Source organism: Rhizobium sp. NLR10b, assembly GCF_019685435.1.
Taxonomy (GTDB): Bacteria; Pseudomonadota; Alphaproteobacteria; order Rhizobiales; family Rhizobiaceae; genus Rhizobium.
In genome coordinates, this window is sequence record NZ_JABDWV010000020.1 from 1 (window position 1) to 56,079 (window position 56,079).

54 protein-coding genes and 1 tRNA gene (1 of these 55 only partly in view) are annotated in these 56,079 nt (G+C 62.1%); 23 read left to right on the forward strand and 32 right to left on the reverse strand.

Translation table 11 applies throughout. The features are described from left to right. The coding region (locus tag HJB91_RS26830; protein ID WP_221156443.1) for a helix-turn-helix domain-containing protein at positions 1 to 176 on the reverse strand (176 nt) is incomplete at its 3' end. A 290-nt stretch (positions 177 to 466) separates the two neighbouring features. Here HJB91_RS26830 and HJB91_RS26835 point away from each other — a divergent pair. The 4 genes from HJB91_RS26835 to HJB91_RS26850 are packed head-to-tail and all read left to right on the forward strand — an operon-like array spanning position 467 to position 2,898. After that, positions 467 to 1,009 carry a hypothetical protein gene (locus HJB91_RS26835; RefSeq protein WP_221156377.1) on the forward strand — a complete coding sequence of 181 codons (543 nt, stop codon included), beginning with the start codon at positions 467 to 469 and terminating at the stop codon, positions 1,007 to 1,009. Continuing rightward, entirely contained in the window at positions 1,006 to 2,223 is a 1,218-nt protein-coding gene (locus tag HJB91_RS26840; RefSeq protein ID WP_210631327.1) for an Nramp family divalent metal transporter, read from the forward strand. Before HJB91_RS26835 ends, HJB91_RS26840 begins: the two co-directional genes overlap by 4 nt. A gap of 1 nt (position 2,224) precedes the next feature. Further along, positions 2,225 to 2,590, forward strand: a complete 366-nt coding sequence (locus HJB91_RS26845; RefSeq protein WP_210631326.1) for a hypothetical protein — start codon at positions 2,225 to 2,227, stop codon at positions 2,588 to 2,590. Further along, a complete protein-coding gene (locus tag HJB91_RS26850; protein WP_221147694.1) occupies positions 2,587 to 2,898 on the forward strand; it encodes a PRC-barrel domain-containing protein in 312 nt (103 codons plus the stop codon). The genes HJB91_RS26845 and HJB91_RS26850 overlap by 4 nt, the downstream gene beginning before the upstream one ends. Positions 2,899 to 3,725: 827 nt before the next feature. Here HJB91_RS26850 and HJB91_RS26855 read toward each other — a convergent pair. From HJB91_RS26855 to HJB91_RS26865, 3 genes are all read right to left on the reverse strand, one after another. Next, a complete protein-coding gene (locus HJB91_RS26855) occupies positions 3,726 to 5,879 on the reverse strand; it encodes a mechanosensitive ion channel family protein (RefSeq protein WP_221156379.1) in 2,154 nt (717 codons plus the stop codon). 334 nt (positions 5,880 to 6,213) lie between these two features. Continuing rightward, complete coding sequence (locus HJB91_RS26860) at positions 6,214 to 6,594, reverse strand: hypothetical protein (RefSeq protein ID WP_221147696.1); 381 nt, start codon at positions 6,592 to 6,594, stop codon at positions 6,214 to 6,216. A gap of 63 nt (positions 6,595 to 6,657) precedes the next feature. Beyond that, positions 6,658 to 7,317, reverse strand: a complete 660-nt coding sequence (locus HJB91_RS26865) for a hypothetical protein (RefSeq protein ID WP_210631322.1) — start codon at positions 7,315 to 7,317, stop codon at positions 6,658 to 6,660. A gap of 257 nt (positions 7,318 to 7,574) precedes the next feature. Between HJB91_RS26865 and HJB91_RS26870 the strand changes: the two genes are divergently transcribed. After that, positions 7,575 to 8,183 (forward strand): TerC family protein, encoded by a 609-nt coding sequence (locus HJB91_RS26870; RefSeq protein ID WP_064802665.1) that lies wholly within the window; start codon positions 7,575 to 7,577, stop codon positions 8,181 to 8,183. A 67-nt stretch (positions 8,184 to 8,250) separates the two neighbouring features. On the opposite strand, the gene HJB91_RS26875 is transcribed toward HJB91_RS26870, so the two are convergent. The 3 genes from HJB91_RS26875 to metG are packed head-to-tail and all read right to left on the reverse strand — an operon-like array spanning position 8,251 to position 11,410. Continuing rightward, positions 8,251 to 9,069 carry an MBL fold metallo-hydrolase gene (locus tag HJB91_RS26875; RefSeq protein WP_210631321.1) on the reverse strand — a complete coding sequence of 273 codons (819 nt, stop codon included), beginning with the start codon at positions 9,067 to 9,069 and terminating at the stop codon, positions 8,251 to 8,253. 3 nt (positions 9,070 to 9,072) lie between these two features. Continuing rightward, complete coding sequence (locus tag HJB91_RS26880; protein ID WP_221156381.1) at positions 9,073 to 9,855, reverse strand: TatD family hydrolase; 783 nt, start codon at positions 9,853 to 9,855, stop codon at positions 9,073 to 9,075. Between the two features lie 4 nt (positions 9,856 to 9,859). Then, entirely contained in the window at positions 9,860 to 11,410 is a 1,551-nt protein-coding gene (metG, locus tag HJB91_RS26885; protein WP_221156383.1) for a methionine--tRNA ligase, read from the reverse strand. Positions 11,411 to 11,642: 232 nt separating this feature from the next. On the opposite strand from metG, the gene HJB91_RS26890 reads away from it, so the two are divergent. Beyond that, positions 11,643 to 12,431 carry a sulfite exporter TauE/SafE family protein gene (locus HJB91_RS26890; protein WP_210631318.1) on the forward strand — a complete coding sequence of 263 codons (789 nt, stop codon included), beginning with the start codon at positions 11,643 to 11,645 and terminating at the stop codon, positions 12,429 to 12,431. Between the two features lie 4 nt (positions 12,432 to 12,435). On the opposite strand, the gene HJB91_RS26895 is transcribed toward HJB91_RS26890, so the two are convergent. The 4 genes from HJB91_RS26895 to HJB91_RS26910 form a co-directional block, all read right to left on the reverse strand. Then, positions 12,436 to 13,458 carry a DNA polymerase III subunit delta' gene (locus HJB91_RS26895; RefSeq protein WP_221156385.1) on the reverse strand — a complete coding sequence of 341 codons (1,023 nt, stop codon included), beginning with the start codon at positions 13,456 to 13,458 and terminating at the stop codon, positions 12,436 to 12,438. After that, positions 13,451 to 14,131: a dTMP kinase gene (gene tmk, locus HJB91_RS26900; protein ID WP_210631316.1), complete on the reverse strand. Its 681-nt coding sequence runs from the start codon at positions 14,129 to 14,131 to the stop codon at positions 13,451 to 13,453. Before tmk ends, HJB91_RS26895 begins: the two co-directional genes overlap by 8 nt. 234 nt (positions 14,132 to 14,365) lie before the next feature. Continuing rightward, positions 14,366 to 15,559 (reverse strand): D-alanyl-D-alanine carboxypeptidase family protein, encoded by a 1,194-nt coding sequence (locus HJB91_RS26905; protein ID WP_221156387.1) that lies wholly within the window; start codon positions 15,557 to 15,559, stop codon positions 14,366 to 14,368. Positions 15,560 to 15,629: 70 nt separating this feature from the next. Beyond that, the gene (locus HJB91_RS26910) at positions 15,630 to 16,730 is read right to left on the reverse strand and encodes a septal ring lytic transglycosylase RlpA family protein (RefSeq protein ID WP_210631314.1); all 1,101 of its coding nucleotides are present in this window, start codon (positions 16,728 to 16,730) and stop codon (positions 15,630 to 15,632) included. A 532-nt stretch (positions 16,731 to 17,262) separates the two neighbouring features. On the opposite strand from HJB91_RS26910, the gene HJB91_RS26915 reads away from it, so the two are divergent. Next, positions 17,263 to 18,084 (forward strand): Ig-like domain-containing protein, encoded by an 822-nt coding sequence (locus HJB91_RS26915; protein ID WP_210631313.1) that lies wholly within the window; start codon positions 17,263 to 17,265, stop codon positions 18,082 to 18,084. A gap of 167 nt (positions 18,085 to 18,251) precedes the next feature. After that, positions 18,252 to 18,341: transfer RNA gene (locus HJB91_RS26920), tRNA-Ser, on the forward strand. Between the two features lie 47 nt (positions 18,342 to 18,388). On the opposite strand, the gene HJB91_RS26925 is transcribed toward HJB91_RS26920, so the two are convergent. Next, complete coding sequence (locus tag HJB91_RS26925; protein WP_221156390.1) at positions 18,389 to 18,877, reverse strand: RidA family protein; 489 nt, start codon at positions 18,875 to 18,877, stop codon at positions 18,389 to 18,391. Positions 18,878 to 19,075: 198 nt separating this feature from the next. On the opposite strand from HJB91_RS26925, the gene HJB91_RS26930 reads away from it, so the two are divergent. Beyond that, entirely contained in the window at positions 19,076 to 19,762 is a 687-nt protein-coding gene (locus HJB91_RS26930; protein ID WP_221156392.1) for a TetR/AcrR family transcriptional regulator, read from the forward strand. Between the two features lie 260 nt (positions 19,763 to 20,022). Here HJB91_RS26930 and HJB91_RS26935 read toward each other — a convergent pair whose 3' ends face one another. Then, positions 20,023 to 21,435 (reverse strand): MFS transporter, encoded by a 1,413-nt coding sequence (locus HJB91_RS26935; RefSeq protein WP_221147727.1) that lies wholly within the window; start codon positions 21,433 to 21,435, stop codon positions 20,023 to 20,025. A 139-nt stretch (positions 21,436 to 21,574) separates the two neighbouring features. Between HJB91_RS26935 and HJB91_RS26940 the strand changes: the two genes are divergently transcribed. Both HJB91_RS26940 and HJB91_RS26945 read left to right on the forward strand, forming a co-directional pair. Further along, a complete protein-coding gene (locus tag HJB91_RS26940) occupies positions 21,575 to 22,504 on the forward strand; it encodes a LysR family transcriptional regulator (protein WP_221156394.1) in 930 nt (309 codons plus the stop codon). 55 nt (positions 22,505 to 22,559) lie between these two features. Continuing rightward, positions 22,560 to 22,784, forward strand: coding sequence for an alkylphosphonate utilization protein (locus tag HJB91_RS26945; RefSeq protein ID WP_184459645.1), 225 nt, complete (start codon positions 22,560 to 22,562; stop codon positions 22,782 to 22,784). 38 nt (positions 22,785 to 22,822) lie between these two features. Here HJB91_RS26945 and HJB91_RS26950 read toward each other — a convergent pair whose 3' ends face one another. The 3 genes from HJB91_RS26950 to HJB91_RS26960 all read right to left on the reverse strand — a co-directional run bounded on the left by HJB91_RS26950 (position 22,823) and on the right by HJB91_RS26960 (position 25,273). Next, positions 22,823 to 23,629: a transglutaminase family protein gene (locus tag HJB91_RS26950; RefSeq protein WP_210631266.1), complete on the reverse strand. Its 807-nt coding sequence runs from the start codon at positions 23,627 to 23,629 to the stop codon at positions 22,823 to 22,825. Between the two features lie 100 nt (positions 23,630 to 23,729). Continuing rightward, entirely contained in the window at positions 23,730 to 24,623 is an 894-nt protein-coding gene (locus HJB91_RS26955) for a transglutaminase family protein (protein WP_210631265.1), read from the reverse strand. Positions 24,624 to 25,114: 491 nt separating this feature from the next. Further along, complete coding sequence (locus tag HJB91_RS26960; protein WP_221147703.1) at positions 25,115 to 25,273, reverse strand: entericidin; 159 nt, start codon at positions 25,271 to 25,273, stop codon at positions 25,115 to 25,117. Positions 25,274 to 25,824: 551 nt separating this feature from the next. Between HJB91_RS26960 and HJB91_RS26965 the strand changes: the two genes are divergently transcribed. Next, a complete protein-coding gene (locus tag HJB91_RS26965; protein WP_064802691.1) occupies positions 25,825 to 26,079 on the forward strand; it encodes a GlsB/YeaQ/YmgE family stress response membrane protein in 255 nt (84 codons plus the stop codon). Between the two features lie 78 nt (positions 26,080 to 26,157). Here HJB91_RS26965 and HJB91_RS26970 read toward each other — a convergent pair whose 3' ends face one another. Next, a complete protein-coding gene (locus HJB91_RS26970; RefSeq protein ID WP_184459666.1) occupies positions 26,158 to 26,439 on the reverse strand; it encodes a hypothetical protein in 282 nt (93 codons plus the stop codon). 220 nt (positions 26,440 to 26,659) lie between these two features. Here HJB91_RS26970 and HJB91_RS26975 point away from each other — a divergent pair, with 220 nt between their 5' ends. The 5 genes from HJB91_RS26975 to glp are packed head-to-tail and all read left to right on the forward strand — an operon-like array spanning position 26,660 to position 32,118. Beyond that, the gene (locus HJB91_RS26975; RefSeq protein ID WP_221156396.1) at positions 26,660 to 28,552 is read left to right on the forward strand and encodes a peptidylprolyl isomerase; all 1,893 of its coding nucleotides are present in this window, start codon (positions 26,660 to 26,662) and stop codon (positions 28,550 to 28,552) included. Positions 28,553 to 28,560: 8 nt separating this feature from the next. Beyond that, positions 28,561 to 29,577 (forward strand): anthranilate phosphoribosyltransferase, encoded by a 1,017-nt coding sequence (trpD, locus tag HJB91_RS26980; protein WP_221156399.1) that lies wholly within the window; start codon positions 28,561 to 28,563, stop codon positions 29,575 to 29,577. 9 nt (positions 29,578 to 29,586) lie between these two features. Beyond that, positions 29,587 to 30,399 carry an indole-3-glycerol phosphate synthase TrpC gene (trpC, locus tag HJB91_RS26985; protein ID WP_221156401.1) on the forward strand — a complete coding sequence of 271 codons (813 nt, stop codon included), beginning with the start codon at positions 29,587 to 29,589 and terminating at the stop codon, positions 30,397 to 30,399. A gap of 1 nt (position 30,400) precedes the next feature. After that, on the forward strand, positions 30,401 to 30,898 hold the full coding sequence (gene moaC, locus HJB91_RS26990) for a cyclic pyranopterin monophosphate synthase MoaC (protein WP_221147707.1): 498 nt from the start codon (positions 30,401 to 30,403) through the stop codon (positions 30,896 to 30,898). Next, positions 30,895 to 32,118 carry a gephyrin-like molybdotransferase Glp gene (gene glp, locus HJB91_RS26995; protein WP_221156403.1) on the forward strand — a complete coding sequence of 408 codons (1,224 nt, stop codon included), beginning with the start codon at positions 30,895 to 30,897 and terminating at the stop codon, positions 32,116 to 32,118. The genes moaC and glp overlap by 4 nt, the downstream gene beginning before the upstream one ends. 16 nt (positions 32,119 to 32,134) lie before the next feature. Here glp and HJB91_RS27000 read toward each other — a convergent pair whose 3' ends face one another. From HJB91_RS27000 to HJB91_RS27020, 5 genes are all read right to left on the reverse strand, one after another. Beyond that, positions 32,135 to 32,794, reverse strand: coding sequence for a methyltransferase (locus tag HJB91_RS27000; protein WP_221156405.1), 660 nt, complete (start codon positions 32,792 to 32,794; stop codon positions 32,135 to 32,137). A gap of 44 nt (positions 32,795 to 32,838) precedes the next feature. Then, the gene (locus tag HJB91_RS27005; RefSeq protein WP_221156407.1) at positions 32,839 to 34,794 is read right to left on the reverse strand and encodes a DEAD/DEAH box helicase; all 1,956 of its coding nucleotides are present in this window, start codon (positions 34,792 to 34,794) and stop codon (positions 32,839 to 32,841) included. Between the two features lie 97 nt (positions 34,795 to 34,891). Further along, positions 34,892 to 36,748 (reverse strand): CHASE2 domain-containing protein, encoded by a 1,857-nt coding sequence (locus HJB91_RS27010; RefSeq protein ID WP_221156409.1) that lies wholly within the window; start codon positions 36,746 to 36,748, stop codon positions 34,892 to 34,894. Positions 36,749 to 36,753: 5 nt separating this feature from the next. After that, entirely contained in the window at positions 36,754 to 37,272 is a 519-nt protein-coding gene (locus HJB91_RS27015; RefSeq protein WP_210631256.1) for a FecR domain-containing protein, read from the reverse strand. Positions 37,273 to 37,397: 125 nt separating this feature from the next. Continuing rightward, on the reverse strand, positions 37,398 to 38,543 hold the full coding sequence (locus HJB91_RS27020) for a citrate synthase (protein ID WP_210631255.1): 1,146 nt from the start codon (positions 38,541 to 38,543) through the stop codon (positions 37,398 to 37,400). Positions 38,544 to 38,627: 84 nt separating this feature from the next. Here HJB91_RS27020 and HJB91_RS27025 point away from each other — a divergent pair, with 84 nt between their 5' ends. Beyond that, entirely contained in the window at positions 38,628 to 39,716 is a 1,089-nt protein-coding gene (locus HJB91_RS27025) for a citrate synthase/methylcitrate synthase (RefSeq protein WP_221147710.1), read from the forward strand. 58 nt (positions 39,717 to 39,774) lie between these two features. On the opposite strand, the gene HJB91_RS27030 is transcribed toward HJB91_RS27025, so the two are convergent. The 4 genes from HJB91_RS27030 to HJB91_RS27045 form a co-directional block, all read right to left on the reverse strand. Beyond that, positions 39,775 to 41,403: a CTP synthase gene (locus tag HJB91_RS27030; RefSeq protein ID WP_064806148.1), complete on the reverse strand. Its 1,629-nt coding sequence runs from the start codon at positions 41,401 to 41,403 to the stop codon at positions 39,775 to 39,777. 144 nt (positions 41,404 to 41,547) lie between these two features. Next, complete coding sequence (gene secG, locus HJB91_RS27035) at positions 41,548 to 42,066, reverse strand: preprotein translocase subunit SecG (RefSeq protein WP_221156411.1); 519 nt, start codon at positions 42,064 to 42,066, stop codon at positions 41,548 to 41,550. Positions 42,067 to 42,184: 118 nt separating this feature from the next. Continuing rightward, complete coding sequence (gene tpiA, locus HJB91_RS27040) at positions 42,185 to 42,955, reverse strand: triose-phosphate isomerase (RefSeq protein WP_221156414.1); 771 nt, start codon at positions 42,953 to 42,955, stop codon at positions 42,185 to 42,187. A 125-nt stretch (positions 42,956 to 43,080) separates the two neighbouring features. Then, complete coding sequence (locus HJB91_RS27045) at positions 43,081 to 43,980, reverse strand: alpha/beta hydrolase (RefSeq protein ID WP_221156416.1); 900 nt, start codon at positions 43,978 to 43,980, stop codon at positions 43,081 to 43,083. A gap of 208 nt (positions 43,981 to 44,188) precedes the next feature. On the opposite strand from HJB91_RS27045, the gene parE reads away from it, so the two are divergent. The 3 genes from parE (at position 44,189) to HJB91_RS27060 (ending at position 48,933) form a co-directional block, all read left to right on the forward strand. Beyond that, positions 44,189 to 46,276: a DNA topoisomerase IV subunit B gene (parE, locus tag HJB91_RS27050; protein ID WP_221156417.1), complete on the forward strand. Its 2,088-nt coding sequence runs from the start codon at positions 44,189 to 44,191 to the stop codon at positions 46,274 to 46,276. A 199-nt stretch (positions 46,277 to 46,475) separates the two neighbouring features. Continuing rightward, positions 46,476 to 47,615, forward strand: coding sequence for an esterase-like activity of phytase family protein (locus HJB91_RS27055; protein WP_221156419.1), 1,140 nt, complete (start codon positions 46,476 to 46,478; stop codon positions 47,613 to 47,615). Positions 47,616 to 47,730: 115 nt separating this feature from the next. Next, complete coding sequence (locus tag HJB91_RS27060) at positions 47,731 to 48,933, forward strand: AI-2E family transporter (RefSeq protein WP_210631248.1); 1,203 nt, start codon at positions 47,731 to 47,733, stop codon at positions 48,931 to 48,933. A 17-nt stretch (positions 48,934 to 48,950) separates the two neighbouring features. Here the strand turns inward: HJB91_RS27060 and HJB91_RS27065 are convergent, their stop codons facing one another. Beyond that, positions 48,951 to 49,409: a GNAT family N-acetyltransferase gene (locus tag HJB91_RS27065; RefSeq protein ID WP_221147715.1), complete on the reverse strand. Its 459-nt coding sequence runs from the start codon at positions 49,407 to 49,409 to the stop codon at positions 48,951 to 48,953. Between the two features lie 131 nt (positions 49,410 to 49,540). On the opposite strand from HJB91_RS27065, the gene HJB91_RS27070 reads away from it, so the two are divergent. Then, the gene (locus tag HJB91_RS27070; protein WP_221156421.1) at positions 49,541 to 49,960 is read left to right on the forward strand and encodes a hypothetical protein; all 420 of its coding nucleotides are present in this window, start codon (positions 49,541 to 49,543) and stop codon (positions 49,958 to 49,960) included. Here the strand turns inward: HJB91_RS27070 and HJB91_RS27075 are convergent. The 3 genes from HJB91_RS27075 to HJB91_RS27085 all read right to left on the reverse strand — a co-directional run bounded on the left by HJB91_RS27075 (position 49,957) and on the right by HJB91_RS27085 (position 52,400). Further along, positions 49,957 to 51,102, reverse strand: coding sequence for a DUF2336 domain-containing protein (locus tag HJB91_RS27075; protein WP_210631245.1), 1,146 nt, complete (start codon positions 51,100 to 51,102; stop codon positions 49,957 to 49,959). The two genes, HJB91_RS27070 and HJB91_RS27075, sit on opposite strands and share 4 nt — an antisense overlap. Positions 51,103 to 51,204: 102 nt before the next feature. Then, positions 51,205 to 51,816 (reverse strand): flavin reductase family protein, encoded by a 612-nt coding sequence (locus HJB91_RS27080; protein WP_221156423.1) that lies wholly within the window; start codon positions 51,814 to 51,816, stop codon positions 51,205 to 51,207. After that, a complete protein-coding gene (locus tag HJB91_RS27085) occupies positions 51,816 to 52,400 on the reverse strand; it encodes a nitroreductase (protein WP_210631243.1) in 585 nt (194 codons plus the stop codon). The genes HJB91_RS27080 and HJB91_RS27085 overlap by 1 nt, the downstream gene beginning before the upstream one ends. 113 nt (positions 52,401 to 52,513) lie before the next feature. Here HJB91_RS27085 and HJB91_RS27090 point away from each other — a divergent pair, with 113 nt between their 5' ends. Beyond that, complete coding sequence (locus tag HJB91_RS27090; RefSeq protein WP_221156426.1) at positions 52,514 to 53,617, forward strand: hypothetical protein; 1,104 nt, start codon at positions 52,514 to 52,516, stop codon at positions 53,615 to 53,617. Between the two features lie 258 nt (positions 53,618 to 53,875). Here the strand turns inward: HJB91_RS27090 and thrS are convergent, their stop codons facing one another. Next, on the reverse strand, positions 53,876 to 55,882 hold the full coding sequence (gene thrS, locus HJB91_RS27095) for a threonine--tRNA ligase (protein WP_221147718.1): 2,007 nt from the start codon (positions 55,880 to 55,882) through the stop codon (positions 53,876 to 53,878). Between the two features lie 122 nt (positions 55,883 to 56,004). Beyond that, positions 56,005 to 56,079 carry the 3' end of a DUF1697 domain-containing protein gene (locus HJB91_RS27100; protein ID WP_210631240.1) on the reverse strand. The gene runs 453 nt beyond the window's last position, so 75 of the gene's 528 nt are visible here — the last part of the coding sequence; its start codon lies off the right edge, out of view — the gene reads right to left on this strand; the stop codon is at positions 56,005 to 56,007.

A 56,079-nucleotide genomic window follows, 5' to 3' on the forward strand; every position in this document is an offset into this window, starting at 1 on the left:
GAAACCAGGCCGGCTTCACCGAAACGGTCATAGTCCCGCAGCAGCCGATGAACCTGACTTCGACTGAGATCAAGCAACTCGGCGGCTTGGATAATGCTCAGGCGCCGGTCGCGGATCTTCTGAATGACTTCGAGGCGATGCAACTCTTTCTGCGACATGGTGATCAAACAGGACATCACGACTCCGACCGCTCATGGTCTCGACCAGGCTGAAGGTCGTCATCCTTGCTCCCAACGTTGGCGTTGACCAGAACGTCGAGAGGCGAGACTGTCGCATCTCTAACTGGCCCAACTGTCGCATTACTAAATAGCCGCTACACACCAAAATTGCATAAGGTAGATTATGGAACCGAATGATGTATGCGAACAGAACCGCTCCCTCGCATGAGGCGGAACTAAAATGATCTTAAACGGTTGATTGGTAACTCAAACCGTCATTTCGGCGCATTCTTCGCACGGAGCGCATCTTGGCCCAGATTTTCCCGGCGCGCACCTCCTCTCCTCGCGACAGACGAGCACCGAAATCTCGCGACGTCGCACTGCCCGGCGATACGGCACATGCAGGCCAAGGTCACGTTCGCATCGCTCCAGGAAGAACATTGAAACGAAGTTCGCGGTGGTCGAATAGAGCGTTGTCTACGGTTCTATTGCTGTCACTCGTCTCCTGTTCGAACGAGGATGAGCAGTCTCGCAGGCAAGTGCAGGAAATCCTCATGTGGAGCGCCAGCGCCGAGATGATCCTCGATGCCCGCCTTGGCGGACGTGTTCCAGAAGGCTTCACCGATCTTGCCGTGCAACGATGCCACAGGGAAATATCGCATCTTTCATCGCAACTGCCGCAAACCCCGAGATATGACCAAGCGAGAGCGGCTGTCGTCAGGCTCAATGGATTGATCGCCGTGGCGCACGACGAGATCGGACATGGGCGTTTCGAGCAGGCCCATCAAAATCTTGTTGAGCTTCATCGCTACGAGGTCGACCAGCGTAAACTCCCTGGTGCCGGCGGATGAAAAAGCTGCTTCAGATTTCGCTGGGGATAGTCACCAGCGTCGGGGGATTTATCGAAACAGGCCAGATCGCAACATCGAGCCAGGCGGGAGCGGCCTATGGGTTCAGCCTGCTTTGGCCCATTGTCGTCGGCACTGTCTGTCTGATTTTCCTGATTGAAATGTCGGGTCGATTTGCCATTGCAAGCCATCACACCGTTGCCGATGGTATGAGGGAACGTTTTGGAGCGAATTACTTCCTGGTCACTTTGTTGATAATCTCGATCGTCAATCTGCTCGTCCTCGCCTCAGAACTTGGTGGGATTGCGCTGGCACTGCAGTTTGTTAGCGGTGCCGGCTTTCAGTGGTGGGCATTGCCGGTCGCCCTGACCGTATGGCTTCTGCTCTGGAAGGGCACATTCGGCATGATCGAAGATGGTGTGGCCGTCATGGGCTTGGTGGCAGTATGCTTCGTGGTGGGTGTGTTTGTCATGGATCCGCCCTGGCTGGAGGTGGCAAAAGGGCTGGTGCCGACGCTGCCCGAAAAAGAGCCGCTGCACTATGGTTTCATTGCTGTCAGCATTCTCGGAGCCGTGATAGCCCCGTTTCTGTTCTTGTTTTACTCGTCAGGCGCGATCGAGGAAAAGTGGGATAAGAGCTTCCTTGGCGTTAATCGGGTGATCGCGACGGTTGGGATGAGCTTTGGCGCCGTCATTGCAGCGTCAATCCTGATCGTGGCGGCACTCGTCTTTCCGCCGCGCGGCATCACCGACATCCAAGGATATGACCAGATTGCGCCGATATTGACCCCAGCGTTGGGAAAATGGGGTTTTTACCTTTTCGCCGCATCGCTCGGAATCAGCTGCTTTGGCGCCGCGCTCGAAGCAAGCCTTGGCCAGGCGTACCTGGTTGCCCAGGGTTTTGGTTGGAATTGGTCGGAAGATGCCAAGCCCCGCACCGATCCGGCATTCGCGCTTGTCTATACAGGCTTCATCGGCATCGCAGTCCTGCCGATCGCGGTTGGCGTCGATCCCCTGCAACTGACGATTTTTTCAATGGCGATCACTGCGTTGGCATTGCCCTTCGGCGTGATTCCGTTTCTGTTTTTGATGAACGATCGCAATTTTGTTGGAAAGCACCGTAATGGATGGATCAGCAATACCGCCGTGTTGGTCATTATCGGCTTGTCGTTCATCGTCGCCCTGATAACCCTTCCCCTGCAGATCTTAGGAGGATAATATGCTTTTGATCCGCGACGTCCTTGACAAGCAAATGGTCGACAAGGAACAAAATCGTATCGGTAAGGCAGACGGCGTCGTCCTCAGCCTTTCTGACGGCGACGCTCCCAAAGTCGCGTTCATCGAAATGGGCGGTGTGACGCTGTCGCGACGGATGGGCCGCCGGCCGCATCGCTTCCTACTTTGGCTTTACCGAGCGGCTGGCAAAGATGATAACATCACGGCTTTCCGCGTGCCCTGGGCAAAAGTGAGAGACGTTGGGATCGACATCGAAGTGAATGTGGATCGTCGCGAGACGCCATTGGAGCAGTGTCAGGATTGGCTGAAGCGCCACATTATTATGTGGATCCCGGGAGGGCAATCATGAACGAGGTTCGACTCGAACTGCTGCTGGGAAAACAGGTCTACGACGTTGACGGCAAGGCCGTTGGCCGTGTGGAAGAGGTCAAGGCTGAAGCGCGCGGCGCGGACCTCTATGTCGTCGAATATCACCTCGGCGCCTACAGTTTCTTTGAGCGGCTGTCGGCGCTTGCCATCGGTCGCGCGGTACTGACCGCGATAGGGGCGGAAAAATCCGGCAGCAAAAAAGCGGTTCCATGGGACAAGCTCGATATGCGAGATCTCGGGCACTTGCGAGTGACGTGCAGGGAGACCACCCTGCAGACGCTCAACTGAAGCCACCTATCCAGCTGCCGCACCCCTCACCCCGTTACGGCTCCTCGGACTAACACCACCGTGCCTTCACCGGAATCGCTTCGTCGCTGGGAGATGCCGACGGATTCCCTCGATCAGGTCCGCCGCCGCGACGGCGGCGTCGAACATGATCTTGAGAAGGCGCCTCGGGCCAAGGTCGGGGCCGACATCTGGCGAAGATGTGGCGATGTAATTTCGCGTTACTCGACACCGTACATCCCCAGGAGATGCCGCCGACAGCGCCCAGCCGGACGGCTGCGCTGCAATGCGTCGGCGGGTTTTCAGAACGTCGCGGGCGATGGTCAGCTCGTGGGGCGGGGTGCGAGTATCTTTGGTGGCGCCGTGCAACCCGCTCGTCGAGACGGGCCAGCGCGATGCCGGCGTCCGAGATTGGTCGCAGAAGGTTCTGGATGGCAGTTCGTCACTACCTATGATGCTCCAGGTTGCTCCTGGCTTTCCGATAAGCAGTACTTATCGGAAGTGACTGATTTCAGCGCGCAAATCAGCGAAAACGAGCGAGTGGACGGCCAAGACAGCCGTTTCGCCAACCCGCTTTCGCCTTCAGGAGGCACTTTTGGACATCCTTGCCCGAAAACGCTGCCTCAGATGCTATCGCCCGCCGCGCCGAAACGCTCGACACCATTGCCGCTTGAGGACGTAGCTGAATGTAGACGTGACTGTCAGCATCCGATTGTCAGCGTCCAAGTTGCTCCGGTGCCAATTGGGATCGCCAGGGGCAGACCTTCTCGACATATTCAATCAGCAATATAGCGCCGTCGGTCAAGGGGATGGAGCCCAATTGCGGGTTGTCACTCCTCAATCGGCAAGACGGGTTTTGGTGGTCTCTGCAGCTCCGACGCGGCAGCGGATGACGCTGCATCGGCCGTTCCGCCGGAGACATGTACCGTCGGTGTTGCAAACTGGATGCCCTTTTCGGCGAAGGTCTTCTTCAGCATGGCAAGCGCCTTTCGGCGGACGCCAAACTGCTCGCCCGGTTTTGCCATGAATTTCAGCCTTATCTGCACGCCATAGTCCGCCATCTGCTCGATGCCCTGCATTTTCAAGGGCTCGATGATGTGGGGCCCGAGCTCAGCATCGTCCAGAAGCTCGACGCCAATGCGCTTGATGGTCTTGCGAACCTCCTCGAGGTCGCTGTCGTAGTTCAGTGTAAGCGTGATGATGTCGATGACCCAGTCGCGGCTCAGATTTTGCACCGCGCCGAGTTCGCCGAATGGAACGATGGTGACAGGACCGCGGTGGTGTCGCAAGCGGATCGATCGCAACGAAAATCCTTCGACAGTACCTTTGTATTTTGCCGCCTGGATATATTCTCCAATCCGAAAGGCATCGTCGAACAGATAAAAGACACCGGAGATAATGTCCTTGACGAGCGTTTGCGCACCGAAGCCGACGGCTATGCCGACGACACCGGCGCCCGCAAGCAGCGGCCCGATCTGAATGCCGACAGCATCCAGGATCATCAGAAAGCCGACAGCGCCGATCGCGAGGAACAGCACGTTGCGAAGAATGGGAAGAAGCGTATTCAACCGCTGACGACGGCGCGCCTCTGGCCCCTCCTGGTGGCCTGCATTCACGCTTCTCGACGCCACTTCCATCTGCGTGTCGATCAGAGTGCTGACGAGCTTCCAGATGACGTCGGTCACCAGCAAGACGATCACGATTCGGATTCCCGCGCGGATCAGACGTGTGGTCATCGTTTCGGCTGCGGCAAGATCACCGAGATTGACATCCCACGAGCGGGCGATGAGCAGCGCGGCAACCACGATAAGGCCGTTGCGCAACGTCTGCATGATAACGACCGACCATCCCAAGATGGCCGGATCCTCCACCGCACGCTCATCCTGCGAATTCATAATGATGCGCCGAGTGATATCGCGCGTTACCGATACCGTCAGCGGCAGAAGCGCAATGACGATCACCGTCCAGAATGCAGCACGCAGTCCCGACACCCATAACAGCCACGAGAGAATGATGCCTGCGCTGAAGCCGACGCTGATCAGCCGGTTCACCGGCGGCCCGTCGGAACGAAACTGCCGCAGCCAGATCATCGCGATCAGCGCGATCGAGACGACCGCGAGCCATGCCGCGGTAAAAAGATCGACCAATATGGCTGAAGCCCCGATCGTCTGAATCACTTCGATGGTGGCCCAGCCGGTTGCTAACAGCGCGGCCGTTGCAAGGAGCCAGTAGTACCAGAACCACGCAAGCGACGTCACAAGGGTCACAAGCCGCATATGCGGCAGGCGGGCGCCCGGCGCGATCACAATGCGGCCCGCCAGCACGCCGAGGCGCACCATGAGCGCAGCTGACAGCAGAATAAGCGCAACATCGCGAAACACAGCGGGCCATGGAAAAAGAATAAAGGCGCCGAGGCTTCCGATGAGGTAGCCGATCAATGCGAGAAGCCCCATTGACAGCCGCCCGGCGTGCAGTTTGATCCGCTGCCGGACCGTGTCGGCAGGTGCGGTCAGTATAAAATGAAGAAGCCCTCGCCCCGACCACCAGGCGATGCGCTGCGCGAGAAATCCGCCAGCAACGAAGAGTGTGACCGCCAGGATCAGACCGACAGGGTCGACACGATTGTCTGTCTGGAAGAGCCGGATCGCCGCCTGGATCTGTCCCGGAAGGGTTGGAACTGCGTTGACGAGCGAGAGCAAGCGCTGGCGCAAATCCTGCAGTGAGGTCGCGATCGACGGCGCTGCTGGCGCCGGTGGGACGGCGACTGGCCGCGTGGGCTCCTGATTGCCGGGAACGATCCGATCGACCAGAGCGCGACCGGAATCGTCATTCGGCAATTCGATGATGACGCGGATCGGCGCTGAGGATCCGGATGACTCGGCCGAGGAAGCAGGATTAATACCGATTGGCAGCAGCGTGGAAAACCCGACCGTCAGGACTGTGAATATCTTCCGCAAGCGGTGGCGGTCGTCGTTGCTGCGCATGTGATCGTGGTCCCCGGGACGGTGCCGCTTGTGCTGTAGAGGCTTGGCACTTTGTGAAGTGTCACGCCATCAACGTCAATCGACGAACCAGTCTGGCCGAGGCAGGCTGATCGTTGCCCAGCTGCGATCATTGCCGATCCTTGTCTCGGTGACGTACCATCGGGGCGCCCTCCCCGACCTGCAGACTCTCTGCGGCACAGTGCCGGCGACGGTTGGTAATGTCAGGAATGAATCTGGGGCAACAGCTGCGAAGTGCGGCCCGCAGTCGGATCGCGGGCCGCAAATCGCTCTCTCCGAGTTGTCGGATGACCGAGCGTATCGGATGGTCAGCCATTCACCACCGTCTCGTCTCGGAGAGCTGGCCGGCAAATCCGGCCAGCAAAACGCCGAACGGAAGGCTGCGAACGATTCTGGCGGCGATGAACGCCGCGCCCGTGGCCAAGGCGAGCTTTGCCCAGGGATAACTGCCGAGCTGGACATGGGCGCTTGCGTCTATCAGGTTTGCCTGGGCTTTCAGCGCCGATTCCGCATCTTCGCGCAAAATGCCGAGCCGGGCGCGCAACAGCCTCACTTCGTGCTGCAGGAGGTCGAGATCGTGCTCGGCCTTCTCACGCGCGGTTGCGCTGGCGGCATCGGCAAAGGGCGGCTCGCCTTCCGCGACCAGCTCATCGGGATCCGGCGGAAAGAAACCGTCGCGATTGATGGAGGATTGCATGGACGTCTCCTTCGAATATGAGCTAGAGCGAACGTCGCCGGCTCTCATGCCTGGAACTGGACATCAGTGATCGCGTCGGAATCCCTGACTCTGGTTCGATCCGCCTTGCGTCTGCGTTTGCCGATCGGCATCGGTCGATGGCGAGCCGACCCCGGGAGAGGTATAGGCGCGGACCTTGGCGCTTCCATGCGTGGTGTCGCGCATCGCGACCGGTCGCGTTTCATCTTCGAACGCGCTTTCGGACACGGCCAGGTCGTCCGCGGCTCTGCCGCCACGGGCTGTGCCGGCAAAACCGGTATTGGATCCGCCTTCGCGGCCGCTTTCCGATAACCAGAGATCTGCCCGCTCATCAATGTCGATGCTGCCCTCATCGTCGAGAATATCGTGAACGGTCTCATAGAGCGCGTCGTCGATATCGTTGACTTGAACCAGGAAGCCGCCTCGCCGCAGCCCTTCTGCATACATCGCGCGATCTTCATCCGGGAAGAAGAAGTCGGCCAGCGCGTCGAAGAAGCCGCTGCGGTCGTCGCTTATGGCGCCGGCATTCCTTCCATCCGCTTCATAGCCCGGCATCAATCTGATCCTCGCGACCGGCACACCTGCGTCCTCGAGACGGGAGATCGCAGATTCGGCTTCGTTCCGGCTGTCGAAAAATGCGGTAAGACTGCCGCCGCCCATCGGGCCTGAAGAACCCGGGTTCGTATCGTGGTGAATGTTGCTCACGGAACGCTCCTCTCGATGTCTTGTTCCAGCCGTCGGACCCGACGCCTGGTTTCTGACTTGAAGAACCGGCAGCCGAGATGAATGTTCCACGGCAGTGGGACGGATCGGCGGCATTCCATGGCAGTTCCATAACGTTGCCGCCTGTCCTTTTTCAGATACACCAGGCGGTGAATCGCACCGTCTGTTGCAGCCTTCGGCGGTTGACGTCAAACCATCGAGACGCTAGCACGGCTTTCGACGCATTGGGGACATTTCATATGGACATCTTCACGGCAGCCGGTCTGACGGCTTTGCTGCAGGTCATTGCTATCGACCTTGTTCTCGCCGGCGACAACGCTGTGGTCATCGGTCTTGCCGCTGCCGGCCTCGAGGCCACGCAACGGCGCAAGGCGATCATCGTCGGCATTCTTGCCGCAACGGTCCTGCGTATTCTCTTTGCCAGTGTCGCCGTCTATCTGCTGGCGATCGTCGGCCTGCTGCTGGCCGGCGGTCTGCTGCTGCTTTGGGTCTGCTGGAAGATGTGGCGCGAGCTTCGCGACGGCCATAACGAGGATCGCGTAGCGGAAAGCGGCGAAGGCGCGCCGAAAAAGACCTTCTTCCAGGCGGCAACCCAGATCGTCATTGCCGACGTTTCGATGTCGCTCGACAACGTGCTCGCCGTTGCCGGTGCTGCGCGCGAACATCCGAGCGTCCTGGTCATCGGCCTCGCCCTGTCAATCGCACTGATGGGTATTGCCGCAAACCTGATCGCCCGGCTGCTCGGCCGCCATCGCTGGATCGCTTATATTGGTCTGCTGATCATCCTCTACGTCTCGCTCGACATGATCTACCGCGGCGCCGTCGAGGTCCTTCCCTATATGCAGTGACCTGTGCCAGGGTCGGGGCTCAGTCCCCGATCCTGCCGCGCGCGTGTAAGCACGCTGCAGCGCTGGGTTAAGCGAAAAACTCCGTCTCGAAGCTCATCTGATCAAACGCCGGCACCACGTGGTCCGGCGTCTGCGCCATCACCGCGTCATAATCCAGCGGCGTATGCATATGGGTGAGAATCGCCCGTTTCGGCTTCAGCCGGCCGATCCAGTCGAGCGACTGTTCCAGCGACAGATGGCTTGGATGATAGGTGTACTGCAGGGCGTCGATGATCAGCACATCGAGATTTTGCAGTTTCTCGACGGTCTGGGGCGGGAAATCGCTGATATCGCTGCAATAGGCTACATCGCCGATGCGGAAGCCGAGCGAATTGATATCGCCATGCTGCTGGATATGCGGAAAAAAATCGATCTTGCCGCCGGGGCCGCGGATTTCGACGGGTTCGTTGAGATTTTCGATGACGACAGGCAGCACGATCGGCGGATAGTTGCTGCCCGGCGGCGTCTCCAGGCAATAACCGAAGGCTTCACGCAGCCTGTCCATCGTAAATTGGTCGGCGTAGATCGGCACTCGCCGGCGCGTATTGTGAAAATAGCCGCGCAGATCATCTATGCCATGGATATGATCGGCATGCGGATGGCTGTAGAGCACGGCATCGACATGGTCGGCTCCCGCCCTGATCATCTGCTCGCGAAAATCCGGCCCGGTGTCGATGACGACGGTCGTCACACCGCCATCAGGAGCGAATTGCTGCACCATGAACGAGGCGCGTGTGCGCCGATTCCTAGGGTTGTCGGGATTGCAGGCGCCCCAGTCGCCAGTGATACGCGGCACGCCCGGTGACGACGAACAGCCGAGAATGGTGAAGCGCCGCCGATAGAGCACCTGCTAAATCCTTGGCATTTTCGAGAACAGGCGCAAAGCGTTCTCCGTCGTGATCCGTGCGGTGTCCGCATAGGAAAGGCCGATCGTCTCAGCGAGCACTTCGGCCGTGTTGACGACATAGGACGGCTCGTTGCGCTTGCCGCGCCAGCGCTTCGGCGCGAGATAGGGCGCGTCCGTTTCCACCAGCAGCCGCTCATGCGGGATCGTCTTGGCGATCTCACGCAGCTCTTCCGACTTCGGGAAGGTCAGAATGCCGGAGAAAGAGATGTAGCCGCCGAGTTCGACACCAGTGCGCGCCAGATCCGGTCCTGCCGAGAAGCAATGCAGGATGAAGGGAAAGCCCCCCTTCCCCGTTTCCTCGGTCAGGATGTCAGCCATGTCGGCATCGGCGCTGCGGCTGTGGATGACCAGCGGAAGCTGGGTTTCCCGAGCGGCGGCAATATGGCGGCGACAGCCGGTCTGCTGGTCTTCAGGTGTCTGCGTGTCGTAGAAATAATCGAGGCCCGCCTCGCCGATCGCCACCACTTTCTCATGCGCCTTCGCCAGGCGCACCAGGTCTTCGGTCTGGATGTCCAGCTCGTCGCCGGCATTGTTCGGATGCGTGCCGACGGAGCAGAATACCGACGGATATTTCTCGGTGATGGCGAGCAGCCCGTCGAGCTTGCGCACGCGCGTCGAAATAGTCACCATCTGCTTGACGCCGGCTTGGTGGGCGCGCGTGACAATTTCGTCCCGCTCCGCTTCGAAGTCGGCAAAATCGAGATGGCAATGGGTATCGATCAGCACGGCCTCAGGCCTCCGGAGCCACATAGCGCGGGAAGACCGGCGTCGGCGCTTCGAGCGCCGTCCCGGCAACAAGACGGCCAGCCTCGCCAAGCGCGGCGAAATCGCGCTTGTCGCCAGGCGCGGCGACGAGATTGAGCAGCTTGCCCGACGATTCCGGCATGAAGGGCTGCAGCAGGATGGCGATCTGGCGCACCACCTCGGCCGTGACGTACAGCACCGTGCCCATCCGCGCCGGATCCGTCTTCTTCAGCGCCCAGGGCGCCTGGCCGGCAAAATAGCGGTCGGCCTCCGAAACGACTGCAATGATCGAGGCGAGCGCGCGATGGATGAGCTGCTTGCTCATGTCCTCGCGCGTCGATGCATGCAGCGCGTCGGCCTGGGCCAGCATCGCCTTGTCCTCGTCGGTCAGCGCCCCGCATTCCGGGATCTTGCCGTCGCAATTCTTGACGATCATCGACAGCGACCGGCTGGCGAGGTTGCCGATGCCGTTGGCGAGATCGGAATTGATGCGCGTGCCGATCGCCTCTTCGCTATAGCTGCCGTCCTGACCGAAGGAGACTTCGCGCAGGAAGAAGTAGCGCACCTGATCGAGGCCGAAATGGTTCACCAGATTGACCGGATCGACGACGTTGCCGAGCGACTTCGACATCTTCTCGCCCTTGTTGAGCAGAAAGCCGTGGGCGAAAACGCGTTTCGGCAGCGGCAGCTTCGCCGACATCAGGAAGGCCGGCCAATAGACCGCGTGGAAGCGGATGATGTCCTTGCCGATGATGTGCACATCGGCCGGCCAGTACTTCGCCCTCGGACCATTCTTGTCCTCGATATAGCCCGTCGCCGTGATGTAGTTGGTCAGCGCGTCCACCCAGACATACATGACATGCGCAGGGTCGTTCGGCACCTTGATGCCCCAATCGAAGGTCGTGCGCGAGACCGACAGGTCCTTGAGGCCCGACTTGACGAAGGAGATCACCTCGTTGCGGCGTTCGGCCGGACCGATGAAATCGGGATTGGCCTCGTAGTGGGCAAGCAGCCTGTCTTGGTATTCGGAGAGCTTAAAGAAATAGCTTGCCTCTTCCACCCACTCGACGGGCGTGCCTTGCGGGCCGTAACGCACGCCGTCGGCGCGCAGATCCGTCTCGCTTTCCTGGTAATAGGCCTCGTCGCGCACCGAATACCAGCCGGCATAGCTGTCCTTGTAGATGTCGCCATTGTCGGCCATCAGCTTCCAGATATTCCGCGACGTCTCGTGATGACGCTCCTGCGTGGTGCGGATGAAGTCATCGTTGGAGGCGTTGAGCAGCTTCGCCATTGCCTCGAATTCGCCGGAGTTGCGGTCGGCGAGCGCCTGCGCGGAGATCCCCTCGGCGCGCGCCGTCTGCTGCATCTTCTGGCCGTGTTCGTCGGTGCCCGTCAGAAAGAAGACATCCCCGCCGTCCAGGCGCTGGTAGCGCGCCATTGCATCGGTCGCGATCAGTTCATAGGCGTGGCCGATATGCGGCTTGCCGTTCGGATAGGAAATCGCGGTGGTGATGTAGAAGGGTTTTTTGTCTGTCATGGCGGCCAAGGTCCGGCTTATTCTATCAATGGTCAGCCGCTCTTAGCGCATGTCACCGTCAAGCGAAACATCAAGTTTCGCTGCCGTCCATGATTTCCGGGACACGTGGTCGTGAGCTTGACTCCACCCCGCACGCAATTTACCGGTCGTCACAAAGAGAGGCGGGACCGAACGAAGTGCCAGTTTTCACCTACCACAATCCCCGTGGCCAGGCGCCGTCGGAGGCGCTTGCTTGACATTCGAGCCTCTCTATTCAATTTCGGGACTGTTTGTAGGCGCCCTCGTCGGCATTACCGGCGTTGGCGGCGGCTCGCTGATGACACCCCTGCTGGTGCTGCTCTTCGGCGTCCATCCGGCAACTGCCGTCGGCACCGATCTTCTCTATGCGGCGATCACCAAGACGGCGGGCACCGCCGTTCACGGCATGCATGGGCGCGTCAACTGGAAGATCGTCGGCAGTCTCGCCGCCGGCAGCGTTCCGGCCGCCTTGCTGATGCTCTGGCTGCTGGCAGGTGTCGATCGCAAGAGCATCGGCGTGACCAACACCATTACATCAGCCCTCGGTTGGCTTCTCGTCATGACTGCGATCATGCTGATCTTTCGTGGCCCGATCCTTCAATTGGCGCGCCGCGCCATCGGCGGACGCAACCCGCCGCGGCCGACGACCATTCTTGCCCTCACCGTCATTCTCGGATTCTGTCTCGGCGTGCTTGTCACCTTGACTTCGGTTGGCGCCGGTGCGCTCGGTGTGACGATCCTGCTCGTGCTCTATCCGAGGCTTGATGTGCGCGAGATCGTTGGCTCCGATATCGTCCACGCCGTACCCCTGACCCTGATCGGCGGCACCGGCTATTGGCTGATTGGTGAGATCGACTGGGCGATGCTCCTTGCCCTGCTCGTCGGCTCGATTCCCGGCATCATTCTGGGAAGCCTTCTGGCGCCGAGGCTGCACGAACGCATCATTCGCATTGTCCTAGCCGTCACCCTTGCGCTCGTCGCGTGGAAGCTGCTGGCCGGCTGATCCGCTAGAATCTTGGCTGCTTGATATCGGCGAGGATACTGATGATCGTCTGCTTGCGGTCGAGATTATAGGCATCGGAGACGGTAAGTCGCTCGGTAACCTCCGAGTAGAGCCGTGCCAGCCGTTCGGCCGTGGCGATCTCTCCCTCGCCTGCCGCCGCGCGAGCGCGGCTCATGATGTCGTCGCCGACGTGGCTGACGAAGAAATCGAAAATCGCATCGCTTTCCTTGCCCGAGAGCGCCTCGGCCAGCCGGTGCATCGCCTTGCGGGCGGCTGGCCCCTCGGCGGAAAGCACCTCGTCATAACCGGCGATGATTTCGCTGCCGCCATAGTTCAAGAGCTTCAAGGCTTCGCCGACGCTGCCCTTGGCCGCCGAAAGCACACTGCCCTCGCCTGCTATGCCGAGATGGGCAAGGGCGGCAACGAGTCCTTCGTCGGCAAGCGGCGCTAGTTTCAGCGGCAGGCAGCGCGAGCGGATCGTCGGCAACAACCGCCCGGGTGCGTGCGAAAGCACCAGAAACAGCGCCCGCTTCGGCGGCTCCTCGAGGATCTTCAGAATGGCATTGGCCGCATTGCGGTTCATGTCGTCAGCCGGGTCGATGATGACGATTCGCCAGTTGCCGGTGCCTGAGGTCTGCGAAAAGAACTTGCCGGCGCGGCGCACCTCGTCGACGGTGATCGCCGATTTCACCCTGCCCGTCTTTTCGTCCACCGGCCGGGCGAGATGCAGGAGGTTGTGCGAGGCGCCGGAGGCGATCTGCCGGCTGACCGCCGAGGCGGGATCCGGATCGGCGATCTTCTCCGGCGCCGCGTCGGGATCGGGATGCGAGAGCACGTGGTTGGCGAAGCGGAAGGCGAGCGTCGCCTTACCGATGCCCTCCGGCCCTTCGATCAGGATCGCGTGATGGCCCTTGCCGGATCGGTAGGACTGGGCAAGGAAGGATTCCGCCTCCTCATGGCCAAACAGCCTGGTATTTTCGGCGGGCCAGATGGCGCCGTCCAGCAGTCCCGGCCGATCTTCACTCATAATGGGCTGCTTCCGGCATCCGAGCGCGGTCTGGGGGCGACATCAGCCGCTTGACGATCGCCAGGATTTCGGCGGCGATCGCCTCTTCCGTCTGCATGGCGTCGACCACGTGGCAGCGCTCCGGCTCGTGGGCGGCGATATCGAGAAAGGCTTCGCGTCGTTTTTCGTGCGTTTCGAGCCGCTCCTTTTCGAAGCGATCGGGACCTTCCGAAGCGCTGCGTTTCTGCGCCCGCTCCAGGCCGATCTTCGCGGGAATATCCAGTATCAAGGTGCAATCCGGCATGACGCCGTTGATGGCGATCCGCTGCAGCGTCTCGATGAAATCGGGCTCGAGATTGCCGGTGATGCCCTGGTAGACACGCGAGGAATCCATGAAGCGGTCGCAGAGCACGATCTTGCCTGATGTCAGGGCCGGCCGGATCACCTCTTCGACATGATCGTTGCGGGCTGCCGCAAAGAGGATGGCCTCCATCCGGGTGCCGAAGGCCTCGGCAGCGCCCGACAGAAGCACGTGGCGGACGGCCTCCGCGCCCGGCGATCCGCCCGGTTCCCGTGTCACCAGCACTTCATGCCCTTCGCCTTTCAACGCCTCGGCGAGGCGGCGGATCTGCGTCGATTTCCCCGCGCCTTCCCCGCCCTCAAACGTAACGAACAGTCCCGTACCGGATGACAATGACAACTTCCCGCATTCCGGACGCCGCACGCACGGGCGCCCCGCCTCTTCTATCTATCCGAAGACATCGGGAAGGAAAACCTTTCGCGTCGGCGACACAATCACCTTCCCCGGCAAATTGTATCAGAAGGTCAGGCATTCAAGTCTGGAACATGACTGTGCGGCAACGGTATGCGGGAAAGGAAGCGCTATCCGCCAGAGCCTGATCTTGGGCTCGCGATGGGCATAACACGTTCAGCCGCCAGCGGACTTGTCCCAGAGCCAGGAGAAGAACAGCGATTCGCCGAGTTCCAGCATGGCGTCGACCGCCCGGCTGCTGAGCGAGCCCTCCCCGACCGCCTGCGCGGTATAGAGCGGCACCTCCCTGAGCAGCCGGCTACCGGCGAAAATCCTGAGCGTGCCGGCCTGATAATCCGGCTTTACGGGCGCCGTCAGCGGCCAGCGATAGACGACGCGCGCCGAAAGCCGGTCGGGGTTGCTGATCGGAATATAGACACTGACCGGCACTTTGGCGACGAGATCGACGGTGGGCGCCGAGCCGCCATAGACGCTGGCCGCGCCAATCACTTCATGCTCGGTGAAGATCTGACGGCTCTCGAAGGCCGTCAGCCCCCATTCGAGCACGCGTTTGGCCTCCTCCGTCCGTTCCTTGTCGGAAGCGATGCCGGCAAGCGCCAGAAATAGCCGCCGGCCGTCGCGCTGGACCGATGCGACGATCGAATAACCTTCTCCCTCGGCAAAGCCGGTCGCAAGCCCGTCGGCGCCGAGATCGAGCCCGAGCAGCGGATTGCGGTTGCGCTGGAAGATCTTGTTCCATTCGAAATCCAGCTGCGCAAAGTAAGGATAGAGATTGGGATAGGACTGCTGGAGAGCGGCGGCAAGCGTCACCATCTCACGCGCCGTCACTTTGCTCTTGCCGTCCGGAAGGCCGGTGGAATTGCCGAACACCGCTTTCTCCATGCCGAGCTCGCGGGCGCGGCGGATCATCGACTGCGCGAATTGCTGCTCGCTTCCGGCCATCCCCTCGGCGAGGATGATGCAGCTGTCATTGGCGCCCTGGATCGCGACACCCTTGATCAGATCCTCGACGCGCACGCGTGATTTGAGAGCGGCAAACATCGTTGCTGTCCGCGACGGCGCGCCGCCGGTGCGCCAGGCATATTCGGAAACGGGATATTCGGTATCGAGCGTGATCTGGCCCTTGGTCACGGCATCGAAGACCAGATCCATCGTCATCAGCTTGGCGAGCGAAGCCGGCGAAAAGCTCTGATCCTCATTCTTGGCGAGAAGCACCGTGCCGGTGGAGGCCTCGATCATATAGGCCTGCGCTGCCTTGGTGGCGAAACCGGCAGTGCCCCCGTCGGCGGCGTGTGCGCCGGCGGCGAGCGGCATCAGGCATGCAAGCAGGCGAAGCACGGGCCTCAGCATCGCAACTCCCATCGGTCAATGGCGTTTTGAGAAGGTTAGAGCGCGGCGAAATTCGACGCAATCGCCATGCTCAATGCGCTGCCGATTTTGCCTGCTGGCGCTTGGCCGAGGCAAGGATCGAGGCCTGCGTCAGCCCGTCATTGCGCACCATCACCGCGTCGAAGGCGAGATCGACCGTCACCGTCTTTACCGCCTCGTTCTGGTAGCCGAGCGCTAGGGAGTCTTGCGAACCGCCATAGGGCCGCTCATAGGGCATCGGACCGATCTCCGGCAGCACGACCATCCGATCGACGCCTGGCGTGGCATTGGAGGAAGCAGCTGAAGGCGCCACCAGAACATGGGCTGCCGGCGCAAGGCCGGGCGCCGCATTGTAGCGTGCGCTCGGCGTCGAACCCGCATAGGAGGTCGCCGACAACGGCACCGGCACATTCGCCGGCGTCTCGTAGTCTTCCGCGTTCTGCAGCTGATCGCGGGTGATCTTGCGGCTGTTGGAGGCGACCATCACGCCGGATGCGATCTGCCCTTCCGGATTGACGCCGGGGATGCGGCTGCCCTTCGGCACGTAGGAGGCCATCAGATAGGGCATGTCATGGCCGTCCATGCGGGCGCGGCCGACATATTGCACGCGCACCTTGCCGGTGCCGCTGTGCTGCAGATCCAGCATGTCGGCCGTCTTGTTGGAAAGGTCGATGATGCGGCCCTCGTGATAGGGGCCGCGATCGTTGACGCGGACGACGATGGAGGAGCCGTTCTCGAGATTGGTGACGCGGGCGTAGCTCGGCAGCGGGAACGTCGGATGCGCGGCAGAAAGATGCATCTGGTCGTAGACTTCACCATTCGCCGTCAGGCGTCCGTGAAAGGCTGAGCCGTACCAGGAGGCGACGCCGACCTTGTTATAGGCAAAGTCTTCCTTCGGATAGTACCACTTGCCCTTCACCTCATAGGGGTTGCCGACCATGTAGCGGCCGCCGCCCTTCGGGATATTGTTGCCGGTGGCGACGCGGGGGCTGGCTTTCACGCCATATTCGGATTCAGAGAAATATTCCTTGCCGTGGGCTCTTTTCTTCGGCACGGCCTGTGTCGTGCCGCACGCCGCAACCGTCGCACACATCGCCGATATCGCCAGCCACCGTGCTGTCGTTGCGAAAGACGCCCCGTATTCCAGTTTCATGTGCCCCACGCCGCTCAAAGATCGTTATGGTTAAGGAACTCTGCCCCATCCTGGGTCAACAACGCCTTATCCCCGCCCACCTAACGAGACTTTAATCTTGGTGAGTTCATGGCAAATATACGAACGATTTCGCAGCGATAGCGACAATTCCAATGATTATGGTTAATGAATTGCAAACACAAGGCCTGCTGCCCTGCCCTCTCGCTATTGCAATGAGAGCCGAAATCGGCGTGCCGATGCGGGGCACATGGTAAATGTTGGAGGGATTCTAGAGGTCGGGAAGTACCGGATCGAGACACCGACGACAGCAGCAGCTGTTCTCCGGACGCCGGCTGCAACTGCAGCCTTCATCCCAAGGCAGTAGATTGGCTTTTGCTCTCTTGTTTAGGTGTCCTTCACAGCAACGGCATCGGCCATCACTCCCTTAGGGCGTGTAGTTTGTTGCTTGACTCAAAGGGGAGTAGAAAGTTTATTTGCAGCGTTCGGGTCGCAGCCTGACGTCCTTTCCACGCTCATCTTTAGGAGACGAGCCATGGCAAATCACAAACCAATAGTGCCTGACGTGTCGGTCCACGACTACGCACCAGCGGAGGCCATCGAAGGAAACCTTCTCGACAACGCCTCGGATTCCGACGGCGATCTGCTTCAGGTTCAGTTCGTCAACGGAATGAGAATTCCTAACAAGGCGGGCGAGCCGGGATATCTTACCATCGCGGGTGAGCACGGAACGCTGACGATCTGGAGCAACGGCAGCTATAGTTACACGGTCAATGATCCGAGCGCGCTTGAGCCCGGCGGGATCTTCGGCGAGAATTTTTCATTCAAGATCTCCGATGGAAAAGGCGGCACGGATGTCGGCAGCCTCAACATCGGAGTCCACACTCCTCCGCAAGGACAGTATTCCATCGATTTCGAGAATGCTCCCACGGAATATCCCGGGCTGCCTGACGTCGCCTCCGGTTATGCAGGATTCAAATTTGGCGACAAACTCGATGGCAACCTTTGGACGGTCGCCGAATCCGGCGGCAACGAGTACGTCGTCACCAATCCCTACAATCCGTTTTTCGAACGCGTTGACGGCAAGCTCTTCACGATAGAGGGCGTCGATGTCGCAACCAATTTCGACCCCGCCTATGAAGGTGTCGACGCCCTCGTAACCTTCGAGGGTTATGTCGGTGGCAACAAGGTGAGTGAGATGTCGCTGACGGTCTATGGTGACACCATCGCCGATGGCCAGCATATCTCTCTGGCAGCCTTGGGAGCGGTCGATTTTGTCCGATTCGATATTCAACCCGACGTCGAGCCGACGGGCTTTCCGCAACTCGCATTTGACAACTTCACCGTCCTGGTCTGACGGCGGCAGAGAAGCGGCTGTCAAAGCCGCTTCGCTGCAGAACAAGTTGACGCTGCCATCAAAGCTGCTAAAAAGCCGGCCTGTGAGTGAATGGGCAGCAAATCGGCAGAAACCACCGATCCACCGGAAAGACCGAAACTGGCTTTCTTCAGGCTTCCCAAATACTTGGAAGAGTGTCCGAGTGGTTTAAGGAACCGGTCTTGAAAACCGGCGTGCGGGAAACCGTACCGTGGGTTCGAATCCCACCTCTTCCGCCACCTGCAATTTTCTCCATCAGACCAGCCGGCCGGATCAGTCGCAGCCACTATTCAAGCATGACGACGGCTTCGACTTCGAACAGCATCGGATCGATTGCAAGTTTGGGAACGGGGACAAGGGTCTGGGCCGGGAGTGCGTCGCCAAACATGTCTTTGACGTTCCTCGTCAGCACCTCGAGCTTGGACAGATCGTGATCGACCACGAAGATCGTCAGTTTGGCGACCTGATCCGGCCTTGCCCCGAGCCCATCAAGCGCACTGCGCAAATTTGCGTAGGCCTGCTTCACCTGAACGGCGAAGTCCGGCGACAAGGCTCCCGTGCTGTCCTGGCCACCCTGTCCGGAGATGTAGGCCAACCGGGCGCCGCGGGGGACGATCACCGCCGTGCTATAGCCATTCGGCGTCGGATCGTGGAGGTTTATTGGATTGACGATGGTCAGCTTGAGGTCACCCTCATTCGCCGTCGTCGCGTTGGGAATTCCTGTGGTCATGATGATCAGCCCTCCGATAAGCAGATGTTTGATTGCATGTGACATGATGTCCTTTCCGGCGTGAGGACTGCGAGTAACGACCCTCGCCGCCTGCTGGATTGCGCCTTTAACTCTTCCGCAACCGAGCGACTCGTACAGCGTACGATTCCATCGCATCGTACATTGTACGAGTCAACTGGAGAGGATCGACATCCGTCGCTGCGCCGGCTTAAATCGATGACCCGATCTTTTTAGGAAAGACACATGGCAGCCAAACGCGACGGCACTCAGGATAAACGGCCTCACCGGAAAGCTGCCCCGGTCCCCTCCGCACAGGAACCGCCTCTTTCGCTCGACCGGATCGTAGCGAGCGCGGTTGAACTGCTGGACGCCGAAGGTGTCGACGGATTGAAAATGCGTCGGCTGGCCGATCGCCTCGGCTCGGGCGCGATGAGCCTTTATTGGCACGTCGCCAACAAAGAGGAGGTTTTTGATCTCGCGCTCGAGTCGGTGCTCGAATATCGTGGACCATCGCAAACGATCGAATCGCCGGACTGGCGTCAGGCGGTCTTTCACATGCTTGAAGACTGGCGCGCCAGCATGCTGCGCCATCCCTGGTCGGCGTCGCTGTTGCCGCGCCGGGCGCTCGGCCCGAACATCCTCGGTCGCCTGGAACTGCTGGGCAGGGTCTTATCCGGAGCCGGTGTCGAGGAGGCGGATTTGAACGGTGCGATATGGTCGCTCTGGAATTATGTTATGGGCGCGACCATCACTCGTGCGAACTTCGACCTTTCGGACGAAGACATGCTCGCCGGGCAGCAGCGTCTTGCTCATTTCAGCGAAGAATATCCGACGATCGAGCGTGCTCGTCTGCTGTTGGACAATGACTGGGACGGCGTTTTCAGGAAAGGCCTGGACTTCCTGCTTGACGGGCTTGTTCCGAGCCGATGAACCAGGGCTCAGCTCCCGAATTGATCGGCAAGCTCGGTCAGAAAACATCCGCTCACGACAACATCGAATATATCAGCGCGCCGATGGAACCCCAGAAAATAACCGGCGTCAGTATCAACCCCACAACGAAGATTTTGGTCACCGCTAAACTCCGCAGATTCGTCCCGCCACGAAAACCTATTGCAGCGATCGAGGGTTTGGTATCGGCATGAAGTCCGGGTCGGATCGGACCTTGGTCTCAGTCTCGACGGCGCTCTGCGTCAGCCGCCGCGGCGGCAAGTCACGGTGGCGATGGCGAGTGCTGCGGCGATCGCCATGGCTGCGACGGCAAAGGTGATCTGCATCCCTGAGTGAATGGCCTCGGGGCCTGCCACGGCGACATCCGATGTTCCCGATGCTCGCGCGAATACCGCACCCATGACGGAAGCGCCGGTAATCAGCCCGAGATTGCGCGACAGGCTGAGCGCGCCCGAGATGACGCCGCGCTGGTCAGGGCCGACATCCGCCATGACGGCGGTGTTGTTGGCCGCTTGGAACAGCTGATAGCCGGGCGTCAGGATGGCGATGGCGGCGATATAGCCGATCATTCCGGGAAGCATGGCGAGTGCGATGGCGCCAGCGGCCATCGCGATGAGGCCTGCCGCGATCACGAACGGCGCGTCCAGACGATCGACCAGGCGACCGGCCGGGACTCCAGCAAGGATGGAGATGACGGGGCCAATCGACATGACGGCGCCAACGGCGGCCTCGCTGAGCCCGAGCGCACGGGAGAGATAAAACGGGCCGACCACCAGCGTCGCCATCATCACCGTCGAGATGAGCGCGTTCATGACCAGGCTTGCGCTCAGCGCTGCATTGCGAAACACCGCCGGCCGGATCAGTGGTGATGAGGCTTTCCTCTCGGCGAAGACGAAGAGACCGGCCCCGAAAAAAGCCGCCGCCAGCAGGGAGAGATTCAGCATTCCAAAGCTGCCCCGCCCGGTCGTCATCGCCAGCGCATAGGCGAAGAGCGCCAGGGCAAGCAGCAAGGTGCCTGCCATGTCGAAACCGGCGCGCTTCATCTTCCCCATGTTGACGTCGGCAGGCAGAAAACAATAGGCGAGGGTGAAGGCAACGATGCCGAGCGGCACGTTGACGAGAAAGATCGCGGGCCAGCCGAACCCGGCAATCAGAGCGCCGCCCAGCGACGGGCCGAGAGCAGTGCCGATCGCCGACATGGTTGCGAGCAGCCCCATGGCGCTGCCGGTCCTCGCCTTCGGCACCGTTTCGCCGACAAAAGCCATGGTGAGGGCCATCATGATCGCTGCGCCGAGACCCTGCAGCGCCCGCCCGGCGATCATCAGCCAGAGCGCCGGCGCAACCCCGCAGATGACGGAGGCCAGCGTAAAGAGCAGGATGCCGATGAGCAGAAGCCGTCTGCGGCCGGTCATGTCGCCAAGCCGCCCGACGCTGACGATGAGGGTGGTGATGGCAAGAAGATAGGCCAGCACGATCCACTGCACCTCCTGGAAGGAGCCGCCGAAAGCCTGCGCCAGGGCCGGCAGACCAATATTGGCGATGCTGGTGCCGAGCGATGGCAGCAGCATCGAAAGGCAAAGGCTGGCGAGTCCCCAGCGGACGGAATAGGGGCGTTCGGCGACTGCCTCCCCCTGTTCTGCAATGATCGGTTTCAACAGGACCTCCATGTTCAAGCTCCTTGAAAGGGAGCCATCGAACCCTAGTCCCGCAACTGGCATGGCGGAATGCGCAGCATTTGCACTTCATTCATGCGGCTGGCGCCATATCACTCTGAAATCATGTTATACCGCATGCATGTTGACTCCTGACCTCAACCTGCTTGTCACCCTTGATGTCTTGCTCGCCGAAGGCAGCGTCGCCCGTGCGGCCGCGAGGCTGCGGCTCAGCCCATCGGCCATGAGCCGGGCGCTGGCGCGATTGCGCGAGGCCACGGGCGATCCGCTGCTGGTGCGTGCCGGCCGCGGCCTGGTTCCGACACCCCGGGCGCTCGAGCTGCGCGAGCGGGTCGGCCGCATCGTCGAGGATGCTCGGGCGGTTCTGCGTCCTGCCGAAGCGCTTGATCTCGGTCGGCTCGTCCGGACATTCACGCTGCGCGCCAGCGAAGGTTTTGCCGAAAGCTTCGGCCCCGATCTCATCGCTCGCCTCGGCAAGCAAGCCCCTGGCGTGCGGCTGTGCTTCATGCAGAAACCGGACAAGGACAGCGCGCCGTTGCGTGACGGAAGCGTCGATCTGGAAACCGGTGTCGTCGGCGAGACGATGGGACCGGAGGTGCGGGCGCAGGCCTTGTTCCGCGACCGCTTCATCGGCGTCGTGCGCACCGGCCACCCGCTTTGCCGCGATGAGATCACGCCCTCCCGTTACGCGGCCGGCGGCCATATTGCGGTCTCGCGGCGCGGGTTCGACAAAGGAGCGATCGACGACGCTCTGAATGCGCTCGGGCTGGAACGGCAGGTCGCCACCGTCGTCGGCGGCTTTTCCACGGCACTGGCGCTCGCCCGCGCCTCGGACCTGGTCGCCAGCGTTCCTGAACGCCACACGGCGGCCTTGCGGGCGGGAATGCACAGTTTCCCCCTTCCCGTTCCGACGCCGGAGCTCACGGTTTCGTTGCTTTGGCACCCGAGGATGGATGCCGATCCCGCGCATCGCTGGCTGCGCAGCTGTGTTCGTGAGGTCTGTTCAGCCGCGGAGGCAGGAGAACGAGATCGGACGGGACGGGACTGGTGATTGACTCTCCCCTGTCGTCGTGATTTCCCCTCCCGCATCACCAAGCGAGGATATCATGGCCGAAGACATTATTGTAAAGGACAGCAACGGAACCCAGCTTCACGACGGCGATTCCGTGACGTTGATCAAAGACCTCAAGGTCAAGGGCACTTCGGAGACGCTGAAGCGTGGGACCTTGGTCAAAGGCATTCGCCTGACCGACAATCCCGGCGAGATCGAGTGCAACACCAAGCAGGTCAAAGGCCTCGTGCTGAAAACGGAGTTCCTGAAGAAGGCGTAGGATCTACCTGCGGTAGCCTATGGCTCCGTGGCCGCAACTTACGGCACTTCCTCGGTGATCACCTCGAAGCGGGAAAGCGTCGCCGGGCCGAAAGCCGTCGACATCGCGACGTCGGTGGCATCTCGGCCTGTCGCCATCAGAATTCTGCCGATACGCGGGGTGTTGTGGCGGGCATCGACCGTATGCCAGTGCCCGCCGAGAAAGACCTCGAACCAGGCGCTGAAATCCATTGGATTTGGATCGGCGGGAACGCCGATATCACCGAGATAACCGGTGCAATATCTGGCAGGAATATTCATGCATCGACAGAGTGCAATGGCGAGATGGGCGAAGTCGCGGCAGACGCCGCTCTTGTCGGTAAAGCCGCCATGCGCGGTTCTGAGAACGTCGGCCTTCTGATAATCGAAGGTGATGTGGTCATGCACGAAATCGCAGATCGCCTGCACGCGCGCCCAGCCGAGCGGCGTTGATGAGAAGGTCGCCCAGGCGAAATCCGAAAGCCTGTCTGTGTCGCAGTAACGGCTGCCGAGCAGGAAGACGAGCACTTCGTCGGGCAGATCCTTGATCGCGTGCTGCACCGCCTGGACGGGAACGATGTCGGCCTGCCCGGTGTCATAGATCTCGAACTCGGTGGAAATCGTCGTCAGTCCCGGCGGAGCGACGATCCGGCTGCAGGCATTGCCGAAGCCATCGGTATATTCCCACGCTTCGATCGGCCGGTCGAATGTCAGGACCTGCTCGCTCAGAAGATCGGCGCGACGGGAGGGATGAATGTTGAGGACCAGCAGCATCGGCGTCGGCTGTATGCATTCATAGCCCAGATGAAACCCGGCGCGTATCTTCATTGTGGCTTCCTCGTCCCTCCCGGCATGGGCGGAGGTGAGAATGGAACGTCGATCGCACCAACCCGGTTCCCGCGATGCAATTCCCCGGGGCAATGCATCATTACCCCTCGGTAATCCATGACTGCCGCGTGGTCACGTTGACCTGCACCGTCATGCCCTCGAAATCCGTCCCCTCCCCGTCATAGCTGCCGCTCAAAGGAATTGCCTGGCGCGGGTCGCGGGCAACGGCCACACGAATGAGATCGCGGTTGCCGACGATGCCGTTGGTCGGATCGAACTCAGCCCAACCGGCCCCGGGAAGATAGACCTGGCACCAGGCATGCGTGGAGCCGCCGCCGAGCACGGTCGAGCCGTCCCGGTCGGGAACGTAGACGTAACCGGTGACGAACCGCGCCGCCAGGCCGAGCGAGCGTGCCGCCTCCATCATCAGAAGCGCGAAATCCCGGCAGGTGCCGGAGCGAAGCCGCAAGGTCTGCAGCGGCGTTTGCGTTCCATGTTCCTGGCGACGTGCATAGACAAAGCTTTCGCGAATGGCATAACAGAGCGTCATCAGCAGGTGCCCGGTCTCTGTCGGGTGCCCCATGCGCACGAACTGGCGCGCCCAGCGGCCGACCTCATCGCCCGAATCCGGATAATGGCGCTGCATCGCCGGCGCAAGATCGGCGATTTCGTCCTTGTCGTAGGAGAAAGGATAGGTCAGCGCCGCCTCGTCGATCCGAATGTCCGGGCCGAACTGCGGCGTATGATCGAGTGTGATCCAGGTTTCGAAACGAAGCTCCACCGACGGCCGCGAAAAATCGACGAGCGCCACGCAATTGCCGAAAACATCGTGGATCCAGCGCACATGGCTTTGCTCCGGATAGGTGGTCAGCGACGCCTCGATCAGCCGCTGGTCGAAACTGTCGCGCGGCCGGAACATCAGGCGATGCTCGCCGAAATCGACCTCCCGGCGGTAACGATAGGACGTGATGTGGCGAACGGAGAAAATCGTCATGGACTGGCGCCGGCTGATTTGTTCACGTTGCTGCTCCTGCAGCGCCGCGCGTCTTATCAGACGCCGCAAGCGCCCTGCTCCTTTGCCTGCTCATCCCGATTTCTTGTCATATAAGCAGTTTCGAAAGATTGCTATTGTACCTTCACCGATCGACGGCAGAGCCGTCCAACCTGAGAGGATAACATGCATATCATCTGGGACGTTCTGACGCTTCTGCTGACCATCGGTTCGCTCTATGGCGGTCGCGAATACCGGATTATTCGCGCCCGTGCCCGCGCTCAGAATTGGGGCAACTTCTGACCCGATTCTGACGCCGCTGCCGGAACTTTCGGTCGCGGTTACGTCGAATGACGTACAGCGGCGCCTTTAAGGAAATGCTGTATCAGTCGGGACGGTTTTCGTCCGTCCATTCTCTCTGTTGTGCTAAGCCCGCCTCACCCCAGGCGGGCTTTTTTCATGCAAGATTTGCCGCGTGTCGCCGGCAGCCGCCATTACCTATTGGCGCCGGCCGAAAGCACCCGATGGGTCGCATTATCCATTGCGTGGCTCGCCTCCTGTCCATCCTTCTTCAGCCCGTATGCGGTATTGCCGCAGCCGGAGAGCGTAAGCAGGCAGAGGCAGCAGGCGATGGCGATTGCAGCTTTTGGCATCGAGATTTTCCCTGATTGAACGAACCCCCGGAAAAATGACGCACTCCGAGCCAAAATCAATCCGCCGGCGGCCGGACATAACGCAGCACCTGCGCCGAATTGGTGCATCCGGCCGCTCCCTGTTCCGTCAAGAAACGGATTACCCGAGTTAAAGCTCTCCGAAATGTAGAATTGTTGGAAGGAAAGTGATTTGGATGCCAGTCGTCCGTGTATTTCCTCCTCATACATCCGGGATTTCGCGACCGTTCCCTGAAATCTATCATTTTACTTAAATATCGCACTTAACCAATTGTTAGTAATAACCTTGCGTAACACGCACTTCGGCTTATGCTTTATTTAAAATAGGAGAGGAGAGAATGTTTAGCAAAAGCCTGATCATGCCTTTCGGCTTCGCAATTCTTGCGCTAAGCGGGCTAATGTTCCAACTCGTCGCTTACCTGCTGGAAACACCCGTCACCGTGCTGCATCCTTGAGTGCTTAAGTTCCTCCAGGAGTGGAACTTTCTTTCGTTTCGTGCATTCTTGCGAGTCGTTTCACCAGGAGGGATCACTATGGAAAACGCAGGCGTGGGTTGGATTGCGGCCATCATCATCGGCGGCATCGCCGGATGGCTGGCAGAAAAGGTCATGAGCAGCAATATGGGCGTGCTCATGAACATATTGCTCGGCATCGTCGGCGCGATCGTCGCCAACTGGATCCTGGGTCTGCTGCACATCCAGCCGTTGGCGGGATGGCTTGGTTACCTGATCACCGGCTTCATCGGCGCCTGCATTCTGATCTTCATCGGCCGTGCCATCCGCCGCTGATTGTCGAGGCGCAACTGGCAGACATGACTAAAAGCCGGGCGCGCCTTGCGTCCGGCTTTTCTGTCCCGAATTCCATGTTCAGCGGCGGCTCAGCAGGCCGAAAAGATAGGCTACGCCTGCCGTTATCGCGAGCGCCATGATCGGTTCTTCGCGAACCTTGTCGCGCAGCCGTTCCGTCATCAGCGAAGCTTCGTCCGTAACCACCGACTTTGCCCCCTGCCCCAGCGCCCGCACACTGTCCGTCAATCTGGATAGATCTTCACGGAGTGCCGTGACCTGCGCCGACAGATCGTCTGCTGCGATATCCGCCTTGACGCGCGCAGCGGTGGATTCGGCGGAAGCGGTTTTCATTTCTGCCATGGTCTGCTCCTGTTTCATGGGATGCCGCTTCAACGAAATGGCGGCCCGAAAGGTTCCGCCGGGAGCCGATCTTTTGTTCGCCATCAACGCCTTGCGTCGCCCTCGCGGCCATCCGCAGCTTTTCGCGTGACAACCCTTCATTTCCTGTCGGCTTTGTTTTAAGGAACGTCGAATGTCTGCCCGTGCGCGGGTCAATAAATGCTGCGAGGTTTGCGTTTCCATGTTCCATCTTCTGAGAAGAGCTGCTCAGACCTGGGTTGCCAAGTTGCTCCTGCTTCTCCTGGTGGCCTCTTTCGGCATCTGGGGCATATCGCGCGAGCTGATATCAGGCGGCAGCAGCACCACGGTCGTGACTGTCGGCGATCAGAAGGTGGGGGTCACCGAATTCCAGCTTGCCTATCAGCGTCAGGTGGCAAACATCGGCCAGCAGTTCGGCATGCGCCTTACGCCCGAGCAGGCCCGCGCCTTCGGAATCGAGCAGCAGGTGCTGTCACAGCTCGTTGCCGGCGCCTCACTCGACCAGCTCGCCGAAGATATGAACCTCGGATTGTCCGAGGATCGTCTCGCCCAGCTGATTGGCGACGATCCGGCCTTCAAGGCCGTCAACGGCCAGTTCGATCGCGAGCTGTTCGTTTCGCGCCTGCGCAATGCGAACATCCGGCAGGACGATTACATCAAGGAGCGCAGCAAGGTCGCCGTCCGCAGCCAGATCGTCGATGCCGTTTCCAACGGCTTTACCGCGCCGAAGACGCTGATCGACGCACTGAAGCTCTATGGCGACGAAAGCCGCAGCGTTGACTATCTGCTGCTGACCAACGCAAATATCGAGCCGATCAAGGCCCCCGCCGATGACGTGCTGGCGAGCTGGTTCGAAGGCGTCAAGCAGCGCTACCGCGCGCCGGAATATCGCAAGATCACCTATCTCAAGCTGCAGCCGGCCGATATCGCCGATGCCGCGACCGTTACCGACGACCAGATCCGCGAAGCTTTCGAGAAGGGCAAGGATAGTTATCGCACGCCGGAAAGCCGGACGATCGAACAGCTGACCTTCACCAGCAAGGATCTCGCCACCGCCGCCGAAACGGCGCTGAAGAGCGGCACCAGCTTCGACCAGCTGGTCACCGACCAGGGCAAGACGGCAAGCGACGTGCTGCTCGGCGAGTTCACCAAGGACAAGGTTCCCGACCAGGCCGTCGCCGATGCCGCCTTTGCGGTGTCGAAGGATGGCGGCACGACGCCGGTCGTTGACGGCTCGTTCGGCCCGGTCATCCTGCGCATCACCAACATCAAGCCGGAAACTGTCAAGAATTTCGACGAGGTGAAGGAAGACATCCGCAAGCAGCTGGCGCTCTCCAACGCTTCTCAGGAAGTGATCAATGTTCATGACCGTATCGAGGATATGCGCGCCGGCGGCTCCACGCTCGAAGATATCGCCGGTCAGCTGAAGCTCAAGGCGGTGACCATCGACGCCGTCGATGCGACCGGCGCCGACAAGGACGGCAAAGAGGTCAAGGATCTTCCCGCCAAGCAGCAGCTGCTCGGCGAAGCCTTCAAGACCGAGGTCGGCGTCGATGCCTCTCCGCTTCCGATCGGCAATGACGGCTATGTCTGGTTCAACGTCCGCGAAATCACACCGGACCGGGACCGCCCGATCGCGGAGGTGCGCGAGAAAGCCGTCGAAGACTGGACGGCGGAGCAGCAGAAGGCCGAACTCGCCAAGAAGGCCGACGAATTGAAGGCCGAGGCGCAAAAGGGCGTAGCCCTTGCCGATATCGCGGCGCCGCTCGGCATTGCCGTCGAAAGCAAGAGCGGCATCACCCGCTCCACCGATGATCCGGTTCTCGGACGAGCCGCAGTCAAGGCCGCCTTCTCCGGCCCGGTCGATACGGTTGCGAGCGCGGTCGGCGCCGATCCCTCGACGCAGATCCTGATGAAGGTCACTGAGGTCAACAGCCAGCCGACCAGCGACGTGCTGAACAACCGCGATGCCCAGCTCACCGCCATGGCTAATGCCGCCGGCGATGATATTCTCGATCAGATGGTCAACCTCCTGCAGACGCAGTATGGGGCTTCGATCAACCAGACGCTCGCCGAACAGGCGACGGTCCGCTAGGAGGTTTTATGACCGATCTGAAGCCGTTCCTGGCCAAGGCCGCGAGCCGCGAGCCGCTGACGCGTGACGAGGCCCGTGCCGCCTTCGACATCCTGATGTCGGGCCAGGCAACGCCCTCGCAGATCGGTGGCTTCCTGATGGCGCTGCGCGTGCGCGGCGAAACCGTCGACGAGATCGTCGGCGCCGTCACCACGATGCGGTCGAAAATGCTGACCGTCGAGGCGCCGGCCGATGCGATCGACATCGTCGGCACCGGCGGCGACGCCAGCGGCACCTATAATATTTCGACGCTGGCGGCGCTGATCGTGGCCGGCGCCGATGTGCCCGTCGCCAAACACGGCAATCGGGCGCTGAGCTCGAAATCCGGCGCGGCGGACAATCTGGCCGCACTCGGCGTCAATATCGATGTCGGTCCCGAGATCATCACGCGCTGCATTGCGGAAGCCGGCGTCGGCTTCATGTTCGCCCAGCTGCATCATTCCGCCATGCGCCATGTCGGCCCCTCCCGCGTTGAACTCGGCACGCGCACCATCTTCAACCTGCTTGGGCCGCTCTCCAATCCGGCCGGCGTCCGTCGCCAGTTGCTCGGCGTCTTCTCGCCGCAGTGGCTGGTGCCGCTCGCCGAAGTCATGCGCGATCTTGGCTCGGAATGCGTCTGGGTAGTCCATGGCGATGGCCTCGACGAAATCACCACGACCGGCATCACCAAGGTCGCAGCGCTCGAAGACGGCAAGATCCGCAGCTTCGAGCTGTCGCCCGCCGATTTCGGCGTCAGCCCCTGCGTGCTCGCCGATATCAAGGGCGGCGACGGTGTAGCCAACGCTGCAGCGCTCCGGGAGGTTCTGAGCGGCGCCCGGAATGCGTATCGCGATGTGTCGCTTGCCAACGCGGCAGCCTCGCTGGTCATCGCCGGCAAGGCCGAGACGATCCGCGACGGCATGGCGCTTGCTGCGCATTCGCTGGATAGCGGCGCCACGGCGCTCGCCCTCGACAAACTCATCGCCGTTTCCAACGATATCGATTAGGATTGGCCGATGACCGATATCCTGAAGAAGATCGAACTCTATAAGCGCGAGGAAATCGCCGCCGCCAAGGCTGCGGTGTCGCTTGCCGATTTAAAGGCGATGCAGGCCGATCAGTCAGCGCCCCGCTGTTTCCATAAGGCGCTTGTTGCCAAGCGTGAGGCCGGCCAGTTCGGTCTCATCGCGGAGATCAAAAAGGCAAGCCCATCCAAGGGGCTCATCCGCCCGGACTTCGATCCGCCGGCGCTGGCAAAGGCCTATGAAGCCGGCGGCGCGGCCTGCCTGTCCGTGCTCACCGACACGCCGAGCTTTCAGGGTGCACCGGAATTCCTGACGGCGGCCCGTGCTGCCTGCGCCCTGCCGGCGCTGCGCAAGGATTTCATGTTCGAGACCTATCAGGTCCACGAGGCGCGCGCCTGGGGTGCCGACTGCATTCTGCTGATCATGGCGTCGCTGAGCGATGACGAGGCGGAGCGTCTGCAGGACGAAGCTTTCTCGCTCGGCATGGATGTGCTGGTCGAGGTTCACGACGCGCCGGAAATGGAACGGGCGCTGAAGCTCTCCTCGTCGCTTATCGGCATCAACAACCGCAATCTGCGCACTTTCGACGTCAGCCTGACGGTCAGCGAGACGCTTGCCTCTATGGTGCCGGCAGACCGGCTGCTCGTCGGCGAAAGCGGCATCTTCACCCATGCCGATTGCCAGCGCCTGCAGGCCGTCGACATCAATACCTTCCTTGTCGGCGAAAGCCTGATGCGCAAGGACGACGTGGCGGCCGCCACCCGTGCGCTGCTCTTTGGCGAAGCCGCCATCGCGGCCGAATGATATGAGCGGCGCAAAGCCCGGCCTGACCCATATCGATGCCTCCGGCGAGGCGCATATGGTCGATGTCTCCGATAAGGCCGAGACGGTGCGCATCGCCACCGCCGAGGGCCATGTGAAGATGGCGCCGGAAACCCTCGCGCTCATCCGCCAGGGCAATGCCAAGAAAGGCGATGTGATCGGCACCGCGCGCCTGGCCGGCATCATGGCGGCAAAACGCACCGCCGATCTCATCCCGCTCTGCCATCCGCTGATGCTAACCAAGGTCACGGTCGAAATCGAGGAAGATTCCGCGCTGCCCGGACTGCGCGTCATCGCCACCGCCAAACTGACTGGCAAGACCGGTGTCGAGATGGAGGCGCTGACCGCCGTTTCGGTCGCTTGCCTGACGATCTACGACATGGCCAAGGCCGCCGACAAGGCGATGGAGATCGGCGGCGTCAGGCTGCTCGAAAAATCCGGCGGCAAATCAGGCGATTTCCGTCATCCGGAGGCAAGATGAACCTTCTGCCGGTCGCCGACGCCTTGGACCGCCTGCTCTCCCGCGCCAAGCCTGTCGCGGCGTCGGAGACGCTGCCGCTTGCCGAGGCTGAGGGCCGTGTGCTGGCCGCCGATTTGACGGCGCGGCTGACCCAGCCGCCCTTCAATGCCTCGGCCATGGATGGCTACGCGCTGCGCCGGGAGGACGCGCCGGAGCCGGGCGCCGTGTTGAAGGTTATCGGCACATCGTCTGCCGGCCGCGGCTTCGGGGGAAGCGTGGGCCAGGGAGAGGCCGTGCGTATCTTCACCGGCGCGCCTGTTCCGCCAGGCGCCGACAGCGTCCTGCTGCAGGAGGATGCGGAGAAGATCGACGGCGGCATCAGAACCACCTTCCCGGTGCGGCAGGGCCAGCATGTGCGCCCCCGCGGTCAGGATTTCGCCGAAGGTGAAGCGGTGCTGCCTGCCGGCACCGTGCTCGATTTCTCCCGGCTGACGGTCGCGGCCGGCATGAACCGGCCCGATGTCGAGGTTCTCAAGCGCCCGCTGATTGCCATCCTCGCAACCGGCGACGAACTGCTGCCGCCCGGAAGCAAGCCCGGACCTTCGCAGATCATCGCCTCCAATACCTTCGGTATCGCAGCCCTTGCCCGCAAAGCCGGCGCCGATGTGCTCGATCTCGGCATCGTGCCGGACGATAAGGCAGAAATTACCGCGGCGGTCGACAGGGCCCGGGATGCCAAGGCCGATGTCATCGTTACGCTCGGCGGCGCGTCGGTCGGCGATCATGATCTGGTGCAGGTCACGCTGATCGACGCCGGCATGCAGCTCGACTTCTGGCGCATCGCCATGCGCCCCGGCAAGCCGCTGATGGTCGGAAGCTTCGGCGAAACCCATGTGCTCGGCCTGCCCGGCAATCCGGTCTCAAGCCTCGTCTGTTCGCTGCTGTTCCTCGAGCCGCTGATCCGCAAGCTCGCCTCCCTGCCGCCGGTGCGACGTGAGACGACGGTGGAAGCAGCCGTCACCCTGCGCGCCAATGATCACCGGCAAGACTATATCAGGGCGAGGCTTTCGAAATCCACGGCCGGTAACTGGCTAGCCGAACCGTTCGGCAAGCAGGATTCCTCGATGATGAAGGTGTTTGCGCGAGCCGACTGTCTCATTATTCGCCCGCCGCATGCGCCGGAACTGCCGGCCGGAGCAGCCTGCCCGGTCTTGCTATTGCGGCCGGATCTTCTCGTATAGTCTCGCCTCTTCCCGATCAGGAGAGCGAAAAAACGCCCGCTTGCACCGCGCTACCGCTCGCGGCCGCGCCGAAGTCCGCAACCGCCTGTGTCGAGATTCGCCGGAGTTCTCGATCGGGCAAATAGGCCCGCTCGGGATCGCCGACCAGCACCTCGATGCCGCTTGCCCGGCAAAGCCGCAAGAAAGCCATCACCCGCAGGGCAAGCGAGGGATCATAGAAAAGATCGCCGACCACAATGAGATCAGCCGCTTCCGGCGGCGGCCCATCGAGAATATCGGCGGCGACTGCCGAGATGGTCACGTCATTGATTGCCGCGTTGAGACCGATCGCGGCAATCGCATTGGCATCGACATCGACCGCCGTCACCATTGCTGCTCCAGCCTTCGCTGCAGCGATCGCGACCAGCCCGGAGCCGGCGCCGAGATCGAGGACGCGTCGGCCGGCAACGATTTCCGGCCGGTCGAGCAGATAACGGGCAAGCACGGCGCCGCCGGCCCAGGGATAGGCCCAGTAAGGCGGCGGATTGGCTTCTCCGCGACCGGCAAGCCGCCAGAGGCCGCTCGCAGGCCCAGCAGTGTGGAGCAGGATCTCGGGGATTGAGGGGACCGCTGAGATCGGCAGATTGGCCTTGACGAAGGCGGCCGGATCGACGCGACATATGCCGGAGCGTTTCATCGTCGTCTGATCCTGCCGGTCAAGAAATCACGTGGCGATCACAATCAGCCGGGCTTCTTCTTCGAGAATTTGCCTTTCGGCCCAGCGCCGCCCTTGCCCTCATGCTTGCCGCCGTCGAATTTCGGCTTGTCATATCTTGGCTTGTCGGATTTCGCGCCATCGTAGCCGGGCTTGCCGGCCTTTTTGTTCCAGGGCTTGGCGTCGCGCCGTTCCCCGCCGCCATTTTCGGCTGCGGCATAACCGCCGCTCGAACCCTTGCCGAACTTTTTCTTCGGCCGTTCGTCGCGGAACGCCTCGCCCGGCCGTTCGTCACGGGATGCCTTGCCGGCATAGGGTTTCGGTGATGGCGCGCGGCTGAAATCCGGCGTGCCGGCGAGCCTCGTCACGCGGATGCCGCGTTCGAGCGCCTTGTTCGGTCCGATCGCATTCAGGAAGCTCTCGGCGCTCGCTGCCGCGATCTCCACATAGGTTTCCTCGGGCTGCATCTTGATCGCGCCGATCTCGCGCTTCGTGACGTTGCCGTTGCGGCAGAGCATCGGGATCAGCCAGCGCGGCTCGGCATTCTGCTTGCGCCCGACCGAGACGGAGAACCAGACGCTCGGGCCGAAATCTTCGCGCGGGCCCTTTTGCGCCGGCTCGAAGGGGGCGGCATTGTCGCGGCGCTTACGGCTGCGATCGTCATGAACGGCAACCTCAATCAGATCTTCCGGCGCCGAACGGTTGGTGCGGTAGAGACGCAGGAAAGCGGCGGCGAGCTTGTCGGCGCCGTGGCTCGCGAGAAGCTGCTGCACCAGCTTCTGTTCTTCCTCCTGCGGCGCGTCGTGAAAGACCGGGTCGGCAAGCAGCCGCTCGTCGTCGCGCTCGTTCACCTCTTCGGCCGACGGCGGCCGCGCCCAGGCCGCCGAAATGCCGGCATTCTCCAGCAAACGCTCGGCCTTGCGCCTTGCACTCAGCGGCACGATCATGGCGCTGATGCCCTTGCGCCCGGCCCGGCCGGTACGGCCGCTGCGGTGCAATAGGGTTTCCGGATTGGTCGGCAGGTCGGCATGAATGACGAGATCGAGGCCCGGCAGGTCGATGCCGCGGGCGGCGACGTCGGTTGCGATGCAGACGCGGGCGCGGCCGTCACGCATCGCCTGCAGCGCGTGGCTGCGCTCGTTCTGCGTCAGCTCGCCGGACAGCGCCACGACGGAGAAATTGCGGTTGTTGAAGCGCGCGGTCAGATGATTGACGGCGGCACGCGTCGAACAGAAGACGATGGCGTTGGTCGCTTCGTAATAGCGCAGCACGTTGATGATCGCGTTCTCGCGGTCGCTCGGGGCAACGACAAGGGCGCGATATTCGATATCGACATGCTGCTTTTCCTCGGCCGCGGTGCTGATGCGCACGGCGTTGCGCTGGTAGCTCTTGGCGAGTCTGGCGATTGCCGCCGGCACGGTTGCCGAAAACATCAACGTCCGGCGCTCGTCCGGTGCCGAATCGAGGATGAATTCCAGGTCCTCGCGGAAGCCGAGGTCGAGCATCTCGTCGGCCTCGTCGAGCACGGCGGCCTTCAGCTGCGACATGTCGAGTGCGTGTCGGCGGATGTGGTCGCAGAGTCGGCCGGGCGTGCCGACGACGATATGGGCCCCGCGCTCGAGCGAGCGGCGCTCGCTGCGGATGTCCATGCCGCCGACGCAGCTGGCGATCACCGCGCCGGTCATTTCATAAAGCCATTCAAGTTCGCGCTTCACCTGCAGGGCAAGCTCCCGCGTCGGCGCGATGACCAGCGCAAGCGGGGCGCCGGCAGCACCGAAGCGCTCGCTACCGTCGAGAAGCGTCGGCGCCAGCGCCAATCCGAAGGCGACGGTCTTGCCGGAGCCGGTCTGGGCGGAGACCAGCGCGTCCGAAGCGGCAAGCGCCGGATCGAGCATCGCCTGCTGTACCGGGGTAAGTTCGGCGTAACCGCGCTTCTGCAACGCCTTGGCGATCGCCGGAACGACGCCGTTGAATTCTGTCATGAGTTCGATCTTTCGGAGCTTTCAGGCGCGAAATGCGCCATGGCCGGAGCCAGCCGGCAGGTGTTTGCGCCGTTCCTAGCCGCTCCCGCGGCGATTGTCAAAGCGCGCGGCTGCGCCACAGCCAGGCGTCGATATGGCTCGTCCGGCCGCGCAGTTCCGTTTCCAGCGGCCCTTCGATCCGGCCTGATTTGAGGAGCACGCTGTCCGGGCCTGCGGCGCCGACGATTTCGGCGCTGAGCGCCAACTCCACGCCATGGCGGGCGGCAACCTCCATCAGGCGGCTTCCGACGTTCACCGTATCGCCCGCCGCCGTGATCTGCTGCCTGTCGCCGGAGCCGAGCCGCGAGGCGACGATCGGCCCGCAATGGGCGCCAACCTTGAAACCGATGTTCTTCCCGGCAAAGCCCCCCTGCGTTCGAAGCCAGGCGCGGGTGCGCTCGCAGAGCCTGACCGCGCAGTCGATGGCTCGGGCGGCATCGTCGTCGGCGGCTTCCGGTAGGCCAAACAGGATCATCGCCCCGTCGCCCATGAAGCTGGTGATGGCGCCGCCATGAGCGCGTGCCTCCTCGTCGATGATTTCGAAAAAGCCGCTCAGCACCTCGCTCACCTTGACCGGTCCTACATTTTCGCTGAGGCCGGTGAAGCCCGAGAGATCGATGAAGACGACGGCCGCGTTCTGGCGCACCGGCGCGGCAAGGAAATTCGGATGGCGCGCCAGCCATTCGCCGAGGCCCGGCGCCTCGATGCGCTGCAGTAGCGCGCTCTGTTCGGCGAAATGGCGGGCGCGGCCGCGGTCGAGCCAGAGCTCGGCTGCGCCGAAGATCAGCGCCGGTGGCAGCGCTGCGGCAATCGGCAGGGCGGCACTCAGCCAATAGCCATGCGCAAAGGCCGCCAGATTGAGCATCGCCCAGACGATCAGCGCCAGCACGATGATGGCGTAGCCCGCAGCACTGCGCCGCCAGGCGGTCAGCGAAACCAGCATGACCGACAGCCCGACGGCGGTGCCGGCATCGATCAGCCTGGTCCCGTGGTCCCGCACCATGCCGTCGCCGGTGACGAGATGGGTGATCGCGGTCGACATCACTTCGACGCCCGGCATGACGGGATCGAACGGCGTCGGGAAGACGTCGCCGCCGCCGGTGACGGTCGAGCCGATGACGACGATGCGGCCGGTCACCGCATCCGCCGCCAGCTTGCCTTCGAGCGCATCGGCGGCGCTTGACGTGGCGATGCTGCCGCGCCGGCCATAGAAGGTCACCGGCAGGCGCTGGCCCATATCCGTGGGAATGCGCAATACTCCGAGCATGATCGCATCGCGCTCAATCGTTGGGTCGACACCGAGCGCCACCGAGGCGGCTCGCAGCGGAAAAGCCGGATCCAGCCGGTCTGCGGCGCGCGAGATAAGTGGAATGAAACGCGGCGTGCCGGTCTGGTCGGTGGCGACATTGACGACACCGACTGCGGCCGCGCTGGCAAAGCGGGGAAGCGGCAAGAGAAGCTGATCTGCCTCGGGGATGGCGGCAAGCGGATCGTCCGCCAATTCGGTGACCTGCTGCCGGCTCTGCGCAAAGGTGGCCGCCGCCGCAATCACGCTCGGTCCCTCTCCAAGGGCAGCGGTCAGTGCTGCATCGCCCCCCTCCGGTCCCGGATCGAAGAGCAGGATGTCGAGCGCCAGAGCTTTCGGCTTCATAGCGTTGATTGCATTGACCAGACGCGCCAGCGTCGCCCGGTCCAGGGGATAGCCGTGGGCCGCCGCCGTACGGTCGTCGATCGCGATGATCGAGACGACGGGAGGCGGCGTCTTCGCTCCGACGACGATGCTGCGAATGTCGGCAAGCGAGGCCTCCATCCGATCGAGAAGGCCTATCCCGCCATTGAGATTGAGATAGCCGAGCGCCGCGCCCCAAAGACCGGCGACCAGCAGCGCGATCACAGTCAGCAGGCGATGACTCATGGCATTTATTGGCCGAGCCGGGCGAGAAGGGCGGCGACACGCGGTGCTGGCCAGCGGCGCACAACCAGCGGCTCGGTTCCGCTGCTGACATCGACGCCCTCGCCCGGTGACAGCACCACCGGCTCGCCGGCAGGCCGGCGGACGGCCACGCTGCCTCTGATGACGAGGACCGAGGTCTTGTCGCCTGCGGCGTCGACAGCCCATTGTGTGCCGCGCACGGCAGCGATCGCCTGCGGTGTCACCACCTGGAAACCACCGGCGTGCTGACTGCCGTCGACATCGACGAGGATGGCCTTGCGTCGCAGCGACGCCGAATCGGGACTGCCGTCACGATTGCGGTCGGAGAGCCGGAAAGACGCACCGGCCTCCGCCGTCACCTTGACGCCGCCGGGGCAACTGAGCGTCTGGCGGGCACCACCATCGCGCGAGATCGCGCAGCCCGCAGATTGCGCGAGTGCCGCGTCATGCGGAGTGACGCCGGCAGCGAGCCCAACGGCAAACAGCTTGAGAAATGTCATATTCATGGAAAGCCCCCGTGACCGTGCGGAACTGCTTCAGCGAAAGCGCCCGCCAACCGTCTTCTTCCATGCGAGGCATGATAGCCGAATTCGGATATTTCCATAGGCGAAAAAAAGCGGACCGCGCATCCTCAAATGCTGCTCTTCATATGGGGCGCCGGTCCGGTATAACGCGCCCGTGGCCGGATCAATTCGCCGCTTTCGATCTGCTCCATCGCATGCGCAAGCCAGCCGGTGCAGCGTGCAAGCGAAAAAATGATGATCGGCGCCTCTCTCGGCAGATCGAAGGCGGCCGCCATCGCGGCAAGTGCGAAATCGATATTGACCTTTTCCCCGACGATCTCCTCGCCCCTATCCCTGACCTCGGCGAACTCAGGCGGCAGTGGAAATCGCGAAAGCAGCGCCAGCGCCCTGATATCGCCGTCCGGATAGAGCGGGTGACCGAAGGCGGATAAGCGATTACCCTGGGCAAGGGTACGGCGGATCGCCTGCGCCGGACCGAGGGTGCAAGCCGCCTCGATCAATGCATCGACGCCCTGCCAGGCGGCGCCATGCAGCGGTCCCGTCAGCGTCGCCAGGCCGGAAAGCACGGCGGCCGACAGTGCCGCACCCGATGAGGCGGTGACTCGTGCCGCAAAGGCCGAGGCGTTGAGTTCATGATCGGCAAGCAGCACCAGGGCGCGACGCAGGCAATCGCTGGCCTCCGGCCGCTGCCAGCTTGCCGCAAGCCTGAGATGCAGCGGCCGGTCCGAAGCGCCTGGCGCCAGCGCATCTGCGATCGTGGCGAGAATCCCGTGCGCCTCGCGCCGGAGTGCCGCCGGCGAGCGGCCAAGCGACGGCAGGTCCAATGTCACCCGCCCTGCAAGCGCCAGGAACGCGGCCTGAAGCGATGGAGGGCCATGCGCGGCCGCGGTAGCGGAGGCGGGCGTTTCCGCTCCGTTCCAAAGCAATGCCGCCGTCTGCTCCAGCGTCGCCGTCTCGGCGAGATCGGCCACATCCTTTCCGCGATAGAAAAGGCGTCCGCCCGAAACGGTGGAGATTGCCGAGGAAAGCACGGGATCGCCCCAGCGGATCGTCTCGGCCGCGACGGTTTCGGCCTTGCGGCGGCCGGCATGGCGATCTGCAAGCCGCCGCACGTCGGCAGCGTGATAGAGGCTGCGGCGCGGATCGGCGGGATCAGGCTTGGCGCGAATGCGCCCTCGGCTGACATTGGCGTAGAGCGTCTGCGGTTTGGTCTTCAGCGCCTGCAGCGCCTCCTCGGCAGTCAGCCACGACATCACGGCCTCACATTGATCAATTGCGTCAAGATTGACGTCAATGAAACTAGGTCGGATCATTCGAGCCGTAAAGGAGAAACCCATATGAAAAACGGCTTGGAAGATGTCATTGCCGCCGAAACGCAGCTGTCGGATGTCGATGGCGAAGCGGGTCGACTGATCATCCGCGGCGTATCGCTGGATCATCTGGTCGCAGACGGCACCTATGAGCGCGTCGCTGCACTGCTGCTCGACGGGTTGATGGAGCGAAGCTTCGATGAGGCGCTCTTGCGCGACTGGCTGGCACAGGCACGAACGAAGGTTTTCGCCCATATCAAAGCCGCCGACGCCGCCTTGATCGCCCTGCCGCCGGTCGATGCGATGCGCGCGCTGATCGCCAGGCTGGCGGATGGTGAGGATTTCGACACCGCCCTCGCCCTTCTGGCAGCACCGGCAGTCTTCCTGCCGGCGATTCTCAGGCTGCAGCGCGGGCAGAAGCCGATCGCGCCCGACGCCTCGCTGCCGCAAGCGGTCGATATCCTGCGCATGCTGACCGGACGATTGCCGACCAGGGAGCAGACGGCGGCACTCGACGCCTATCTCGTGACGATATCAGATCATGGCCTCAACGCCTCGACCTTCGCATCGCGGGTTGTCGCCTCGACGCAGGCCGGCCTCACCTCTTCGGTTCTGGCGGCGTTGAGCGCACTGAAGGGGCCGCTGCATGGCGGTGCGCCTGGTCCCGTCCTCGATATGCTGGATGCCGTAGGAACGCCTGGTAATGCCGGCACATGGCTTGCGGATGCACTCGATCGCGGCGAGAGGCTGATGGGCTTCGGCCACCGCATCTACCGCGTTCGCGACCCGCGCGCCGACGCGCTGAAAGGCGCTCTGAAGCCTTTGATCTCATCAGGCCAGATCGACAGCGCCCGCGGCGAACTCGCCGAAGCGGTGGAAGCCGCCGCATTGGCAATCCTGAAAGCGCGCAAGCCCAACCGGCCGCTCGACGTCAATGTCGAATTCTATACCGCGCTGCTGCTCGAGGCGCTCGGCTTCCCGCGTCAGGCCTTCACCGGTGTCTTTGCAATCGGCCGTACGGTCGGATGGCTGGCGCATGCCCGCGAACAGGCGCTCGACGGCCGGCTGATCCGGCCGCGTTCGGTCTATATCGGGCCGTTGCCGGCCGCTGCCTGAAATTGGAATGGCGGATTAGCCAGATCGCGCATAACCGCGCGATCTGGCGCCGCATGCGTCAGACGAGACGGCTCTGTTCGGTCGCCGCTTCGATGAAGCTCGCAAACAGTGGATGCGGGTCGAGCGGCCGGCTCTTCAGTTCCGGGTGATACTGCACGCCGATGAACCACGGATGGTCGGGATATTCGATCGTCTCCGGCAGCACGCCATCGGGCGACATGCCGGAGAAGACGAGGCCGCAGCTCTCGAGCCGGTCCTTGTAGTCGATGTTGACCTCGTAACGGTGGCGATGACGCTCGGAAATATCCGTCGAGCCGTAGATATCCGAGATCTTCGTGCCCTTCTTCAGCGCCGCCTTGTAGGCGCCGAGGCGCATGGTGCCACCGAGATCGCCGGCCGCCGTGCGCTTTTGCAATTCATTGCCCTTGACCCATTCCGTCATCAGGCCGACCACAGGCTCCTTCGCCGGGCCGAACTCGGTCGATGACGCATCCGGCACATCGGCAAGATTGCGCGCCGCCTCGATGACGGCCATCTGCATGCCGAAGCAGATGCCGAAATAAGGCACTTTTCGTTCGCGGGCAAAGCGCGCCGCATGGATCTTGCCCTCTGAGCCGCGCTCGCCGAAGCCGCCGGGCACCAGGATGCCATGCACCTTTTCGAGATAGGGTGCGGGATCTTCCTTCTCGAAGACCTCCGACTCGATCCATTCGAGCTTGACCTTGACGCGATTGGCAATGCCGCCGTGATGCAGCGCCTCGATCAGCGACTTATAGGCGTCCTTGAGGCCGGTATATTTGCCGACGATCGCGATCGTCACCTCGCCTTCCGGCGTACGGATGCGATTGCAGACCTCTTCCCACTGGTCGAGACGCGGCTTCGGCGCCGGCTCGATGCCGAAAGCGGCCAGCACTTCGTCGTCGAGTCCTTCCTTGTGGTAGGCCATCGGCACGTCGTAGATGTTGGCCACATCAAGCGCCTGGATGACGGCCGACGGACGCACGTTGCAGAACAGCGAGAGCTTGCGGCGCTCGGCTTCCGGAATTTCGCGGTCGGCGCGCACAAGCAGGATATCGGGGTGAATCCCAAGCGCCTGCAGCTCCTTCACCGAATGCTGGGTCGGCTTGGTCTTGAGCTCGCCGGCCGCCGGAATGTAAGGCATCAGCGTCAGATGGACGTAGACGGCGGTGCCACGCGGCAGGTCGTTGCCGAGCTGGCGGATCGCTTCCATGAAGGGCATTGCCTCGATGTCGCCGACCGTGCCGCCGATCTCGCAAATGACGAAGTCGTAGTCCTGATTGCCCTCGGTGACGAAATCCTTGATCTCGTTGGTGACGTGCGGGATGACCTGCACCGTCGCGCCGAGATAGTCGCCGCGGCGTTCCTTGTCGATGATGTTCTTGTAGATGCGGCCGGTGGTGATGTTGTCGGTCTTGGTCGCCGAACGCCCCGTGAAGCGTTCGTAATGGCCGAGATCGAGATCGGTTTCCGCGCCATCGTCGGTGACGAAGACCTCGCCGTGCTGGGTCGGGCTCATCGTGCCCGGGTCCACGTTCAGATAAGGGTCGAGCTTGCGAAGCCGGACCCGATATCCACGGGCCTGCAGCAACGCTCCGAGAGCCGCGGCCGCAATTCCTTTTCCGAGGGAGGAAACCACGCCGCCAGTGATGAATACGTATCGCGCCATGGGCTTCACCGGATACCTTTTCAAAAACGATTCCGCCAGCCCCAAAAATTCTTTTCCGGAATTTTCGGAGGGTGGCGCGGGAATCTGAACAAAAGAAAACCGGCAGACCCGAGGGCCTGCCGGCGGTTTATGTCGAAGTCCGGTTTACTGTCCCGTCGGGACGCCGGAAGGCTGAGCCGGCGCCGGCGCGGCCGGAGCTGCGGGCGTTGCCGGGGCAGACGCTGCCGGAGCTGTCGTTGAAGGCGCGGTGGCTGCCGGAGCCTCTGCTGCGGGAGCTTGCGCGGCCGGAGCCTGCTGTGCGGGCGCAGCCGCACCGCTGCTTGGAACACCGTTGCCGGCCGGCTGGTTCGCCGGGGTCTGTGCACCGCCGCCGAGCGAATCGAGAATGCCGTTGCCTTGGCCGCTCGTCGCGGGGATGCGGTTGAGGATGTCGCTCGGACGACCCTCGTAACGCGTCAGTATGCCGAGGCCGAGCGAGGTGAGGAAGAACAAGGTCGCAAGGATCGCGGTCGTGCGAGTCAGCGCATTGGCCGTGCCGCGGGCCGACATGAAGCCCGAACCGCCGCCGATGCCGAGGCCGCCGCCTTCCGAGCGCTGGATGAGCACGACGCCGACGAGGGCGAGCACGATCATGAGATGGATGACAATCAATACTGTCTGCATGGGTCCAGTCCTGCCCGTCTGGAGACGGACATAAATAAGAATTCTGGCGGCTCTTTACATGAGGCTCTCGCCTATTCCAAGCCCTTCTGCCGGAATAAACCGAGCTATGAACAACGCGTCAGGCAAGCAGCGCCTCATAGGCCCGGTAGATGGCGAGGAAGTCGGCGGCTTTCAAGCTCGCTCCACCGATCAGCGCGCCGTCAACATTGGCGATGCCAAGCAGTTCCCCGGCATTGGCGGGCTTGACCGAGCCGCCATAGAGAAGCCGCATCTTGCGGCCTTCGTCGCCGAAGCGGGACACGAGCTCCGCACGCATGAAGGCATGCGCCTTCTCAACATCCCCCGATGTCGGCGTGACACCAGTGCCGATCGCCCAGATCGGCTCGTAGGCGATGACTGTATTCTCGGCGGTTGCGGCATCGGGAACCGAGGCGGAAAGCTGGCGCTTGATGACGTCAAGTTCCTGCCCGGCGCGGCGTTCTTCGGCCGTCTCGCCGATGCAGATGATCGCAGTGAGATCGGAGGCGAAAGCCGCCTCCGCCTTGGCGCGGACCAGATGGTCCGTCTCGGCGTGGTCGGTGCGCCGTTCGGAATGGCCGACGATCACATAGGTGCCGAAGCTATCGGCGATCATCTCGGCCGATATATCGCCGGTATGCGCGCCGGACGGCTTCTGGTGGCAGTCCTGCGCGCCGATCGCAAGCGGGCTGTCGGTGCAGAGCGCGGTTGCCACGTAGAGCAGCGTCGTCGGCGGGCAGATCAGCGCCTCGACCTTTTCGGCGAGCGGCGGACGAACACCCTCGGCGATCGCCTTGATCTGATCCAGGGAGGCACGCGTGCCGTTCATTTTCCAATTTCCCGCCACCAGCGGGCGCACGTCAGGTGTCATGCCGGCCTTCCACAAACTTCATATCCCTGGCCGCATTATCAAAAGCTTGCGGCAAAGGAAAGCATCATGCCTCTGACGTAACGGGAATCTCTGCGATCTCGCATATTTTTTGCCGAAATCCTTCGTCAGCGACCGAGAACCCAGTTCAGAACCCTCCGCCAGTCGATCATCCGGATCGGCGTTCCGTGGTTTCCGGTCTGAAACAACGTGAAATGCGTCGGATATTTCGCCTTTTGCAGGCTCTCGAACAGCGCCTGTTGGTCGGCGGCGGCGTAGACCGGATCGCGGCTGCCATGCGCGAACCAGAGCGGCAGTTTCGACTTGTAAAACGCGCTCCTTGTGAAATCGGGATCGGTGACACCGCTCATAACAAGCATGCCCTTCAGCCGCTTGACGCTGTCGCCGTCACGCGCAACGCCCCAGCAAATCTGACTGCCCATCGAAGCGCAGGAAAGGACGATCGGCCGGCCGGGTGATTGCGCGCTGGCATAACGGATCAGTTCTTCGATCGCGGCAACGCCGTTGCTGTCGAAGCTCCTGACCGTCGGCGAATAATAGACCCCGCCATTGCCGGCGACGAGGTTCTTCAGCCGGTTGAAATTGCCGCCGAAGCTGTAATCATTGGCCCCGAGCCGGCGGTCGCCGTCGCGGCCGTGGATGAAAATCACCGTGAAGGCGGCATTCTGAGATGGTCCCACCCTGGTGACATCGAGCCTGATGCCGTCGAGGGAGAGGGTTTCATCCGCCTGGGTCTTGCGGATGCCGAGCGACACATATTTTTGTTGCGCCCGCTTCTCCGGGATCTGGTCGCGGCCGTTGATATCGCGCATCTCGTCGTAGTCGATCACCTCGGAGGCGCCGCCGTCGCTCGTCTGCAGCACAGTCTGCCTCGAGAACAAATCGTCCTTGAAAGGCGGCAGGACGTCGGCCGCACGTGCCGGTCCGCCGGCGGAAAGAACGGCTGCTGACAAGAAAAACGCCGCAATTGCGGTGAAAACAGTGCAATGACTTGTGGACATTCGCATGCGGATGGTTTCCTGAAGCCTGCCGCCGCTTGCCATTCCGCGCCCGGCAACGCAAATCATGTCTCAAAGGCCGCCAAAAGAGGCGGTGTCGCGTACAGAGGTGCTTTCTGGCAGAATCTGCCTGATTCGCAAACGTGACGTGAAATGCGGTGATTTTGGGCCGGCGGCGGATGCCAGCTCGAGACAGGATAAAGATCTGAACGGCTCCATGGACGACAGCAACGACCTTTTTTCCGGACTGCCCCTTTCCGAAAAACGCGAGGAGGCGCAGAAGCCCGCCGCGCCGAGCGAACGTCCGCCGGCGGCCGCTCCCTTGACGACCGTGCCCTCGGCGGCGGCGCGCCCAGCACCCGTCGCCTCGAACGCGGATGACTATGGCGCCTCCTCGATCCGGGTTCTGGAAGGTCTCGAGCCGGTGCGCATGCGCCCGGGCATGTATATCGGCGGCACCGACGAAAAGGCGCTGCATCACCTCTTCGCCGAAGTCATCGACAACGCGATGGACGAAGCGGTCGCGGGACACGCCAATTTCATCGAGGTGCATCTCGACCTGCAGGGCTATCTCACCGTCTCGGACAACGGCCGCGGCATTCCGGTCGAAAACCATCCGCAGGTCCCCGGCAAGTCGACACTCGAAGTCATCATGACCAAGCTGCATGCTGGCGGCAAATTCGACGGCAAGGCCTATGAGACTTCGGGCGGCCTGCATGGCGTCGGCGTGTCGGTGGTCAATGCGCTCTCCGACTTCCTCGAAGTCGAGGTAGCGCGAAACCGCAAGCTTTACCGCCAGCGCTTTTCCCGCGGCCTGCCGCAGGGCGGGCTCGAAGAACTGGGCGACGTCCACAATCGCCGCGGCACCCGCGTGCGCTTCCATCCCGATCCCCAGATCTTCGGGGAGCACATGAAGTTCGAGGCCGCTCGCGTCTTTCGCATGGCGCGCTCCAAGGCCTATCTGTTCGGCGGCGTCGAGATTCGCTGGAGCTGCGAGCCTGGCGTACTGCCTGATGGGTCGGAGGTGCCTGACAAGGCCACCTTCCACTTCCCCGGCGGCCTGAAAGACTATCTCCAGGCGACGATGGGCAAGGAATTCACCGTCACCCGCGAGATCTTCGCCGGCAAGACCGAGAAGGCCAGCGGCCACGGCTCGATGGAATGGGCGATCACCTGGTATGGCGGCGATCCGCAGGTGCATTCCTATTGCAATACCATCCCGACTCCGGAAGGCGGCACCCATGAGGCCGGCCTGCGCATCGCGCTGACCAAGGGGCTGAAGGCCTATGCCGAGCTGACGCAGAACAAGCGCGCCGCCCAGATCACCACCGACGACGTGATGATCTCCGCCGTCGGCATGCTGTCGGTCTTCATCCGCGAGCCGGAATTCGTGGGCCAGACCAAGGACAAGCTTGCGACCGTCGAGGCCCAGCGCATCGTCGAGAACGCGCTGCGCGATCCCTTCGACCACTATCTCGCCGACAACCCGAACGAGGCGGCCAAGCTGCTCGACTGGGTGATCGAGCGCGCCGAGGAGCGCCTTCGCCGCCGCAAGGAAAAAGAAGTCAATCGCAAGACGGCGGTGCGCAAGCTGCGCCTGCCCGGCAAGCTCGCCGACTGCTCGCAGAATACCGCCGAAGGCGCCGAACTCTTCATCGTCGAGGGCGATTCGGCAGGAGGTTCGGCCAAGCAGGCGCGCAACCGCGCCAACCAGGCGATCCTTCCGCTCCGCGGCAAGATCCTCAACGTCGCCAGCGCCGGCCGCGAGAAGTTCGGTGCAAACCAGCAGCTCGCCGATCTCATCCAGGCGCTTGGCTGCGGTACGCGCTCGAAATACCGGCAGGAAGATCTGCGCTACGAGCGTATCATTGTCATGACCGATGCCGATGTCGACGGCGCCCATATCGCCTCGCTGCTTATCACCTTCTTCTACCAGGAAATGCCGGAACTGGTGCGTGGCGGCCATCTCTTCCTCGCCGTGCCGCCGCTCTACAAGATCACCCAAGGGGCGAAGTCCGCCTATGCGCGCGACGACAATCATCGTGCCGAGCTGATGCAGACGGAATTCAAGGGCAAGGCCAAGGTGGAGATCAGCCGCTTCAAAGGTCTCGGCGAGATGATGCCCGCCCAGCTCAAGGAAACCACCATGGACCCGGCCAAGCGCACCTTGCTCCGGGTGCTGATCGACGAGGTGGATTTCGAGGGCACGCGCAGCGCCGTCGACGATCTGATGGGCACCAAACCCGAGGCCCGCTTCCGCTTCATCCAGGAGCGTGCGGCCTTCGCCGAAAACCTTGATATTTAAACACGTCTCAGGCGCGCCGAACGATCTGACAGATACGCCCGGCGCGCCGCATTTTAGCATCTGCGATTTCACGGAACTGACGAAGAACCGTAACAACTCCGTCAAATAACCGGCGCATGAAGCGGACGGCGCGCGGACCTCCCCCGGGAATGGCGCCTGCGCCGGTTCGAGCCGTTTTCAACCTTTGCCGGATTTTGCCATGACCAAGCGTTTTGCTGCGACCGCCGCTTTCGTTCTCCTGTCCAGCACCGTCACCGCCAGCGCCACCGACATCGGCGCCACCTTCGAAAGCGCCTGCCCCTTCGGCGATTGCGCCGCCGGCATTTCGCTCTCCTATCTCGGTGAATTCATCATATCCACGGGGCACATGGAAAACGGCGTCGAATTCGGCGGCATATCAGGCCTCGATTTCGATGCCGCCACCGGCCACTATATCGCCATCAGTGACGACCGTTCGGACAGGGCACCCGCCCGCTTCTATGAACTCGACATCGATGTCGATGCGTTGGGCCTCAAGGGCGTTTCCGCCGTCAAGCATGTGACGCTGAAAAACAAGACCGGTGAACTCTTCGCCGCCAAGACCGTCGACCCGGAATCGATCCGTCTCGGCAAGGATGGCATCTACTGGGGCAGCGAAGGCGACGCCAAGGTGCTGCTGCCGCCCTTCATCCGCGTCACGACGCCGGACGGTTCATTCGTACGCGAGTTCAAGCTGCCCGAGGGCTTTGCTCCGACCATCGACAAGTCGGCCGGCATCCGCGACAACCTCGCTTTCGAGGATCTCGCCGTCGCACCCTCGTTTGATGTTTTCGTCGGCGTCGAAGCCGCCCTCTACCAGGATGGGCCGAAGCCGTCACTGACGACGGGCAGCCTGTCGCGCATCATCCGCTATGACGGCGCAACGGGCGAGCCGAAGGCTGAGTATGTCTATCCGATCTCGCCGATCCCGCAGGCCGCCACCAAGGCCGACGGCGGCAATGACAACGGCATGTCGGAAATGCTTGCGCTTGACGATCACCGCCTGCTCGCCGTCGAGCGCAGCTATGCCGAAGGTTTCGGCAATAACATCAAGATCATGATGGTCGATCTCGCCGACGCCACTGACGTATCCGCCATCGCCTCCCTCGCCAAGAGCGACCAGCGTGTGGTCCCCGCCCGCAAGAGCCAGGTTCTCGATCTCAGGGCAATCGGTCTCGTCCCGGACAATATCGAGGCGATGTCGCTCGGAAAGGCCAAGGACGGTACCGACGTCCTCATCCTCGGCTCCGACAATAATTTCTCGACCCACCAGAAGACGCAATTCTACGCCTTCAAGGTTCTCAGCCGCCCGCGGCAGTAAGACGCCGCGTCTGACGGCCGAACAGTGATGCTTTATATCGGCTTTCGCGGCGCGGACCTTGAAACCGCCGGGTTCATGGCCCATAACCAGAGTACAAGAATAAGAAGAGGCGCGCGTGGGTGTGTTCAACCGTCAGAAAACCAATCATGAGCCGCGATGGCTGGGGTCATCGGCGCCGACACGCACACCGCTGATTCCCTCCATTTCGGCGGCGCGCTGGCTGCTGGTGCTGGTCGCCGCCGCCGGCGTGTATTTCTTCTACGGCTTCCTCGTGCCGGTGCTTGCAGCCCTGGTCATCGGCTTCGCCAGCTGGCCGCTCTATCGCAAGCTGCTTGCCCGCGTCGGCGGCAATACCACGGTCGCGGCGACCATCGCCATCATCATGATCGTCACTTTCCTGGTCATCCCGATCGTGCTTGCGATCACCTATACGACAGGCGAAGTGCGCAATTGGGTCGCCTGGGCGATCCACGCCAACCGCGCCGGCGCCCCGACGCCGGACTGGATCGTCGCACTGCCTTGGGCAGGCGCCTATCTCGATGAGATCTGGACAAAATATATCGGCAGTCCCGGCGCCTTGGGTGAGGTCATCCAGGCGGTTAGCGGCGCCAATATCGGCAACATCTATCGCGCCGTGCTGGCAGCCGGCGGCGGCGCTTTCCATCTTCTCCTGACGCTGCTCTTCATGCTGATCGCGCTGTTCTTCGTCTATCGCGACGGCTTCTCCTTCTCCAAGCAGATCGACATGCTGGGCGAGCGCATCCTGCCGAACCGCTGGGAACGCATTTCCCGCGTCGTTCCGGCAACGATCAGCTCCACCGTCATGGGCATGACGCTGATTGCAATCGGCGAAGGCATCGTGCTCGGTGTGGCTTATTGGATCGCCGGCGTGCCGTCTCCGGTAACGCTCGGCGTGCTCACGGGGGTGATGGCCCTGATACCCGGCGGTGCGCCGCTCTCCTTCACGCTGGTTTCCATCTATCTCCTGGCGAGCGGCTCGCATGTCGCCGGCGTCGGCCTGTTCGTCTGGGGCACTGTCGAGCTTTTCATCGTCGACAAGACGCTGCGGCCGAAGCTCGTGGGCGGCCCGATCAAGCTGCCCTTCCTGCCGACCTTTTTCGGCCTTGTCGGCGGCGTCAAGACGATGGGCTTTCTCGGCCTGTTCATCGGCCCGGTGCTAATGGCGCTGATCGTCGCCATCTGGCGCGAATGGATCCACGAGGCCCGCAACGCCGAGAGCAACGAGACGATACCGCCGATCGTCATCGACGAGCAGGCACCGCCGGCGAAGCCGGTCCCGCGCGTCGCCGAAGGCTGACCTGTCTTCAAAGACCGCTATCCCAGCCGCTTTTCCATGAACAGGCTGAGCGGATCCGGTAGATAGGTGCCGAAAGCCTCGATCTCCCGATATCCGTATTTGCGATAGAGGGCGATCGCCTCCGGCTGATAGATGCCGGTCTCGAGCCGGACTGCCGTCAGCCGCTTTTCCCTCGCGATCGCCTCCAGCGCATTCATCAATCCGCTCGCAATCCTCAATCCCCTCGCCTGCGGGTCAACGAACATGCGCTTGATCTCCGCCGTGCCGTCGCCGGCCTCGACCAGCGCGCAGCACCCGACGATCGCCCCCTCATTGCGGGCGACGAAGAAGCTTACCGAAGGTTTCTCCAGCAAGGAGAGGTCGACCAGGTGGTTGCTCTCCGCGGGATAGAGCGACGCTGCATAGGCGTCGGAGAGATCGAGAAGGCGGATGACGCCGTCCTGGCGCGGCGGCTCCTGGGCGATGGTGACGGACATGATGGTTTCCAATGTTTGCGGGAGGCGCAAATTTTTGCTGACCTGACGAAGAGTTAATGCCTTCGCCTTCTTTCGGTTGGAATTGGGCCGTCTAAGGCGATCTCAGGGTTCAATAGCCAAGGAGGCAGAATATGCAAGCGGTGCTCATCGCAATGACCATTCTCGGTTGCGACGATTCCGTCAGCCAATGCAGCTATGTCGCGACGGTCGACAAGCGCTGGGAGACCGTTACCGCTTGCGATGCCGAAGCCGAACGCCGGCTCAAGGCCTATGCCAATGTCAGCTATCCCTCGGTGATCGCCGTGTGCGAGGCGCCGAAAGCGCTTGCCGCCACCGCACCCCCGAAACCGGCGCCCTTGCCTGCCGCCGCGGGCGACGCCGCTCCTGCGGCACCTGAAGAACCAACAGGACTCGCCAGCTTTGCTGAAAACATCGCCGGCCAGGTCCGTTCACATCTGCCATCCGGCCGTGACGTCAAGGAGACGCTGTCCAAACCCGTGCATTTCGTATCCGCCAGCTATTCCTGGGTAGTGACCCGGCTGAACGACTAGGCCGCCGCAAGTGCCGCATAGACACGGGCCGATTGTCGCTGTTCGGCGACGTGAAGCTTTTCCACCATGTCGAGCAGTTCTCCGGCCGCGCCGTGTGCGCCATGGTGATGGCGGAATTTTTCGAGAAGACGGCCGCCGACGGTGCCCAGCACGCTGCCCGGGGCTTTTCGAGCGGCCTCGCGCCACAGAAGCGTCGCCTCGACGAAGATCACGCTGATATCCCTCGGCAGGCCGACGGATTCGTAGAGGGCGCGCACGGCATGCATGCGCCCGGTTGCCAGGATCGAGCGCACCCTTCGCTCGCTGCACGCCGTCAGATCGACGATCGCAGCAGCGAAAAAGTCCAGCTTACCAGCGCAGAGCGCATGCATTAGCAAGGACGGCGTCAGCCGGCCGTTGAGGCGCAGATGCTCGACGAGATCCGGTATCTCCCGCGGCGCAACATCCCCGGCGATCGAAACGATGGCTGCCTCGGTCGCCTCGCGGCTGATGCGCTGGAGCCGCTGCAGGCCGATCGCCGCCTGCGCCAGCGGCAGGCCGACCAGCGCATTGCTGACATGCTGGGTGAGCAGCTGGCGGGCATCGGCCGGAAGATCGCTGCGGTCGAGCAGCAGGTTGCGGATATCACAACAATCGCCAAGCCGCTCGGCGATGCGCTTCAACGACTGGCCGGAGATGGCCGCGCCGTCGTTTTCGAGCAGGCAGAGCAATTCGTCTTCATCGCCGACCTCCGCGAGTGCAGCCGAGACCGGGCGCGTGACATAGGCCCTGGCCGCAATCAGCATGCGGGTGGCGCCGCTGCCGCGTGCGGCGAGGTCGACCAGATCGGCGTCGCTGAGAAGCGGCGAACAGGTGACGGCGTGGCAGGCAACCTCGGGCTGGTCCGCGGCAAGCGAAAGGATCAGGCTGCGCGGCGCGTCGGGCGACCAGGCGATCGCCTCGGCCAGCGCAAGCCGCACACGCGGCGACGGGTCATCGAGAAGAAAGGTCATCGCCATCTCGGCTGCCGCCCGCTCCTCGCCGCTCATCTCGGATTGCAGATAGGCTCGACCGAGCGCATTCGCGGCCCTGGCCCGGTCGCCGGTCTTGGCAGTTTCTATCCAACGAAGGAAAGCTTCTACGATCACGCGATGCCTCAGCACTTGAACGCGATTCCTTACGCGTTCCATTCAATGCTGTGACCGTAGCGACAAAAGGTTTAAGATTGGTTCACCATATTTCTTAAGCCTTTGTATGCTTTGCGCTCAGACCTTTGGCATCTGCGGCCGGAACATCTCGAAAACATCGCTGCCTTCGCTGTAGTCCATGTAGCCCATGCGCGCGACGGGCCGGGCGATCGACATGTCGAGGCGGCCGTCCCTGACGATCGCCTCGTCGATATGGACGCCGACCACCTCGCCGAAGACGAGAATGTTTTCGGACGGCGCACCCGATAATGTCTTCGGCTCGATGATCTCGGTGACCCTGCATTCGAGCACGGCATATGCCTCACCGACATAGGGCGCGTCGATCAGTTCGGACTGTCTCGGCGTCAGCCCGGCGAAATCGAATTCGCTGTTGCCGTAAGGCAGCGCCGCCGAGGAGCGATTCATCTTTTCGGCGAGATCGCGGCTGACGAAATTGCAGGTGAAGGCGCCGGTCTCCGCCGCATTGCGCTGGCTGTCCTTGCGACCGGCGGAGGAAAACATCACCAGTTTCGGCCGGTCGGCAACGGCGTTGAAAAAGGAATAGGGAGCAAGATTGACCGAGCCATCCCTGCCCTTGCTGCCGATCCAGCCGATCGGCCGCGGCGATACGATCGCCTTGAAGGGATCATGTGCGAGCCCGTGTCGATTGCTGTCGGTGGTGTAGAACATCAGTCCGCTCCGCCGACCCAGGTCACGGTATCGGCAAGCTCCGGCCGCGGCCGTTCGATCGCCGGAAATGTCGTTGAGCCGATATGGATGAAGCCAGCCACCTTTTCGCCGGACTCGAGGCCGAGCAGCGGATAGGCGCGCTGGTCATAGGCGAACCATTCCGTCAGCCAGTTGGCGACGTAGCCGCTGGCATTGGCGGCGAGAATGACATTGAGGCAGAGTGCGCCCGCCGACATCAGCTGCTCCCATTCCGGGATCTTGATATGCGGCCCCGCCTTGCTGACGACGGCGACGACGACCGGCGCTCGGGTGAAGCGGGTGCGCTCGACCTGGATCATCTCTTCGGAAAGCTCCGGCTTGGTCTCGAGCGCCAGTTTGAGAAGCTCCTCGCCGAGGCGCGCACGCTCATCTCCGCGATAGACGATGAAGCGCCAAGGGGCGATCTTGCCGTGGTCGGGAACACGCGAAGCAAGCCGCAGGATCTCTTCGATCTCGGCTTTTTCGGGGCCGGGTTCGCACATCTGGAAAGCGGGGATCGAACGACGCACGGCTAGGTAATCGATCAGCTTGATATCGGATTTCATGCGGGAGAAACTTTCATTTTTATGCTGCTGCAAAGCGTGGGTCTTGAATTTGCCATCGCGTTGGTCTTGAAGTGGCCTTTGCGATTTCAGAAGTCAATCGGTTCACGAAACAGATGTTTGGCATTTCGCCTCTTGCACGCATCGGCCTCGCCATCGCGCTGATGGTATTGATGCCCGTCGGCGCCGGTGCGCAGGATGCCTTCAAGGACTTCAAACAGCTCGATTCGACATCGAAGATGCCGAAGCTCAACGCCTTCATTGCGCCCGGCACCGCGCCCGAAGGAGCCAAGCTGCGCGACATCGAAATGGAAGCCAAGCTGACGGCCGACGGTACGCCTGTCGAGGATGGGCTTTCCTGGTATGTCTTCAGCCCGATCGCTGGCACCGACGGCAAGCTGCCGCTGATCGCCAGCGCCAAGGGCGGACCCGCTGCCTTCCAACTCGCGCCGGGCGATTATTTCGTCAATGTCTCCTTCGGCCGCGCCGGCGTCACAAAGAAGTTGACCGTGCCCGCTGACGGCGAGGTCGACAAGCAGGTGATGGTCCTCGATGCCGGCGGCTTGCTGCTCAACGCCGTCTCCGGCACCGATGCCCGCATCCGCCCCGACCAGTTGAGTTTCTCGATCTATTCCTCGGAAGTGCGCGACGACGGTGAGCGCGGCCTCGTCGTGGCCGATGTCTCGCCGAACACTGTCGTGCGCCTCAATGCCGGCACCTATCACATCGTTTCCGAATATGGCAGCGTCAACGCCGTCATCCGCGCGGACATCCAGGTCGAGGCCGGCAAGCTCACAGAGGCAACGATCCAGCACCGCGCCGCCCAGATGACCTTCAAGCTGGTCTCCGAAGCCGGCGGCGAGGCGATCGCCGACACCGCCTGGTCGATCCTGACGGCAGCGGGCGACAGTGTCGGCGAAAGCGTCAGCGCCTTCCCGACCATGGTCCTTGCCGAAGGCGAATACTCGGCCGTCGCCCGCAACAAGGACAAGATCTATCAGCGCGATTTTACAGTGGTTGCCGGCCGGAATACCGATGTCGAAGTTCTGATGAAGGACCAGCAGCCGCAACAGCCCGAGAGCCCGGCGGCCCGCACGGTGCAGCAGGCGCCGGCCGGCACGCCGTCGCCCCCGGGTGTCCAGCCGGCTCCGGAGGAGCCTCTGCCCTCCTACGAACAGCTCGTGCCGCAGGGCGGCGGCGACGGCGCCAGCCTGGATTGATTCTGCCGGGCACGCTTCTGCGGCGTACCAGCGATCAAGCCGATCGGCCGGCGTTCTGCAGCGCCGCGCGTCTGATCAGACGTGCAACGACGCTACCATTTTGGATCTACGCATCGGCCGATACCGCTAGACTAGGCGCGCATTTCATTCATTGGCAGGAAGATTTGGAAGTGGAGACGGGAGGCGCACGAGTGGCTGCCCCTCGCGAAAGACATTTCCGACAGCGCCGAAATCGGCGCTGTCGTATTCCCCCTATTTTCAGGCCGCCTTGACTTTCTTTGCCTCGGCCTTGCGACGGACGTCGGGCGGCGTCGCCTCGAGCATGAGGCTCTCGACGGCGGCGTCAAGCTCCATCGAAACCTGGTCCTGGCTGCCGAGGCGGCGGATGTTGACCGTGCGCTCCTCGGCCTCCTTCCTGCCGCAGACGATGATGACAGGAACCTTGGTGACCGAGTGCTCGCGGATCTTGTAGTTGATCTTCTCGTTGCGGAAGTCGGTCTCGACGTTGAGGCCGGCATCGCGCAGCGCCTCGGCGACTTCAAGCCCATAGGCGTCAGCTTCGGAAGTGATCGTTGCGACCACCACCTGCAGCGGCGATACCCAGAGCGGCATGTGACCGGCGAAGTTCTCGATGAGGATGCCGAGGAACCGCTCCATCGAGCCGCAGATGGCGCGGTGGATCATCACTGGCTGCGTCTTTTCGGAGTTGCTGTCGATGTAGAAGGCGCCGAAGCGTTCCGGCAGGTTGAAGTCGACCTGCGTCGTGCCGCACTGCCATTCGCGGCCGATCGCGTCCTTCAGCGTATATTCGAACTTCGGCCCGTAGAAGGCGCCCTCCCCCGGCAGGATGCCGGTCTTGATGCGGCCCTCGGACTGCGCCTCGATCGTCTTCAGGACATCGGTCATGACGGCTTCGGCGCGATCCCAGAGAGCATCGGAGCCGACGCGCTTTTCCGGCCGGGTGGAAAGCTTGACGACGATTTCCTTGAAGCCGAAGTCTTCGTAGACCGACAGGATGAGATCGTTGATCTTCAGGCATTCGGCCGCCATCTGCTCGTCCGTGCAGAAGATGTGCGCGTCGTCCTGCGTGAAGCCGCGCACCCGCATCAGGCCATGCAGTGCGCCCGAAGGCTCGTAGCGATGCACGAGACCGAATTCCGCCAGACGGATCGGCAGTTCGCGATAGGACTTCAGGCCATGCTTGAAGATCTGCACATGACCGGGGCAGTTCATCGGCTTCAGCGCAAAGACGCGGTTATCAGCCTCCTTGTCTTCCGGATGCGTCATCGCATGCGCCGATTTCACGGCGAACATGTTCTCCTGATACCAGCCCCAGTGACCCGACGTTTCCCAAAGCGAGGTGTCGAGCACCTGCGGCGCGTTGACTTCTTCATAATCAACAGCGAGTCGGCGGCGCATATAGGCGACGAGCGTCTGGAAGATGCGCCAGCCCTTGCCATGCCAGAAGACGACGCCCGGGCCTTCCTCCTGGAAGTGGAAGAGGTCCATCTCGCGGCCGAGCTTGCGATGGTCGCGCTTCTCGGCTTCGGCCAGCATATGCAGGTAGTTGTCGAGATCGGCCTGGTCTGCCCATGCCGTGCCGTAGATGCGAGACAGCATGGCGTTGTTGCTGTCGCCGCGCCAGTAGGCGCCGGCGACCTTCATCAGCTTGAAGGCGGTGCCGACCTGGCCGGTGGAGGCCATATGCGGGCCGCGGCAAAGGTCGAACCATTCGCCCTGGTTGTAGATCTTCAGATCCTGCCCTTCCGGGATCGCATCGACGAGCTCGACCTTGTACTGTTCGCCCTTGGCGGCGAAGACTTCCTTGGCCTTTTCACGCGACCAGATCTGCTTGGTGAACGGCGCGTTGCGGGCGATGATTTCCTTCATCTTCTTTTCGATCTTCGGCAGATCGTCGGGCGTGAAGGGTTCGTTCTTGGCAAAGTCGTAATAGAAGCCGTTCTCGATGACGGGACCGATCGTTACCTGCGTGCCGGGCCAAAGCTCCTGCACGGCTTCGGCCATCACGTGCGCGGCGTCATGGCGGATGAGTTCCAGCGCGCGCGGGTCCTTGCGGGTAATGATCTCGATCTTGCCGTCGGTAACGGCATCGGAAAGGTCGCGCACGCCGCCGTCGATCGCAATGGCGACGGCGCTCTTGGCGAGCGACTTGGAAATGGATTCGGCGACATCCCGGCCGGTGGCGCCAGCCGGGAAGCTGCGCATGGAACCATCAGGGAATGTTAGGGAAATGACTTCAGACATCGAAATTCTCCTTGTCCAGTCCCGCCAACGAATGCGGGTGGTTGCAACGACAGCGCTTCTCTTTGTTCGATGCGCTGCCGCCTGATACTCAGATTTCGCCCGGGAGTAAAGAAGCAGCCGGCTCACATGATCATCTGCGCAAGACCGCAAACGGTGTTCCAGTTGCGCATGGTTCCGACGCCGAGGCGCTTGGTCGT

What these genes read in the sequence shown, in the direction of transcription:
- HJB91_RS26840 (WP_210631327.1), top strand. Translation starts at nt 1,006, where the DNA reads ATGAAAAAGCTGCTTCAGATTTCGCTGGGGATAGTCACCAGCGTCGGG.
- HJB91_RS26845 (WP_210631326.1), top strand. Translation starts at nt 2,225, where the DNA reads ATGCTTTTGATCCGCGACGTCCTTGACAAGCAAATGGTCGACAAGGAA.
- HJB91_RS26850 (WP_221147694.1), top strand. Translation starts at nt 2,587, where the DNA reads ATGAACGAGGTTCGACTCGAACTGCTGCTGGGAAAACAGGTCTACGAC.
- HJB91_RS26855 (WP_221156379.1), bottom strand. Translation starts at nt 5,879, where the DNA reads ATGCGCAGCAACGACGACCGCCACCGCTTGCGGAAGATATTCACAGTC.
- HJB91_RS26860 (WP_221147696.1), bottom strand. Translation starts at nt 6,594, where the DNA reads ATGCAATCCTCCATCAATCGCGACGGTTTCTTTCCGCCGGATCCCGAT.
- HJB91_RS26870 (WP_064802665.1), top strand. Translation starts at nt 7,575, where the DNA reads ATGGACATCTTCACGGCAGCCGGTCTGACGGCTTTGCTGCAGGTCATT.
- metG (WP_221156383.1), bottom strand. Translation starts at nt 11,410, where the DNA reads ATGACAGACAAAAAACCCTTCTACATCACCACCGCGATTTCCTATCCG.
- HJB91_RS26895 (WP_221156385.1), bottom strand. Translation starts at nt 13,458, where the DNA reads ATGAGTGAAGATCGGCCGGGACTGCTGGACGGCGCCATCTGGCCCGCC.
- HJB91_RS26905 (WP_221156387.1), bottom strand. Translation starts at nt 15,559, where the DNA reads ATGCTGAGGCCCGTGCTTCGCCTGCTTGCATGCCTGATGCCGCTCGCC.
- HJB91_RS26910 (WP_210631314.1), bottom strand. Translation starts at nt 16,730, where the DNA reads ATGAAACTGGAATACGGGGCGTCTTTCGCAACGACAGCACGGTGGCTG.
- HJB91_RS26915 (WP_210631313.1), top strand. Translation starts at nt 17,263, where the DNA reads ATGGCAAATCACAAACCAATAGTGCCTGACGTGTCGGTCCACGACTAC.
- HJB91_RS26925 (WP_221156390.1), bottom strand. Translation starts at nt 18,877, where the DNA reads ATGTCACATGCAATCAAACATCTGCTTATCGGAGGGCTGATCATCATG.
- HJB91_RS26930 (WP_221156392.1), top strand. Translation starts at nt 19,076, where the DNA reads ATGGCAGCCAAACGCGACGGCACTCAGGATAAACGGCCTCACCGGAAA.
- HJB91_RS26940 (WP_221156394.1), top strand. Translation starts at nt 21,575, where the DNA reads ATGTTGACTCCTGACCTCAACCTGCTTGTCACCCTTGATGTCTTGCTC.
- HJB91_RS26945 (WP_184459645.1), top strand. Translation starts at nt 22,560, where the DNA reads ATGGCCGAAGACATTATTGTAAAGGACAGCAACGGAACCCAGCTTCAC.
- HJB91_RS26950 (WP_210631266.1), bottom strand. Translation starts at nt 23,629, where the DNA reads ATGAAGATACGCGCCGGGTTTCATCTGGGCTATGAATGCATACAGCCG.
- HJB91_RS26955 (WP_210631265.1), bottom strand. Translation starts at nt 24,623, where the DNA reads ATGACGATTTTCTCCGTTCGCCACATCACGTCCTATCGTTACCGCCGG.
- HJB91_RS26960 (WP_221147703.1), bottom strand. Translation starts at nt 25,273, where the DNA reads ATGCCAAAAGCTGCAATCGCCATCGCCTGCTGCCTCTGCCTGCTTACG.
- HJB91_RS26965 (WP_064802691.1), top strand. Translation starts at nt 25,825, where the DNA reads ATGGAAAACGCAGGCGTGGGTTGGATTGCGGCCATCATCATCGGCGGC.
- HJB91_RS26970 (WP_184459666.1), bottom strand. Translation starts at nt 26,439, where the DNA reads ATGGCAGAAATGAAAACCGCTTCCGCCGAATCCACCGCTGCGCGCGTC.
- HJB91_RS26975 (WP_221156396.1), top strand. Translation starts at nt 26,660, where the DNA reads ATGTTCCATCTTCTGAGAAGAGCTGCTCAGACCTGGGTTGCCAAGTTG.
- trpD (WP_221156399.1), top strand. Translation starts at nt 28,561, where the DNA reads ATGACCGATCTGAAGCCGTTCCTGGCCAAGGCCGCGAGCCGCGAGCCG.
- trpC (WP_221156401.1), top strand. Translation starts at nt 29,587, where the DNA reads ATGACCGATATCCTGAAGAAGATCGAACTCTATAAGCGCGAGGAAATC.
- moaC (WP_221147707.1), top strand. Translation starts at nt 30,401, where the DNA reads ATGAGCGGCGCAAAGCCCGGCCTGACCCATATCGATGCCTCCGGCGAG.
- glp (WP_221156403.1), top strand. Translation starts at nt 30,895, where the DNA reads ATGAACCTTCTGCCGGTCGCCGACGCCTTGGACCGCCTGCTCTCCCGC.
- HJB91_RS27000 (WP_221156405.1), bottom strand. Translation starts at nt 32,794, where the DNA reads ATGAAACGCTCCGGCATATGTCGCGTCGATCCGGCCGCCTTCGTCAAG.
- HJB91_RS27005 (WP_221156407.1), bottom strand. Translation starts at nt 34,794, where the DNA reads ATGACAGAATTCAACGGCGTCGTTCCGGCGATCGCCAAGGCGTTGCAG.
- HJB91_RS27010 (WP_221156409.1), bottom strand. Translation starts at nt 36,748, where the DNA reads ATGAGTCATCGCCTGCTGACTGTGATCGCGCTGCTGGTCGCCGGTCTT.
- HJB91_RS27015 (WP_210631256.1), bottom strand. Translation starts at nt 37,272, where the DNA reads ATGAATATGACATTTCTCAAGCTGTTTGCCGTTGGGCTCGCTGCCGGC.
- HJB91_RS27020 (WP_210631255.1), bottom strand. Translation starts at nt 38,543, where the DNA reads ATGTCGTGGCTGACTGCCGAGGAGGCGCTGCAGGCGCTGAAGACCAAA.
- HJB91_RS27025 (WP_221147710.1), top strand. Translation starts at nt 38,628, where the DNA reads ATGAAAAACGGCTTGGAAGATGTCATTGCCGCCGAAACGCAGCTGTCG.
- HJB91_RS27030 (WP_064806148.1), bottom strand. Translation starts at nt 41,403, where the DNA reads ATGGCGCGATACGTATTCATCACTGGCGGCGTGGTTTCCTCCCTCGGA.
- secG (WP_221156411.1), bottom strand. Translation starts at nt 42,066, where the DNA reads ATGCAGACAGTATTGATTGTCATCCATCTCATGATCGTGCTCGCCCTC.
- tpiA (WP_221156414.1), bottom strand. Translation starts at nt 42,955, where the DNA reads ATGACACCTGACGTGCGCCCGCTGGTGGCGGGAAATTGGAAAATGAAC.
- HJB91_RS27045 (WP_221156416.1), bottom strand. Translation starts at nt 43,980, where the DNA reads ATGCGAATGTCCACAAGTCATTGCACTGTTTTCACCGCAATTGCGGCG.
- parE (WP_221156417.1), top strand. Translation starts at nt 44,189, where the DNA reads ATGGACGACAGCAACGACCTTTTTTCCGGACTGCCCCTTTCCGAAAAA.
- HJB91_RS27055 (WP_221156419.1), top strand. Translation starts at nt 46,476, where the DNA reads ATGACCAAGCGTTTTGCTGCGACCGCCGCTTTCGTTCTCCTGTCCAGC.
- HJB91_RS27065 (WP_221147715.1), bottom strand. Translation starts at nt 49,409, where the DNA reads ATGTCCGTCACCATCGCCCAGGAGCCGCCGCGCCAGGACGGCGTCATC.
- HJB91_RS27070 (WP_221156421.1), top strand. Translation starts at nt 49,541, where the DNA reads ATGCAAGCGGTGCTCATCGCAATGACCATTCTCGGTTGCGACGATTCC.
- HJB91_RS27080 (WP_221156423.1), bottom strand. Translation starts at nt 51,816, where the DNA reads ATGTTCTACACCACCGACAGCAATCGACACGGGCTCGCACATGATCCC.
- HJB91_RS27085 (WP_210631243.1), bottom strand. Translation starts at nt 52,400, where the DNA reads ATGAAATCCGATATCAAGCTGATCGATTACCTAGCCGTGCGTCGTTCG.
- HJB91_RS27090 (WP_221156426.1), top strand. Translation starts at nt 52,514, where the DNA reads ATGTTTGGCATTTCGCCTCTTGCACGCATCGGCCTCGCCATCGCGCTG.
- thrS (WP_221147718.1), bottom strand. Translation starts at nt 55,882, where the DNA reads ATGTCTGAAGTCATTTCCCTAACATTCCCTGATGGTTCCATGCGCAGC.